The sequence below is a fragment of the Pseudomonas sp. NFACC37-1 genome (assembly GCF_900101575.1).
In the GTDB taxonomy this organism is placed as follows: Bacteria; Pseudomonadota; Gammaproteobacteria; order Pseudomonadales; family Pseudomonadaceae; genus Aquipseudomonas; species Aquipseudomonas fluorescens_AA.
In genome coordinates this window covers 1-53,426 of the sequence record NZ_FMUZ01000037.1, presented here as the reverse complement: position 1 = coordinate 53,426, position 53,426 = coordinate 1, and the positions used below count along the sequence as shown (strand labels likewise).

Sequence of the window (53,426 nt, the reverse complement as noted above, 5' to 3'; positions counted from 1 at the left end):
CCCGAGTGGTATTCGCCCTGCTGAAGAACCAGAGCGAATACTTACCGAAAGGCATTTAGGGGGTAGCCCTGCACCATAGAATCTCCCACAGGGGGAATGTTACTGGACGATTTCCTCGCCCTTGATCGTCTGCTCCAGCGCCTGGATGCAGCGTTCTTCGGCGGTGTCGAGTTCCAGTTTCATCTGTTCGATGTCCAGCAATTGCTGTTCGAGCTGTTCCCGGCGCTCGGCGATTTTTGCCAGCATGCTGTGCAGCTGTTTCTGATTGCCGCTGGAGGGGTCGTAGAGTTCGATCAACTCGCGGCACTCGGCCAGGGAAAAGCCAATGCGCTTGCCGCGCAGGATCAGCTTCAGGCTGACCTTGTCCCGCGGCGAATAAATGCGCTCCTGGCCCCGTCGCTCCGGGCTCAACAGGCCTTGTTCTTCATAGAAACGGATGGCCCGTGTGGTGATATCCAATTCGCGGGCGAGGTCGGAGATGCTGTAGGTCTGGCTGCTCATGGAAGCGCTCGAAACGAAAGGGACTGGCGCTAAGCTAAAGGCAGGTTGACGTTCGCGTCAAGCAATGAGGTTCCACACACACAAAACCTGTGGGAGCGAGCGATGGCGTCGGACCAGTCGCCACGGATATTGGCCGGTCTACCGCTATCGCGAGCACGCTCGCTCCCACAGGTTTGATTTTTTAAACCTTATCGAGCTTCTTCTCATGGGCCGTCACTTGTTGGCACAGCTCGATCATCTGCTCGCGCATCCAACGGTTGGCCGGGTCCTGGTCGGTGCTTTCGTGCCAGTAGAGATGGGTCTCCACCGGGGGCACGTCGTTGACCGGGAGCAGGAAGGCGTGCAAATCATGACGTCGTGCAAAGCGCTCGGGAACGGTCATGACCATGTCGGTCTGCTGCAGCACCTGGGAGGCCATCAGGTAATGCTGGGAACGCAGGGCGATCTTGCGCTGGATACCCATCTTGCCGAGGGCCAGGTCGACGTAACCCAGCCCGTTGCGGCGGCTGGAAATGTGCACGTGGGTCTGGGCCAGGTAATCATCGAGGGTGATCTTTTCCTTGCCCGCCAGCGGATGGCCCTTGCGCATGGCGCACACGTAGCGATCTTCCATCAACTTGACGTGGCGCACCTGTGGGTCGGTATTGAGCGGCGCGTCCACGGCGAAGTCGAGCCGGCCGGCGGCCAGTTCCTTGGTGGTTTCACGACGCTTGGACAGGAAACTCTCGATCGCCACGGTCGGCGCCAGGCGGCGCAGGCGCTGGAACAGCAGCGGCAGGATCACGCCTTCGGTGAGGTCGGTCATGCTGATGCGGTAGGTCTTGACGGCCTGCAGCGGGTTGAAGATCCGGCTTTCCTGCACCGATACCCGCAGCAGCGACAAGGCATTGCGTACCGGGCCGATGATGTTCTGGGCCATGGGCGTCGGCACCATCCCTTGGGCGGTACGCACGAAGAGCGGGTCGTTGAAGGTCTCGCGCAGACGCGCCAGGGCATTGGACACGGCTGGCTGAGTGATGCCGACGATCTGCCCGGCACGGGTCAGGTTGGCTTCGGTGTAGATCGCATCGAAGACAATGAAAAGGTTGAGGTCGACCTTGCTCAGATTCATGGCGCTGCACTCTTGTTCTTGGGCTTGTTGTGAGGTGCCGGGTGGCGATGCGAATCAGTGAAACATATATCGGTGATGAATGTTAATACACGCTGAGAATAGGTTAGGTAAATTTTCGTAGCTGAACTAGCATCGATTTCATGACCTAAAACAACCTCTGCCAAGAAGGTGCTGCTCATGGATTTTGCCTATTCCCCCAAGGTTCAGGAACTGCGTGAACGCGTCACGGCGTTCATGGATGCCTATGTCTACCCGGCCGAAGCCGTGTTCGAACGACAAGTGGCCGAGGGCGACCGCTGGCAACCCACGGCCATCATGGAAGAGCTCAAGGCCAAGGCCAAGGCAGAAGGCCTGTGGAACCTGTTTCTGCCGGAGTCCGAGTTGGGCGCCGGCCTGACCAATCTGGAATATGCGCCGTTGGCAGAGATCATGGGGCGCTCGCTGCTGGGGCCGGAGCCGTTCAACTGCTCGGCACCGGACACCGGCAACATGGAAGTGCTGGTGCGCTACGCCAACGAAGAACAAAAGCAACGCTGGCTCGAGCCGCTGCTGCGCGGCGAGATTCGTTCGGCCTTTGCCATGACCGAGCCGGATGTGGCCTCTTCGGACGCCACCAACATGGCTGCCCGCGCCGAGCGTGATGGCGACCAGTGGGTGATCAACGGCAAGAAATGGTGGACCTCGGGCGCCTGCGACCCGCGCTGCAAGATCCTGATCTTCATGGGCCTGAGCAACCCCGATGCGCCGCGCCATGCCCAGCACTCGATGATCCTGGTCCCGGTGGACACCCCCGGGGTCAAGATCGTCCGGCCGTTGCCGGTGTTTGGCTACGATGATGCGCCTCACGGGCATGCCGAAGTGCTGTTCGATAACGTGCGGGTGCCGTACGAAAACGTCCTTCTGGGCGAAGGCCGCGGTTTTGAAATAGCCCAGGGTCGACTCGGCCCAGGTCGGATTCATCACTGCATGCGTTCCATCGGCATGGCCGAACGCGCCTTGGAATTGATGTGCAAACGTGCCGTCAGCCGCACCGCTTTCGGCCAGCCGTTGGCGCGCCTGGGCGGTAACATCGATAAGATCGCCGACTCGCGGATGGAGATCGACATGGCGCGCCTGCTGACGTTGAAGGCGGCGTACATGATGGACACGGTGGGCAATAAGGTGGCGAAAAGTGAAATCGCCCAGATCAAGGTCGTCGCGCCGAACGTGGCCTTGAAGGTTATCGATCGGGCGATCCAGATCCACGGTGGTGCCGGGGTTTCCAACGATTTCCCGCTGGCCTACATGTACGCCATGCAACGCACCCTGCGCCTGGCCGACGGCCCGGATGAAGTCCACCGCGCCGCCATCGGCAAGTTCGAGATCGGCAAGTACGTGCCCAAGGAGCTGTTGCGTAGCGGCCGCTGAAGGCCTGTTTCACCCTGGCAACGCCATCGCGCTCACCACAAATCCCCTGTGGGAGTGAGCCTGCCCGCGATGGCGTTGGCACATCCAACACTCATGCAAGCTGAACCGCCGCCATCGCGAGCAAGCTCGCTCCCACAGTGGGTTTGCGGTGCGACGTCTATCTCGGGCGAACCCACACTCCCTGTGGGAGCGAGCTTGCTCGCGATGGCGGCCTCCAGGACAGTGAGCCTTCTTACTCCTTGACGCTCATGTACTCCTCGGCCCAGCGGATGTAGTCCTCAGGCTGGGTGTAGGTGTGGGTCAGTTCGGTGGCGCTGAGGTCCGACGCCTGGGTGAAGATCTGCCGCTGTTCGCGAAGGCTGTCGTAGGTGGCCTTGATCGCGGCGAAGTAGGCGCCGTGGCCGTCGATGGTCACGCGGACGCCCAAGTCGGCCAGGCGCTTGTCGTCGCGCAGCAGTGGATTGCCGTAGGTGACAAGCATCAACGGCACCGTCAGGTTTTCACTGATTTTTTCCAGATGATCGAAGTCTTGCACGCCCACCATGCAAATCCCGTCGGCCCCGGCACGCTCATATTGCTGGGTCCGGCTGATGATTTCCTGGACCGGCAAGATCCCGGCGTTGGTCCGGGCGATGATCGCCATTTCCGGATCGACGCGTGCTTCCAGCGCTGCCCGAATCTTGCCGACGCCCTCGGCGACACCGATCAGGTCGGTGGATTTACGCCCGAACTGGGCCGGCAGCAAGGTGTCTTCGATGGTCAGCGCCGCGACGCCGGCCCGTTCCAGTTCAATGATGGTGCGCATCACGTTCAGGGCATTGCCGTAGCCATGATCGGCGTCGGCAATGACCGGCAGCTGGGCCACGCGACCGATACGGGTGGCCTGTTCGGCAAACTCGCTGAGGGTGATCAGGGCGAAGTCCGGCGCGCCCAATACTTGCAACGACGCGACCGAGCCTCCCAGGATGCCTACTTCAAAACCCAGGTCGGCGGCGATGCGCGCCGACATCGGGTCAAACACCGAGGCGGTGTGGTAGCAGGTCTGGGAAGCCAGCAGCTGACGAAAGTTGCGACGCAAATCTTGATGGGAAAGCCTGGACATATGAGTTCCACCAATGGAATGGAAAGGCTTGAACAAAAGTGTCAACGCCGAAAGATCCAAAGGCTATCACGTGGCAAGCGTAAAGATGATGACGAATGTGTATGGGCGATGCGTTCGCTGCATGGGAAAAGGCCGCAACCCGGTGAGTCTGCGGCCAGCGAAAGCGTCCTTGGTGTGTCGCTCAGTCTGAGGTTGGCACGCTCCACAGTTGCTTGATCTCGTGGATGTTTGCAACGTTGAAGCGAGTGGGGAACCCGGGGATGGTGCATTGGATTTCGTTGATCAACTGCGTTGCGGTGTCGATCACCTGAGTGCTGGCTCGCAACAAGGGCGTTTCCTCCCAGTCTTGCATCAGGTCATTCATGTTTTTCTCCTTCTTTTAAATACCGGACAACGAAATGACTATCCGGTGTTGAGCAATGACAATGTGTCGGTGAATAGCGCGATTTCTTGCGTCGCTACACCCGGGTGAAGCGGTCGGTAGTCCTTATCGAAACACCAGGCTTCATCAAGTTTGAGCCAATGTTGCGGATGAACGAGCAGACTCAATGAGGCCGACATTGACATTGGCGGGATCTGTCTATGGATTTCTTTGAGTGCGGGCATGTACAGCACTTCGCCGGGTGCAAGTTTTAGTCGTCGCTCTTTACCCAGGCGCGGTTTCTTATTCTTTTGCAGCGGTAGGTCGTCGAGTATCTCGCGGGTGATCGTGGTATAGCCGTCACCGCTGTAGCCGACGGCATAAATCTCGAAGTCGTGACTGTGGTTCAGGTGATAGATGAACGTTTCTTTTTCATCAGGCGTTCTTGCCGGTGCCCAGAAGTTCAAGCGAAGACTAAAAGAGTCATTGCGGTACAGGACAAACCCATAGGCGTTATAGAGGCTGCTGCGTGTATCAAAGCCGTCTCGTTGGATCGTGGTATACAGATGATCGCTCAACAAAGTGCGGTTTTTGGCCAACTGTTGCAAGTCTTCGATAATTCGGGATTTATCTCGCCGCAGGTCATGGGTTTTCAATCGCTCGACAAAGGCTTGCAGTTTCATGCCGCCTGCTCGAACGGTTGGAGCAAGTTGTCCAGGCGCGAATTACGGTGTTTTTTCAGCAGCGTAATGTAGCTCAAGGCGTCCTGGGGATTGGCCCGATAGAGCACCTGGAAGGCTTTCCACGCCACGGCCGGGTGATAGTGGTAGACCAGCTCCCCGGCGACGCGGCGGCGTTCGGGGTCTTGAACCGTTTCGAGCAGTTCCAGGCTCACCAGGTAGCGGGCGGCGCTGTCGTCATGGGGTAGCCAGGCGACCTTGCGTAACGAGGCACGATCGAATACTCCGATGTCTGCACTCCTGTCTGGCAGATTGATCCTTCCTACCAGCCCGGTGTTCGTTTGCGCTGGGCGGCAGTAGTCAAAGAGTGTCCGGCTGCCGTCGATCACCAGCGGGTTGTTTTTATCTATGTGTACGCTGTCGGCCTTTTCAAGCCGATGCCCCTTGAGGGTATATCGCTGTACGTCGAATGGTCGATCAACGGCGAACAGAATACTTCGGCCGGGTATTGAATACAGTTGCGAAGAGACATCGACGGATGTCAGTGGCTTGATGCTGATATTGCCAATGTTCGTGCAATGTAACGTGATGGTGGCGGTGTGCAGGTTAGTAATATTCATGATGGCTGCACGTCGAGAACGGGCATCGGTAAATGTTGGCTGGTTGTTCAGCTCGGCAATTAATTGATTGATTTGCGCGGTCATGTCCAAAGTTTTTATTTGTTCTGCAATCTCGTCAGGCGGCCGGTGTGTGGAAATCAGAGTCTTGATCATGAGCGGGTTCGTTACAGTAGGGCGATGGGCACAAGTATGGTTTTGGGAGGGGGTGGAGGCAATTATGGAATTGTCGGGAAGTATTGCCGATGAACAATACTTGAGTTGTTAAAGACTCGTTAACGCTGCGCTTTTGGTTGGACGATAAGATCGGCCGCCGGGGCGGCGGTGATCGGATATCGGTGTACGAGGCACGAGAGAGGCTATGCCGCCACTGCCTGCTGCCCCTGCCTGAGCAACGCCACGGCGCGTACCGTATCACCCGGTTGCACTTGCAGGCGTTTGGCGGTGAGGCGATCGACGAGCAGGCTGTTGCCATGCAGGCGTGCGCGGGCGCTGGTTACGCGGCAGTTTTCCAGGCGCCGGTTGTGAATCAGCCAGACCGGTGCCTGTTCGTCCGGAGTGCCAATGGCCAGGGTCAGCGTCTGGCTGTCGCGTACGCTGCGGATTTTCGACACCGTTGCTTCGATCACCGGGCCACCGTCGAAAATGTCGATGTAGCCCCTATGGCTGAAACCTTCGGCACTGAGGATCTTCAGGGCCGGTTCGGTGTTCGGGTGAGCCTTGCCGATTACCGCCTGGGCCTGTTCGGTGAGCAGGCAGGTGTACAGCGGCTGGCGCGGCATCAGCTCGGCGATGAACGACTTGTTGCCCATCCCGGACAACTGGTCGGCGTAACTGAAATCCTTCTGGAAAAAATGCCGTCCCAGGCTGTCCCAGAACGGCGAACAGCCTTGTTCGTCGGCATGGCCCCGCAGCTCGGCAATGAGTTTTTCGCCGAACAGCTGGGAAAACTCGGCCACGAACAGCAGACGCGCCAGGGACAGCAGGCGTCCGTTGTGCCCGTGGCGTTGCTCGGGGTGCAGGAACAATGAGCAGACTTCCGATTGCCCGGACATCTCGTTATTGAGAAACAGCGTCGGGATCTGCCGCTGGATTCCCAACTCCGGCGCCGAACTGACCGTGACCCCGACCCGATAGTTGTACCAGGGCTCACGCAGCCCCACCGCCCCGGTCAGGGCGCTGATGCCCACCACCTGCCGGTCATCGTCTTCGAGCACGAACAGGTAGTCGGCGTCGGCACGTTCGACTTGGCCGGCGAAGGTCCGCTGGGCCCAGCGAACGCGGTGGGCCAGACGCTCTTCGTTGGCCGGCAGGCTGGTAAACCCCGGGCCCGCGCAACGGGCCAGGTCCAGCAAGGCAGGCAGATCGGTGATGGCCACCGGACGGACAATCATGATGCAGCTCCTTCATCGTGTCGGTCCAAACGTCGGTGCAGGCCATGGGATCGAGTGAGGTTCATAGGGCAATCACCCGGATCCGCGCGCCATCCTGGATGTCCAGGGCCGTCAGCATGGCGGGCGACAGGGCCACCGGGCCGTCGGCGCCGACGTCCAGATCGGCGACGATGGCCCGGTAGTTGCCAAGGTGCTCGTTGCTCACCAGGTACAGGCCCCGTGCGTCAATTTGCGGGCTTTGCCTGGCCGTAGCGGTGCGACTTTGTGCGATGGAACGGATATTGGCGATACGGGCATGCAAGGTTGGCCCGCCGTCGAAGATATCGACGTAGCTGTTGGTCTCGAAACCTTCGCGCTCGAGGATGTCGAAGGCTTCCTGGCCGTCGGGATGCACCCGGCCGATGCAGGCCTGGGCTGCGGGCGGCAGCATGGGCACGTAGATCGGGTACTGCGGCATCAGCTCGGCGAGAAAGGTCCGGCTTTGCAAGCCACACAGCCGTTCGGCTTCGACGTAGGGCAGGTCGAAGAAGTGCTGGCCGATGGCGTCCCAGAAGGGCGACTGGCCGTCCTCGCTGCTGAAACCGACGATTTCGGTGATGACCGATTCGGCAAAACGCTGGGGGTGGGCGGCGATGAACATCAGCCGGGCCCGGGACAGCAGTTCTGATTCCGGCGTGCGCACCCGTTCGGCGTCGATGTGGAAGCCACGCAGCAGTGTTTGCCCGTTGAGGTCCTGGCACAGTGACAACGCGGGTACGCCGTGCTGGATGTTCAACTCCCGGGATTCGCTGGAAAACGGCCGGTTGCGCAGGCTGTAGAACGGCTCGTTGCAGCCGGTGCTGGAGAGGATTTCCGAACAACCGACCAGGCGCCCGGATTCCAGGTCCTGCAAGACGAAAAAGTAATTCTCTGCCCCTGGCCCTTGCACATCGGCTGCGAACGAGGCGCACGAGTCGAGGATTTTTTCCTCCAACCGCCGGGTATCGTCCGGCAGCGACGTGACGCCCACCAGGCTGTCACGGGCCAGTCGTTGCAGTTGCGGCAGATCGGCTAATTGAACTGGACGTAATGCCAGCATGGATTGCACTCCTGTTCCCAGAGAGCCCGGTGACTGGCACCGGGCTTGACGATCACTGTCGATGTCCACGCGTTACAACCTGGCTGGTCGAACCCTGCGACCGCCGCTTCTCATTGACCCGCCGGATCGGCCAGGGCGGTACGACCGCCGAATTTGTTGAGCAGGCACAGATAGACCACTCCCGCGGCGATCCAGATCAGGCCGAGTTTCTGCGCTGCCACACCCATGTTGTACATGATGGCCGCGACGATCACGAAGCCGACCAGCGGGCAGATCAAGTGACGAATCAATTGGCCGGACCGCTGGCGGCGCCAGTAATGGTTGATGACCGTGATGTGCAGCAACATGAAGCCGCTCAGGGCGCCGAAGTTGACCAGGGAGGTCAGGGTGTCCACGGCGTTGATGAACAGGTAGCAGATCAGCAGCGACAGCACCGCCACCAGGTAGATGCTCATGTAGGGGGTGTTGTGTTTCGGATGGACCTTGGCCAGCACCTTGGGCAACTGGCCGTCCCGGGCCATGCCGAACAACAGGCGCGACACCGCTGCCTGGGAGGTGATCGCTACTGCTACGCCCCAAGCCAGGGCGGTGGCCACCGCGGTCAAGGTGGCCAGCCAACTGCCGGCCGCCAATTCGGCGATTTCATAGAAGGCGGTATCGGCGGACTTGAAGCCCATGCCGGCTGCCAGATCGGTGGCGATCCAGGTCTGCACCACGAAAATCGCCCCCATCACCAGCAAGGTCACCAAGGCAGCCTTGCCGACGCTGCGGCCCGGGTCGCCCTTGATTTCTTCGGCCAGGGTGGAAATGGCGTCGAAGCCCAGGAACGACAGGACCGCGATGGACACGGCTTGCATCAGCAGGGCGAAGTTGAAGTGTTCCGGGCTGTACAGTGGCGCCAGGGTCAGTTGGCCGTGACCGGCCCCGCCGTGCAGGGCATTCCAGGCGTAGAACAGGAAAATCCCCAGCACCACCAGCTGTGCCAGCAGGAAAATGATGTTCATCCGTGCGGTGAACGTGATGCCCCGCAGGTTGACGAAGGTCGCGCTCACCAGGAATGCCAGGATGAAACCGACCTTGGGAATGTCCGGGTACAAATGGTTCAGCGCCATGGCGGCGTAGACATAGAGCAGCGGCGGGATCAGCAGGTAGTCCAACAGCATCAGCCAGCCAGCGATGAACCCGACGTGTGGGTTAAGGCCTCGTTGCGCGTAGGAATAGACCGAGCCTGCCACCGGAAAGGCCCGAGCCATACTGCCGTAGCTCAAGGCGGTAAACAGCATTGCCACCATGCCGATGATGTAGGCCAGCGGCACCATCCCTGGGGCTTCGGCGTTGACGTAGCCATACACGCCGAACGGTGCGATGGGGATCATGAAAATCATCCCGTATACCACCAGGTCTGTCAGCGACAGGCCGCGTTTCAATTCCTGTTTGTAGCCAAATGCCTCGATGCTCATGAGCCGTTTTCCTTTTCAGCTGTGTGGGTTGCACTTGCTTGCTGTCTGTCGCTGGTCACTTGCCGCTGCCGCTACAGCAGGGGCGCCAGGTAGGCGCTCCAGGTCCGTACCCCCTCGGGGCTGCGCAACTGGTCGTTACGCACTTCGATCAGCACCGAATCCAGGCCGCGACCATCGCCGTGCACCGGGACCGTCATGTCGGTCAGGGGGTTGATCTTGTAGGGTTGGTTGCCCGCTGCCCGCAGCGAATGCCGGCTCAGTCCGTCGACGATGCGCTGGGCGTATTCCTTGGCTTCGCCGAACAGCACGCCGGCTTCCAGGGCGCGTGGCTGGCCATAGAACACCGGGGTGAAACTGTGGATGCCCACCACGCGTACCGGCCGGTTGGCGGCCAGGCGCCGGTCGATCAGCGCCCGCAAGCGATCATGAAAGGGATGGAACAGGCACTGCTGGCGATATTCGCGCGTGGCCTCGTCCAGGTCGTGGTTGCCCGGAACCTGGTAGATCTCGCTCTGGGGCGGAATGCTGTCCGGCACGTGCAGCGGGCGGTTGAGGTCGATCAACAGCCGTGAGTAGTTGGCCGACAGCAAGGTCGCACCGAGGGTTTCGGACAGGCGTTCGGCCAGCAGCAGCGCGCCGATGTCCCAGGCGATGTGCTCCTGGGACGCGGTTTCATCCAGGCCCAGGTCATTCAGCGCCACGGGAATGAAACGGCTGGCGTGTTCGCACACCAGCAGCACCGGGTGGTCGGATTCCTCCCGGGTCAGTCGATAGGCTGGCCTGGTGTAGAGGCCCGATTCAGCACACTCAATAGATTCGTGCATAGTGCTCGCAACGCTCGGCAGGTGAGAGCGCCTGGGTCAAGGCCTGCTCCTGGGCCTTCAAGGCGAAATAGGTTTCGACCAGCGGGCCGGGCAGGGTCTCGAGCAGCGCCCCGCTGTGGCGCAGGCAGTCCAGTGCCTGGGCCAGGGTTGTCGGCAGGGCGATAATGCCACGGGCGCGACGTTGTGTTTCGTCCAGCTCATCGGGTATTTCATCGGTGACAGCCTGCAGTTCTCGCCGTTGCTGGATGCCCAGTCGCCCGGCAATCAACAGCGCGGCCATCGCCAGGTGCGGTGAGGCGGTGGCGTCCATGGCGCGAAACTCCAGGTTGTACTGGTTCGCCAGCGGCTTGCCACCCAGGCTCACCGTCGGGCAGATGCGCAGCGCCGCTTCGCGGTTGCGCTGTCCCAGGCACGCATAGGATGCGCTCCAATGATGAGGTTGCAGGCGCTCGTAGGACAACGGCGTCGGTGCGGTCAGCGCGCACAGCGCCGGCAGATAATGCAGCACACCCGCGGCCCAATGCTGGCCGAGGCTGGACAAGCCATTGCTGCTGGCGGCGTCATGCAGCACCGGGTCTGCGCTCAGGTCTTGCAGGCTCAGGTGCAGATGCACGCCGTTGCACACGGCATTTTCCGAGGTCTTGGGGGCAAAACTCACGTCCAGGCCCATCTGCCGGGCGATCTCGCGGGTGATTTCCCGTACGTTCACCGCCCGATCGGCAGCGGCCACGCCCAGGGTCGGGCGGCAGGTGATCTCGTATTGCTGCTTGCCGTATTCCGGCAGGAACATTTCCGGTTCGACGCCGCCGGCCCGCAGGGCACTGAGCAGCCACCCGGCGAACCCGGCCTGCTGGCGCTGGGCCTGGAGGCTGAAGGCCAGGCGATCAGGCTGCGCAGGCGTGGCAGCCAGGTTGAATTCATGCTCGAACGCGGCGAAAACCTGCAGGCCCAGTTCGCTGCGATAACGCTCCACTTCGTCCTGCAGCAGCGTGCGCGGGCAGGCGCTCCAGGGCCGGCCATCGGTCTCCCGGATATCGCAATGGATGAAGTCCAGGGCAGGCGCCTGGGCGTCGGGGCCATTGTTGACGGTCACCCGGCTGGACAGGTCCGGTACCAGTCGCAGGTCGCCATAGGCGCCCCAAGGGTTGGTCGAGGCGATGACATCCTGGGGCGTCAACGCGCTGTTGGCCGGCACCCAGCCGCAACCGGCCGTGATGTAGTGGGGCAACTCATCGCTGGGAAACGAGCGCCCGCGGGTCACGCCGATCAGGTCGGTGGTCACCAGGGTCGTGACCGGCAGCGGTGCTAGGAGGGCAGCGTCATCAAGACGGCTCATGGCTGCATCTCCTGCAAACGAGCGAGTACGGTGTCGGTGTCGGTGATCCAGCAATAGCCCTTGATCGCGTTCAGGCACGCCAGGTGCCGTTGTTCGGTGTGGGTCGCACAGGCGTCTTCCACCAGCGTGACCAGGTAGCCGCGGTCGGCGGCGTCACGCACGGCCATGTCGACGCACTGGTCGGTGACGATCCCGGCGACGATCAGGTGCCGGGTCTGCAGGTTGCGCAGCACGTAATCGATGTTGGTGGAGTTGAACACCCCGGAGGAGGTCTTGGGCAGCACGATTTCGTTTTCCTGCGGCGTCAGCTCGGCAATGATCTGCGCCTCGGGGCTGCCCTTGGGCAGGTGCATGTCCGACAGCTTGTGATCCAGGGAGCGGTCGCGGCCATCGGCGGTGAGGCTTTCGATGTGGGTGTGCAACACGTTGTGCTGCGCCGTGCGCATCGCCTCGAGCAAGCGCTGCTGGTTGGGAATGACCTGCTGGCGGGCCCGCTGGAGGAAATACTCGGCCTCGGGGCTGTGCAGGTGGGCATCGAATTGTGGTTCCAGCCAGGCGCGTTGCATGTCTACCAACAGCAGGGCCGTGTGCTGGCGGGTGAACGGCAAATCCCGGGGCGAGTGGTGGGGGAGCGAGAACATCCTTATTTTTCCTCCAGCAGGTGCGTGTTGAATTCCGTGCGCAGGGCATCGATGCCTTCCAGGCGTTCGGCCAGCTCGGGGCATTGCAGGGTCAGGCAGGCGATCAGGGCCTCGACCTGGGCCAGCGCCGGCACCAGGCTGTCGAAGGCCGACGCCGATTCCACCGGGGCGCTGATGATCAGGTCGGCCAGCTCGCGCAACGGCGAAGCATAGACGTCGCTGAACAGGACGACCCGGGCGTGCCGCGCCTTGGCCGCGCTGGCCACGCGCAGGGCCTGGGCCTGGTAGCGGCGGTAATCGAAAATCAGCACCACGTCCTGGCGCTGCACGTCGAACAGGCGGTCAGGCAGTTGGGCATTGTCTTCCAGGGCAAAGCAGCCGGCGCGCAGCAATCGCAAATGGTTGAGCAGGTAATGGGCCAGGAAGCTGCTGAAGCGCCCGCCGAAGCAATGCACCTGGTGGCGGCTGTCGAGCAACCACTGCACGAGAATGCGCACGTCTTCGGGTTGGGTCAGGGCCTGGGTGTCGACGAGGTTGCGTTGGCTGGCGGCCAGGTACTGGCTCCAGGTATCGCCTTGCTGCAGTTTGGCCCGCGGTTGCAGCAGCGTGCGAGGGGAGCGCAGGCGATGGTCCATGTCACTGAGCAGCGCATCCTGGAATTCGGCATAACCGCCAAACCCGAGTTTTTTCACCAGCCGTACGATGGTCGGGTCGCTGACGCCGGCATGGTCTGCCAGGCGTGACATCGGACCGAGGCCGTTGCGTGGGTAGTGATCGAGCAGGGCACGTACGACCTTGCGTTCCGACGGCGTCAACACCAGGCCGGGATCGGTGATCAGGTCTCTGAGGGGCGGCATCCGTGCTCCTTGCCTGGATGAATGTTGAATTTATTTCATAATTACTGAAAACAGTATTTATGTAGCTGGTGCTACATGTCCAGTGGTTTTTACGTTCCGTTTAAAATGCTCCAAAGTTGTGCGAAAACCCTGTAGGAGTTGGTTGCGGCCAAGTGGAATGAGTATGTCAGCCGTTGCATCTTGGACATGTAGGACATAACGCCTTTTTGTCTCACTTATTTGATTTCGTATAAGGTGCTGTACAACTAAACCCGTGAATATCCCGTCCATGCGACCCGTTCGATTACCCGAGAATCCAGTGTGCAAGCCATTCGCCTGACGTTGATCTGCCATGCCCGCACCGTTGCCCAGAAACAGGCGCGCTTCAGTGTGGACGAAGCGCTGGACGCCGAGTGGCTGAGGCGACGTGGGCAGGTCGAGCCTGGCTACCGAAACGTCCGGCAACTGCTGTGCGGGCCGGAACTGCGCACTCGCCAGACGGCCGCGTTGTTCGGCGACGAGTTCCAGGTGGACCCGGCCCTGGCCGATTGCGATCTGGGACGCTGGCGCGGATTGTCCATCGATGAATTGCTCAAGGTGGAGCCGCAGGCCCTGCAAACCTGGCTCGACGATGCCGAGGCGGCCCCCCATGGCGGTGAATCCGTCGCCCGGTTGTGTCGCCGGGTCGGGGATTGGCTGGCCAGCCTGGAAACCCGACCGGGGCATCTGCTGGCCGTCACCCACCCCTTCGTGATCCGCGCAGCCTTGATGAACGTCTTGGGCTGCCCGACCGCCACCTTCAATCGAATCGACATTGAACCGTTGTCCACCCTGGAGTTGCGTTTCAACGGCGTATGGCGATTGCGCACTCAGGAACCTGGCCAGGAGTCGCCGCGATGAAAATGCTGTCAGTCATTGGCATTGGGGCCGGCGATCCGGATCACCTGACGATGCAGGCTGTGAAAGCCTTGAACCGTTTGGACGTGGTCTTCCTCATGGACAAGGGCCCGGCCAAGGACAAACTGTTGGACCTGCGGCGCGAAATCTGTCGACGCTACATCGTTGATCGCCCCTACCGTTTCGTCGAAACCTACAGCCCGGAACGCCAACGCGGCGACCTGGACTACAAGGACAGCGTCGAAGCGCTGAACCGTGCGAAACAGGCCACCTTCGAACGCTTGATCGATGAAGAACTGTCCGATGGGCAGCGGGGCGGTTTTCTGGTGTGGGGCGATCCGGCGTTGTACGACAGTACCGTGCGCATCCTGCAGGCTATTCTCGACGAGGGCCGTTGCGCCTTCGAGTTCGAGGTGATCCCGGGTATCACCAGTGTCCAGGCCCTGGCCGCCCGGCACAAAGTGCCGTTGAACAGCATTGGTGGTTCGCTGGAAATCACCACCGGACGTCGCTTGGCGGCAGGGCAGGTGGGGGACGCGGCGAGTGTGGTGGTGATGCTCGATGCCGAGGATGCCTATCGCCAGGTGAGCGATCCCGATACGCAGATTTACTGGGGCGCCTATGTGGGGACGCCGGATGAAATCCTGATCGCCGGCCGGCTGGGGGACGTGGCCGATGACATCGAACGCACCCGCAAGGCCGCGCGCACAGCCAATGGGTGGATCATGGATACGTATTTGTTGCGTAAGCCTCAATGACGCTTGCGTATCAACCTGTGGCGAGGGGATTTATCCCCGCTGGGGCGCGAAGCGGCCCTAATAAGCTTGGCAAAAATTGGCCTGAAAAACTGAAGGGGCCGCTTCGCAGCCCAGCGGGGATAAATCCCCTCGCCACAGCAGCCCTATTGTTTGGCACTTGATTTCACCCCCTTCCAAACCGCTCCCGATACACCGACGGCGCCAACCCCACGACGCTGCGAAACGCCACGCGAAAGCTCTCCACCGAGCGGTAGCCACACAGTTGCGCGATGTTGTCGGTGTTGTCGCCGGTGCTTTCCAGAAGTTCGCGAGCCCGGGCCAGGCGTTCGTGTTGCAGCCAGGCCTTGGGCGACACGCCGCAGGCCTGGGTGAAGTGGCGCAGGAAAGTACGTTCGCTCATGGCCGCCTGGCTGGCCAGTTCGCGCACACCAAGGGGTTCGTGCAGGCGCTCGCGGGCCCATTGCATGACGCTCGACAGGTCGCTGCGTGGCGTACGGCTGACCGGCGAGGGAATGAACTGCGCCTGGCCGCCCGTACGTTGTGGTGACATGACCAACCGGCGCGCCACGGTGTTGGCGACCTGGACGCCATAATCCCGTGCCACCAGGTGCAGGCAGGCATCGATGCCGGCGGCGCTGCCCGCCGAGGTAATGACCTGTCCTGAGTCCACATACAGCACATCGGGGTCGACCCGGACGGCGGGAAAGCTCTCGGCCAGTTCGTCGGTGTAGCGCCAGTGAGTCGTGGCGCCCAGACCATCGAGCAGCCCGGCGGCGGCCAGTACGAAGGCTCCGGAGCAGATCGACAGCAGGCGCGCGCCACGGGCGTGGGCCCGGCGTAGTGCAGCGAGCAACGCCTCGGACGGTGGCTCGCTGCGGCTGCGCCAGCCTGGCACGACAATGGTCCGGGCGGTTTCGAGCAGTTCCATGCCGCCATCGGCCAATACCTGGAAGCCACCCATGGCGCGCATCGGACCGTCATCGACCGCGACGATCCGATGCTCGTACCAGGGGAAATCGAATTCCGGCCGCTCCAATCCGAAGATCTCGACGGCAACGCCGAATTCAAAGGTGCATAGGCCGTCGTAGGCGAGGATCGCGACCAGACCTGGGAGAGGCTGCATTTGTCGGAAAATTCCCACAGAGTGTCTTGTACGCCACTGTAGCCGCAAGCATCGGGGGGATAAAGTCTCTTCACGCCTTTATCTACCCTTGGAGTACACCCCCATGACCAGCCTGGTTCGCGAAGTGCCTGCCGCCCCTTCCGATATCGCCCTACAGCATTTCAGCCGTCGTCTGTCATTCGAAACGGATTGTTCCGACGTTCACGCCAGCCAACAGGCCGGCAATGTCGACTTTGTGCTGGTGGATGTACGCGGACCGCTGGCTTACGAACGCGGCCACGTCCCCAGGGCGATCAACCTGCCAAGCCGGACGCTCACTGCCGAGGCTTTGGCTGTCTACCCCAAGACCACTCTGTTCGTGGTGTATTGCGCCGGTCCGCATTGCAATGGCGCGAACAAGGCGGCGGTGCGTCTGGCGACCTTGGGGTATCCGGTGAAGGAGATGATTGGCGGGGTTATGGGGTGGCTCGATGAAGGCTTTCGCCTGACCGGCTCGGTGGAGCGTGTGGCGGATCAGGCTATTCGTTGTGACTGCTGACTTGGTTTTTATAGTTTGTGTGTATATCCGTTGCTGCGGTAACGGCTACTTAGGGTTCCGCCCTTACGGCGGGTCACTTTTGGAAGAGCCGGGAGCCGGACCAGCCAAAAGTAACCAAAAGCGCTTTGCCCCACCACTCGGCACCTCGCTTAGGCTCGGTGTGCCCTCACTCCGGCATTGCTCCGTGGGCCCGCCGCGAAGGGCCATCCATGGCCCAGCGCGGCTATCCCGGCATCCATGCCGGGATGCCCACTCCACAATGCCTGCGTTCGTCCATCGTGGTTAACGGGGCGCCCCAGATCAAAATCAAACGCGAGGCGGCCTTATAGCCGGCCTGGTTCTGGGGGAACGTGTTTCCCCTGTGGGGAGTTTGCTCGCGAAGGCGATGTCGCTGTCGATGAGGATATTGAGCAAGCTCGCTTTTCAGGGAAGCTTTATTGCCCTTCGAGTCCGCGCTGTTCAATCACCCCAAAAACATCCGCCACATCCTGGACCATGATCCGAGCGATGTTGGTGATGGTGTTGATGTCGGTCTCGGCTGAATCGCGCAGGGTAGTACAGGCCATGAGCGTCAGGTAGTCGAGGGTTGGCGTGCAGGCGTTCGCTGACGCAGGCGTGGAGTTCGGGCTGCGGGGCGGAGCGGTCGATGAACAGGATGGGTTGGGTGGTGGCGATGGGGGTTAGCGGGGTAAAGCGGTTAGATGATTGATTTGTCGTCATAAGGTTGGGCTCTATCAAGGAAAATGAATTGCCACCTTGTTTGCTGCGAATCAAACGGGTTGCAGTTACGCGCGGGTTCGCAGACCGAGGAAGAGACCAAACCCGGCAGACCCGAAAGTCTCCCACGCGCAACCGCCATAAAATGAACGCGGGCAAGTTTGCCTGAGTTTTCATTCGACGGTGCAAAGTCTCATCCGTTGTTAGGGCTGCGAAACCCTCCCCACTGACCAAAGCCAGCAGGTGAGCCGAACTATAGAAGGGGATTTTTGAGGCAACAACCGACCTGTAGGACGCCCACAAACCCCGTGGCGAGGGAGCTTGCTCCCGCTCGGTGGCGCAGCCGCCGTAAACCCTGGGCATGGGGTTGGTCTGACGAAAATAGGGGGCTGCTTCGCAGCCCAACGGGGATAAATCCCCTCGCCACAAAGGGAGGGATTCCTACGAGATTTTCAGAAGGCCAGGGGGAGCAATTGATTTCAGAAACGGAACGCGGAGCGTCAAAAACTTGTGGGAGTGAGCTTGCTCGCGATGACGTAGGCACAGCCAACATCACCGCAAGCTGGCCCTCCGCTTTCGCGAGCAAGCTCGCTCCCACAGTTGGATCGGAGTACGACAAAAGAGACAGATCGGCTATAAGGTCGCCTCGCTTTGGCCTTTTACCTGGGCAGAGCGTTTTTGGTTACTTTCGCCTGGGCCGGCATTCCGGCTTTTCGAAAGTGACCCGCCGTCAGGGCGGAACCCTGAGTAGCCGTTACCGCAGCAACGGATATACACAAACCAAGCTATTTTTATAACTAATTGTCGCCTCCACACAATTCCCCTCCTGGGCACCCCTCTAGACTCCCGCCCACTTCGGTTCCTCGCTGACCGAACGCTGCCTACGAATCTGCCAATAATGACCCATAAAACCCCTGCACACTCAGGAGCGAAAATGAAGAAGCTAGCCATGTTCGGTGCCCTGGCACTGTCCGTGTTGTCCCTGTCGGCCATGGCCGAAGACGCCAAGCCGATCCGCCTCGGGATCGAAGCCGGTTACCCGCCTTTTTCGATGAAAACCCCCGACGGCAAGCTGGCCGGCTTCGATGTCGATATCGGCGACGCGCTGTGTGAACAGATGAAGGTCAAGTGCGTCTGGGTCGAGCAGGAGTTCGATGGCCTGATCCCGGCGCTGAAAGTGAAGAAAATCGACGCGATCCTGTCGTCCATGACCATCACTGACGATCGCAAGAAAAACGTCGATTTCACCATCAAGTACTACCACACCCCAGCGCGCTTCGTGATGAAGGAAGGCTCCAACATCAAGGACCCGCTGACTGAACTCAAGGGCAAGAAAGTCGGTGTGCTGCGCGCCAGCACCCATGACCGTTTCGCTACCGAAGTGCTGGTGCCCGCCGGTATCGACCTGGTGCGCTACGGCTCCCAGCAGGAAGCCAACCTGGACATGGTCGCCGGCCGCCTCGACGCCATGCTGGCCGACTCGGTGAACCTCGACGAAGGTTTCCTGAAAACCGACGCCGGCAAAGGTTTCGCCTTCGTCGGCCCGACCTATGAAGATGCGAAATACTTCGGCGGCGGTGCCGGCATTGCGGTGCGCAAGGGTGATAAGGCCCTGGCCGATCAATTCAACGCAGCCATCACCGAAATCCGCGCCAACGGCACGTACAAGAAAGTGCAGGACAAATACTTCGCCTTTGACGTCTACGGGCATTAATCGGTAGGCGCTGCGGTAGGAGCTGTCGAGCGAAGCGAGGCTGCGATCTTTCCTCTGCCAGTTGAGTCCTGAGCGAAAGATCAAAAGATCGCAGCCTCGCTTCGCTCGACAGCTCCTACACAGCTCCTACACCTGGTCATTCGGAGATTTCATGCAACGCATCGACCATACCCTGCCATGGAGCCACCTGGGCACCGAGCGCCGGCTCAGTGTGTTTCGCTACGGCCATGGGCCGCGCAAGGCCTACATCCAGGCCAGCCTGCACGCCGATGAGCTGCCGGGCATGCGCACCGCCTGGGAACTCAAGCAGCGGCTCAACGACCTTGAGGCCCAGGGCTTGCTCAAGGGTGTGATCGAACTGGTGCCGGTGGCCAACCCCATCGGCCTGGATCAACACCTGCAAAGCGCCCACATGGGGCGTTTCGAACTGGGCAGTGGCAAGAATTTCAACCGTTCCTTCGTGGAACTCAGTGCGCCGGTGGCGCAACGCATCGGTGATCGCCTGGGGGACGATCCGGCCGCCAATATCACCTTGATCCGCCAGACCATGGCCGAGGTCCTCGATGACTTGCCTCCACCCCCTTCGCAACTCGAAGCGCTGCATCGCCTGCTGCTGCGCCATGCCTGCGACGCCGACATCACCTTGGATCTGCATTGCGACTTCGAGGCAGCGATCCATTTGTATGCCTTGCCACAGCAATGGCCGCAGTGGCGTTCTTTGGCCGCACGCTTGAAAGCCGGTGTGGCGTTGCTGTGCGAGGATTCGGGCGGCAGTTCGTTCGATGAATCCTGCTCCTCGCCCTGGTTGCGCCTGGCCAAGGCCTTTCCTGCGGCGGCGATCCCACCGGCGAACCTGGCGACGACGCTGGAGTTGGGCAGCATGGGCGATACCCGGGTGGAGCAGGCCCAGGCCAATTGTGAAGCCATCCTCGGGTTTCTCGCCGAGCAAGGTTTCATCGCTGGGGACTGGCCGCCCGCACCCAGCGAGTGCTGCGAAGGTTTTCCGTTCGAAGGCACGCAATACCTGTTCGCGCCGCACCATGGCGTGGTGAGTTTCCTGCGGGAGGCTGGCGAATGGGTGGAGCAGGGCGATCCGCTGTTCGAAGTGGTCGACCCCCTGAATGATCGGGTCACCACCGTGCGGGCCGGCACCAGTGGTGTGCTGTTTGCCCTGGACCGTGGACGCTACACGCAGCCAGGAATCTGGCAGGCAAAAGTCGCTGGGCGTGAACCGATTCGTACGGGGAAATTGATCAACGACTGATAACTGCTGTCTACCTCACCGCACGCGCCTTGCCGTGCGGCTATCGAAACGATGGAGGAAGATCGATGTTCAAAGCGCTCGCCCTGTTCCTGTTGCTGGTCTCGTCCGGGTTGCAGGCCCAACCTTCGTTGCACACGGACTTGCCACTCAACTACCTGGCCCAAGTCGATGAGCAGGCTCGGAACCGACCCCTGGTGATCTTCCTGCACGGTTCCGGCAGTAACGAGCAGGACCTGTTCGCACTCAAGGACGAGTTGCCGCAGGATTACAACTACCTCTCGGTGCGGGCGCCGAAGAGCATGGAGCAGGATCGTTACCAGTGGTTCGCCAAAAAGGGCGAGGGCGCCTACGACGGTGACACCTCCGACCTGAAGGCCAGTGGCCAGATGCTGCTGGAGTTCATCGACAAGGCCCGGGCCAAGTATTCGACCGACGCGAGCAAGGTCTACCTGGTGGGGTTCAGCCAGGGCGCGATGATGAGCTACGAAGTGGCCCTGCGACACCCCGAAGCCGTCGGCGGCATCGCCGCGATGGGCGGGCGGGTTCTGTCGGCGCTGCGGGCGGAACTGACCCCCGACGAGTCACGACGGACACTGGCGGTGTTCATCGGCCATGGCACGGCCGACCCGATCATTCCCTATCACGACGGCACTGAGGCCAACACCTTCCTCAAGACCCTGGCGCTGGAGCCCGAATTCCATGCCTACCCCGGCGTCGGCCACAGCATCAGTGCCCTGGAGGTGCAGGACCTGCGCGCCTGGCTGGAGCGGCTCAATCCCTGACCAAAATAGAACCCTGTGGGAGCTGAGCTTGCTCGCGATGGCGATGGATCAGCTTGCCTCAAGGTTGGGCGTGCCGATGCCATCGCGAGTAAGCTCGGCTCCCACATGTTCTGGGGGCTTATTGACCGCTGGCGATCTGTTTGACCAAGGCTTCATGACCGGTCTTGTCGCTGGCTCGGGAAATGATCTGCACGACTGCCATGCGCGTGCCGGAGGCACCCAGCAGGGTGGTGTCGAGGGTCGGTCCGCCGCCCTGGGTCGCGCGGGTGTCGAGCTGGCGCAGGCCCAGGCCGGTGCCTTTTTGCTTCAGGCTTTTTTCGCTGAGGATCTTGGCATCCGGCAGGGACTTGAGGCGCTGGGCGGCGAAGTCGGCCATGGTGGTGTCGAGGAACGCGCCATCGTCATCCTTCACATTCGCACCGTCGATGATGATGTTTTCCGCTGCGATCACCACGGTCTTGCTGGTGGCATTGCTGTACATCGTCCCCGTCGCCCCGGCGGTGCCCTGGGCGGCTTCACCGGCGGGCAATGGCGTCGCCGTAAAACCCTTGGGCAAGGTGAAGGTGAACTTGCCGCCCAGCATCGACACCTTCTGCGCCGGTGCATCGCTGGCAGGTTTGGCCGGGGCCGCCTGGGCGGATGCCACGACCAGGCTGGCGATGGCCCCCAGCAACAGGACGGCGGCTTGTTTACTCAGCAATGACATTGAAAATCTCCACGGATGGTCGCGCTTGAAGGCCGATCATCCCATGGGCGTCGTACCGGACTCCAGCAAGAGACCGTCATTTTGACGATGCCGCCTGCACCAGCAGGCGGCGGGTCACCAGCAACATGGCCATCGACACCGCGACGCCCAAGGCAAAGGCCGGCATGCCCAGCACCGGCAGCGCGAGAGCCAGGGTCAGGCAGAAAGCGGCGAAACAATACATGCCGGTGGCCGTCGCCCGCAGCAGTGCGGCGGTGAAGGCCGGCCCGCGGGTTTGTTGGGAGAACACCGCCATCACACTGCCCAGCACCGGGAACACCGCGAGCAGCCCGCTCCAGCGTTCGCCCACGGTGCTGGCCAGCAGTGTCACTGCCAGGGTCAATAGCGCGCCGGCGATCATGCGCAGCAGCAGTCTGTCGGATTTGGCCGCCGGCCCGCTCATCACCGGCCGGACCGTCGGGAACAGATACGGCGCCCCCAGCAGCGCGACCAGGGCGATCAGGCTCGACAACGGCAGCGACGCCGGTAGCCAGGACAGGATCAACGCCACCAAGGCCCAGACGCCTAGCGCGATGCCCAACGCCCAGGGCCAGGCACGACGCTGGGCAACTTGGGCGTACACCACGCAGAAAGCGATCATTGCAAACATGGCCGCCAGTGCCGCGGTCGCCGACTGCGCGGCGAACACCTCGCCTTGCTCCAGGGCCAGGAACAACAGAATCGGCCCCACCACCACTGGCAACCCCGAGAGCCAGCCGGCCACGCTCGGCCCCCAACGCCTGCCCGCCCGGGAAATCAGCAGCAGGAACGCGGGAATCACCAGCAATTTGAGCAGCAGCACGCGGTCATCCTTGTCGGAGGTGGGCCGTCACGTTAGCACCGCCTTGCCCAGGTCATCCACCGACAGCCGACGCGCCATCAATGCCGCGTCGCCGATATTCAATCCGGCCCGGCCCTGAAGCGCCGAGCCAATGCCTCGCGCTCGAAGTGCTCGGTGATGAAGTCGATAAAGGCCCGGGTCTTGGCCGGCATCAGCGTGCGACTGGGGTAGTAGAGGGAAATCACCCCCAGATCGACGTACCAATCCGGTAACAGCCGCACCAGTTCGCCACGTTCCAGCCAGGGCAGGGCGTCGGGCACCACCAGCAGGGTCACGCCCAGGCCGAGCAAGGCGGCCTCTCGCATGGCGACCGGATCATTGAAGATCATGGATTCGGCCAGTTGCACGGCGCATTCGCACCCGGCGGCGTTGCGCAACACGGTCTGGCGTACCCGGCCGGTGCGGCTGGCCCGCAGCACAATGTTGTCCAGGCCGGCGAGGTCCTCGGGTTGCCGGGGCAGGGCGCGTTCGGCCAGGTAGGCGGGGCTGGCGACGGCAATCAGGTGAGCGGGCGCCAGGGTGCGCGATACCACCCCGGGCGTCAGTGCGAAGCCGCCTCCGATGGCCGCGTCGAAACCTTCGGCGATCAGGTCCACCGGGCGGTTTTCGAAATGCCAGTCCGGACGGATCAGCGGATACCGAGCCAGCCATTGCGGCATCAACGGCAGTATCTGGCCGATACCGAAACTTGGCGAGAGGCTGACGCGCAAGACGCCGGCCGGTTCGCCGCGCTCCGTGGTCACCGCACCAATGGCCGCCTGCAGGGCGTGCAGGTTGCCGCCGATGCTGGCCAGGAAATGCTCCCCCGTTTCGGTCAGGGACAGCTTGCGGGTCGAGCGCTGGAACAGCCGCACCCCCAGGTTGCGCTCCAGCATCGCCACGTTGCGGCTCACGGCAGCGGGCGTCAGGGCGAGTAGTCTCGCGGCCGCCGAGAAACTGCCGGTTTCGGCGCTGCGGACAAAGCATTCGAGATTGGCGAGGCTTTCCATGTTAGTCGACCTGATAGTAATGCTTGAAAATGATTCGCCATATTACCGGCTAATAAATGGGTAATGGCAAGACCATCATGTACCTCAACGGCGGACATCACCGCCAGGCTTACTCAACCTTGAGGACACAAGACATGAGCGACATCGACACCATCGGCATCATTGGCGCCGGCGCCATCGGCAGTGCTTTCGCCCGCGCCCTGGCCCGCCAGAACATCAACGTAGTGATTGCCAACAGCCGTGGCCCGCAAAGCCTGGCCGAACTTGTGGCTGACCTCGGTCCAAGCGTGCGCGCCGGAACCGTGGAAGAGGCGGCCGCCCAGCCGATGGTGCTGGTGGCGGTCAACTGGTCGAAGTTGCCCCAGGCGCTGGGCGGTCTGCCGGATTTTGCCGGGCGCATCGTGATCGACGCCAACAACGCGATCGAAGTGCCCGGGTTCAAGGCCGTGGATCTCCAGGGCCGGGCTTCGACCGAGGTGTTCAGCGAGTGGGTGCCGGGCGCACGGGTGGTCAAGGCCTTCAATCATCTGCTGGCGAGCCTGCTGGAGGCAGACCCGACGTCCGAAGGCGGCAAGCGGGTGCTGTTCCTGACCGGTGACGACGGGCAGGCACGGAGTGAAGTCGCGCAGTTGATCGAGCGCCTGGGCTTTTTCGGCGTGGACCTGGGCCCCTTGAGTGTCGGCGCACGCTTGACCCAGTTCCCGGGTGGCCCGCTGCCGGTGCTGAACCTGGTCAAGTTCGACTGAGGTCGCGCCGTGTTCAGCGATCCCAGTAGGGCACTTCGCCAAAACACTCGAGGAAGAAATCGATGACCGTGCGGACCTTCACCGACAGGCGTCGACTGCCCGGCCAGAGGATGGCGATCTGTTGCGGTTCGAGGCTGTTGGACGCCTGGTAATCCTGCAGAACCGGGACCAGCGTGCCATGACGCACGGCTTCGCCGATCAGCCACGATGGGAACATCACCAGCCCCAGGCCTTGTTCGGCGGCCTGGGTCAGGGTGTCGGCGTGGTTGCCGGTGATCGGGCCGCTGACGCTGTAGGGTGTCCAGGCCTGGCCCGGGCGGCGGAAGAACCAGCGCTGCTGACCGGTCACGCCCTTGTAGGCCAGGCACCGGTGGTGAGCCAGGTCCTGGGGCTTGAGTGGCGCGCCGTGGCGGGCCAGGTAGGTCGGGCTGGCGGCGATCTGGAAGCGATGGGGCGCGAGGATGCGCGCCTGCATGCTCGAATCGTGCAACGGGCCGATGCGAAACAGCAGGTCGGCGCCTTCCTGCAGTGGGTCGACGTAGCTGTCGGTCTGCTGGATCTCCAGTTGCAGCTTCGGATAACGCTCGCATAGCTGCCCCAGCCACGGTGTCAGGTGGCGCTGGCCAAACACCACCGGCGCATTGATCCGCACCAGTCCGGACGGCTCACTGTGTTGCTCCTGCAGCGCCTGTTCGGCTTCCTCCAGTTGCACCAGCAGCAGCCGTGCATGATGCCCCAACAGGCGACCGGCTTCGGTGGGGGAGACAGCGCGGGTGTGGCGATAGAGCAACTGTTGGTTCAGGGCCTGTTCCATCAACTGGATCTGCCGGGAAATCGAAGACGGCGCCAGGCCTTCGCGCCGTGCGACTTCCGAAAAACTGCCGTGATCGAGCACGGCGACGAACAATCGCAATGCCTTGAAACCCAGTTCATTGAGGCCGTGCATGGGGCGGGCGTTCCTGTGCGTATTACGCAAAAGTGTTGTCGGGATGCTCGCATTTATTGCACAGCGACACCAGCCGATAATGCCGGCCATCTTTCAAGTGGACAGGTTCTGATCATGCAAACATCTTCACTCAGCGAGGCCGTGCCGGTATCGACGCCCGCCAGACCCCGGACATTGCTGCGCTGGCTATTGCTGCCCCTGGTGATCCTGGCCGGCATGGGCTTGTCGGTGGAAGCCGGCCTGCTGGGGCCGCTTGGGGCCCAGGTCGGGCATCTGTGGGCCACGCTGAGCATCTTCGGCGTCGGTTCGGCGATTCTTTTCCTGCTGTTGTTGCTCAGTGGCCGGCAGCAAGGCCCAGCCTTGCATGAGTTGCCACGCTGGCAATTGATCGGCGGTTTCCTCGGTCCGATCTATGTGGTCGTGCTGACACTCGCCACGCCCCACATCGGCATCGCCATGACCATGATCGCGATTCTCTCCGGCCAGGTGGGCAAAAGCGTCCTGATCGATCATTTCGGCTGGTTCGGCACGGCCCGCAAGCGGGTCAATGGCGAACGCTGGCTGGCGTTGGCCTTGATTGTCGTCGCCCTTGTCCTGATTGCCCGAGGTTGAACATGAACCTGTTTGTTTTGTTGCTGCTGGTCGTCGCGGCCGGTGCGGTGTTGAGTGTGCAGGCGGCCATCAACGGGCGTCTGGGCCAGACGGTCGGTGTGTTGCGCAGCAGCTTGCTGACGTTCACGGTCGGCACGGTGACCACCGGCCTGCTGATCGTGTTTTTCGAACCGGCCCACGGGTTGACGCTGTTGGACATGCCGAAATGGCAACTCAGCGGGGCCTTGTTCGGTGTCGTGTACATGATGGTGATGGTGGGCGCGGTGCCCAGGGTCGGCACTGCCGTGGCCACCGTGGCGGTCATCGTCGGGCAACTGGGCATGGGCATGCTGATCGACAACTTCGGTTGGCTGGGCAACCCGGCCATCGAATTGTCCGGCAGTCGAGTGCTCGCCATGGCCTGCCTGGCGTTGGCGCTGGTGTTCATGTATCGCAGCAATGCCCGTCAGGCCTGAACGGTTCAGTCGGGTTCCACGTTGAGTTGCAGGCTGCCATCGGCCAGGCGTTCAGTGCTGCGCACGATGCCGCTCAGGCGCCGGCCCTCGGCGCTGAACACCACGATCTCGGCCTTGTCCAGGTCGTCCGGCATTGGCGGTTGAACGTGCAGCGCGAACCACACCGGCTTGTCCTCGTCGAGGCGCTGGACGTTGTATTGGCAGTCGATACTTTTGGTCTGGCGGCCGAACAGCGTGTCGAGACCGTAGTCCAGGTGAGTGCTGTCGGCGGCGGAGGGTGTGAGAGGCATCGGCGGTCTCCTGGGGGCGCACGGTTGATGTTCAAATGATCCTGCCCGGGAGGGAAAATTCCATTGGCTGTGCCGTTGGGAACAGCCTGATCTCCGTCACTCAACAACTCTGTGTGGTGAGGGGATTTATCCCCGTTGGAGCGCGAAGCGGTCCTGAACCCCGGTTATCCGGCGGGGCAGACTCGGGGCCGCTTCGCGACCTGGCGGGGATAAATCCCCTCGCCACAAAGGATCCAGGCCCTGAAAGATCAGAGGCCAGGCACGCCGTTCTTCCACGCCGACCAGTTCTTCACAATGTCCTGCACCAGCGGGTTGCCGGTGCGGAACAGGTTTTCCAACGCAGGGACGAACGCGCCCTGGTCGGCGTACTTGAGCAGGTTATCCACTTCATTGCCACCGGGTTCGGGGCGGTCGAAGTCGGACCCGGCCCGCAGCACTGCCAGCCGGTTGATGTCCACCCGACCTTCACGGCTGGCCCGTAGCAAGGCCTCGTAAGTCGAGTTGTCTTCCTGTTGGGTCGTGCAGTAGACGCCTTTGTTGTCGGTGAGCAGGCGGGTCCAGACTTCGGCGCGCTCGCTCAGGCGCGTACCGGAGAACCAAGTGTTGCCGGCCAGGGTGTCGCAGCGGGTCACCACCGGCGGCTGGTTGGCCGGGGCATACGGATACTTCAAGCGCCAGGCTGCGGACTCCTTGCTTTCGGCCAGGGTCACCTGCTGGCTGAGGGCAAAGGCCTTGGCTTGCAGGGCCGGGTTGAGTTCGAAGACTTCTGTCTTGTAGTCCAGCGGCGGCTTTTCGTTCGGCCCCTTGGTGTTGATGCCCAGGTAGCCGGTGGGCCAATCCTTGGGCGCATCCCGCGAATCCAGCTCCCATTGAGTACCGAACTCCACCAGGTAATGGGCCCAGGCGGTTGTGCCCAGTGTGCCGTGGTGCGGGTTGATGCCGGCGATCCCGGCCACCAGGAAATAGCTCTTGCGCAGGTCGAAGGTCGGGGAGAGCGCCAAGGCCAGGGTCGAGGCCGCCGCGTTGGTCTGGCCCATGCCGGTGATCAGCAGGCAGACCCGTTCGGCATTGCAGCGGATCGTCGGGTACTCGGCGGACAACCCTGGTACGCGGATTTCATCCTTGAGCTGCAAGCGATCGATCCAGTTCTGCGCTTCGGGGGCGAACATCGTGATCAGCATCACTTTGGGTTGAAGTGGCGGAGCGGCCCCGGCGCTTGCCGCAAAGAGTGCAGTACTTGCCAGGCCGATTGAAGCAAACAGGCGATTGATCATGTGTTCGTGACCTCCATGGATTCGAAAGGGTGCTGCGACGATGTGCTCAGAATTGATAGCCGACCCCGGCGTAATAGCCCCACCCATCGGAGCGGGCACGGAAGTTGCCATCGCCAAAGTTGAGTTCGCTGCCATCCTGCCAGTTGCCGCCGTTGTGGAAGTAGCGGCCCACCAGAGTGAAGCGCACGTGGGTGAACGCGTACAGCAAGACATTGGTGGCGACCGTGGCGTTGGCGGTGCGGGCCGGGTTGTCCTTGTGCAGGTCCGAACCGAAGTCGAAGTTGGTGAAGCCAATGTACGTCAGTGAGGCACCATTGCTGAACTGGCTGATCGGCACGATGTACTTGAGTTGAGCGCGGTAGCCGTCCCAGGAATATTCATTGCTGGCGCCATAGTTTTCCCATTGATAACGGCCATAGAGGTTGGCCGACAAATTGACCTTTGAGTGAGTGTCGATGTCGGTGCCCAGGCCGCTGTACAGGGTGTTCGCGCGATTGGCGCTGTTGCTGCCGTGATCGTAGATCCAGTCGAACGCCACATACCATTCCTTGAACGGCCCGATGGCCAGGCTGCGGCCGGCCAGGTAGTCGATGGAAATCCGCGGTTCGTGTTCCATGAACACGGGTGAACCGTGGTCCCACGCTCCTTTGTCGTGACTGTTGCCAATGTTGAAAATCTTCGGGATGTCGACGTAGCCATAGAGCTCGAAGGGCCCCTTGCGTCCGAAGTATTCATATTCCAGATAGATATCGTCGACCGGTTGCGGGCCGAAGCTGATGTCCTTGCTGCCGATGAGCGTCAGGTCCTGGTTGTACCAGTCCGACAGGTAGGCGCCTTTTTTCGATGGGGTGGCTTCAGGACTGAGGGTTTCGCCTTGGGCGGACACCTCGGTGGGTTGGGCGTGGGTCGTGGCGCTGAGTAGTCCGGTAACGGCGGTCAGTAGCAGGGTGGTTGCCCATACGCCGGGCGTGGCGCGACACCGGGAAGTGAAGTGCATGGAAAGTCCTTGTTCGTGCGGGCCGAAGCCCGTGTTCCGTGATTGAAAAAAACGTCGATCCGCTGGAGGTGAGCGAATGCGCAAACGTTTGCACATCCCATACCAATTTTATGCAGTGGCTTGAAAATCTTGGGTTTAAGGCAGTTTTCCTGTCCTTTTGGTCAGGCCTGGTGCGCCGAATCCTTCACGCTCGCTTGAAGCAGCACCAAAGTGTTGCACGGGCGAATGCTCGGCACGGCACTGAGTCGGCGGCGTTGCTGTTAGAATCGATCCCCTTGATTGACCGGAGAGATGCCCATGAGCGAGCCGATTCGCCTGACCCAGTACAGCCACGGCGCCGGTTGCGGCTGCAAGATTTCGCCCCAAGTGCTGGAAGTGATCCTGGCCGGCAGTGGTGCGCAGAACCTCGATCCCAAGCTGTGGGTCGGCAATGCTTCTCGCGACGACGCTGCGGTGTATGCCATCGACGAAGAGCGTGGGGTGGTTTCGACCACCGATTTTTTCATGCCGATTGTCGACGATCCCTTCGATTTCGGTCGCATCGCCGCCACCAATGCCATCAGCGACATCTACGCCATGGGCGGTGATCCGCTGATGGCCATCGCGATTCTTGGCTGGCCGGTCAACGTACTGGCCCCGGAGATTGCCCGGGAAGTGATTCGCGGCGGTCGTTCCGTGTGTGACGAGGCGGGTATTCCCCTGGCTGGCGGGCATTCGATCGATGCGCCCGAGCCGATCTTCGGCCTGGCGGTCACGGGCCTGGTGCAAAAGCGCCATATGAAACGCAACGACACGGCCACCGCCGGTTGCCGCCTGTACCTGACCAAGCCCCTGGGCATCGGCATCCTCACCACGGCGGAAAAGAAAGGCAAGCTGCGCGCCGCCGATGTTGGCCTGGCCCGTGACTGGATGTGCACCCTCAATAAACCCGGCAGCCGCTTCGGCAAGCTCGATGGTGTGACGGCGATGACCGATGTCACCGGTTTCGGCCTGCTCGGGCACCTGGTGGAAATGGCCGACGGCAGCCAGTTGACCGCGCGCATCCGCTATGACGCGGTGCCGCGTCTGCCGGGCGTCGAATACTACCTCGACCTGGGCTGTGTGCCGGGCGGTACGCTGCGCAACTACGACAGCTACGCCAGCAAGGTCGGTCGGGTCCAGGAACTGCACAAGCGAGTGCTGTGCGACCCGCAGACCAGCGGCGGCCTGTTGATTGCCGTCACCCCCGAAGGCGAGGAGGAGTTCCTGCGGGTAGCCACTGAACTCGGCCTTGCACTGGAGCCCATCGGCGAGTTGGTCGAGCGACAGCGTTACGCGGTCGAGGTGTCTTGATGAGCCATGACATCACCGACTACCGCGACATTTTCCTCCATGACCGACCGATGATGGACACGCGCGCGCCCGTCGAATTCGTCAAGGGCGCTTTCCCCGGCGTGGTCAATTTGCCGTTGATGACCGACAACGAACGGCAACGTGTCGGGACCTGCTACAAACAACAGGGGCAACAAGCGGCCATCGTCCTGGGGCATCAACTGGTGTCCGGTGAGACCAAGGCCCAGCGCATCCAGGCTTGGGCGGCGTTCGCCAAGGCCCATCCCGACGGTCTGCTGTATTGCTTTCGAGGCGGCTTGCGTTCGCAGATCGTCCAGCAATGGCTCAAGGACGAAGCGGGCATTGATTACCCTCGGGTCGGCGGTGGCTACAAGGCCATGCGCACGTTCTTGCTGGACACCGTCGAACAGGCGGTCGCCGAGTGCGACCTGGTGCTGCTGGGCGGCATGACCGGTACCGGCAAGACCGAAGCGCTGGGCCAACTGGGCAACAGCCTGGACCTGGAAGGGCATGCCAACCATCGCGGTTCGAGCTTCGGCAAACGCGCCACCGGCCAGCCTTCCAACATCGATTTTGAAAACCGCCTGGCCGTGGATGTGCTGAAAAAACGCGCCGCCGGCATCGAACAGTTTGTGCTGGAAGATGAGAGCCGTGCGGTCGGCAGCTGCGCCTTGCCACTGTCCTTGTACCAGCGCATGCAGCAGGTCCCGATGGTCTGGCTGGAAGACAGCCTGGAGCGTCGGGTCGAACGGATCCTGCAGGATTACGTCATCGACCTGTGTGGGGAATTTGTCGCGGTACATGGCGACGAAGGTTTTTCGCTGTTTTCCGAGCGATTGCTGGCAAGCCTGGACAACATCCACAAGCGCTTGGGTGGCGACCGTCACCGGCGCTTGAAGGACATCCTGGAGACAGCCCTGGCCGAGCAGGCCCACAGCGGCGCCGTCGACGTGCATCGCGGTTGGATCGAGGGTTTGCTGCGTGAGTATTACGACCCGATGTACGTGTTCCAGCGGGAAAAGAAGGGCTTGCGGATCGAGTTCTCGGGGGAACAGGCGGCGGTGCTGGAGTATTTGCGCGAGCGGGCGGCCCGGGGAGGGTGACCTGTGGGAGCGAGCTTGCTCGCGATGGCGGCGACACAGCCACCCTTGAGGCAAGCTGACCCACCACCACCACCACCACCATCGCGAGCAAGCTCGCTCCCACACTGATGATCAGGTCGGGCAGGCTTGCTGGCCATTGTCCAAACCTTGCTTATAGCTCTGGCTGGTGAGGCTGGCCTTGCCGTTGTGCCAGGTCAGGGTCAGCACATACAGGGAGTCGAAGTCTCCGGAGGCCCAGTCTTCGGTAATGGTCTGCTCCTTGCCCACCGCCTCACCGGCGACCTTGTTGATCAGTTCCGGCAGGTAGCCATGGGACCAGGCGGTATAGATGGTGGAGTTGTGATACTTGTCGTGCAGCAACTCGTCAGCCAGGTCGCTGGTGTCGTTGGCTGAAAAATTGATGTTTACCGGCAGCCCGAGCTTGATGGCGCTGGGGCTGATGGTCATCAGCGGGCGAATATAGCTGTAGGAGTTGTCCAGCTCACCCTCTTCGACATTGCGGGTCGGGTTGGCCGCGAACACGTAGTCGGCCTTGCCGAATTTTTCCGGCAGCAGGGTGGCCAGGTCGATGGCGCGGTTGAGGCCCTGGCAGTTGAGCTGGCCCAGGCCACCGGCGGGTTTCTCGGCGTGGCGCAGGAACACCAGGGTCTGTACGCCGTCGGCTGGCTGGGCGCGGCTGACGCTGGATTCCAGCGACAGCACCAGGCCACAGACCACAAGCAGCGTCGGCAGCATCAGCCACGAACGGTGTTTGAAGCGTCTGGCGAAATTCAGTGGGTTCATCATCGAATAATAGTCTTCAGCACGCTTGAGTCAGGCTGACAAACCCTGGCACCGCGAAGCGTTTGGCCTCGGGTGTTTTCCCTGTCGTTACGCCTCGTCGGTTCTTTGGGGGCATTGCTCAGAGTCCCTTCGAGCGCTTTGGTTCGATTCCGGTGCACTGTAGCGATCTCCGTCAGGAGATGGGACGAACGTTAACGACAGGATGTTGCTGAATTAAGAAGGGACGACGTGAATTGTGTGACGGGCAGTGATGTCGTCCCCAACATCTTGGATTATCCTCGGGGTTTCCTTCATTTCCGAGCCGACCCCATGCCCGACTTGACGCCATACCTCATCACCCAGAAATGGCCCGCCCAATACCCGGAGTGGATCCAGCTCTACTCCCTGCCAACCCCCAACGGCGTGAAGGTCTCGATCATGCTGGAAGAGATCGGCCTGCCCTACGAGCCCCACAAAGTGGACTTCGCCAGCAACGACCAACTGTCGCCCGAGTTCCTTTCCCTGAATCCCAACAACAAGATCCCGGCGATTCTCGATCCCCATGGGCCGGGGGACCAGCCGTTGGCGTTGTTCGAGTCGGGGGCGATCCTGATCTATCTGGCGGACAAGAGCGGACAGTTGCTGGCCCAGGAGTCGGCGGCGCGCTACGAGACGATCCAGTGGCTGATGTTCCAGATGGGTGGGATCGGGCCCATGTTCGGGCAGTTGGGGTTCTTCAACAAATTCGCCGGCAAGGACTACGAGGACAAGCGGCCACGGGATCGTTATGTCGAGGAAAGCAGGCGCCTGCTCAAGGTGCTCGATGGCCGTCTGCAAGGGCGGGACTGGATCATGGGCGAGCGCTACACCATTGCCGATATCGCCACGTTTCCCTGGGTGCGCAACTTGATCGGTTTTTATGAAGCCGGTGATTTGGTGGGTATCCAGAACTTCCCCAATGTGACGCGGGTATTGGAGCGCTTCCTGGCGCGACCGGCCGTGGCCCGTGGGTTGAAGATCCCGGAATGAGCAAGCCGACGCCCCGCCGATTCGATTACAAACAACTGGATGTGTTCAGCGATGTGCCGCTCAAGGGTAATCCGCTGGCGGTGGTGCTGGGGGCCGATGGGCTCAGCGACTCGCGCATGGCCGCTTTTGCCAACTGGACCAACCTCAGCGAAACCACGTTCCTGTTGGCGCCGCAGCACCCGGAGGCCGATTATCGGGTGCGTATTTTCACCACGTCCACCGAGTTGCCGTTTGCCGGGCATCCGACCCTGGGCAGTTGTCACGCCTGGCTGGAAGCCGGAGGCGTGCCCAAAGGGCAGGAGATCGTGCAGGAGTGCGGCGTCGGCCTGGTCAGGGTGCGCCGCAGCGATCATGGGTTGGCGTTCCTTGCGCCGCCCTTGCTCAAGTCCGGTCCGCTGGAGGCCGAGCTGCTGGAGCGGGTGCGCAAGGGGCTGGGGCTCGCAGCGCAGGCGATTGTCGAGGCGCAATGGGTCGATAACGGTGCCGGCTGGCTGGCGGTGATGCTCAAGGATCGCCAGCAAGTCCTGACGCTCGAGCCGGATTACCAGCAGTTGCTGGACCTGGCCGTGGGCGTGATCGCACCCTGGGATCGGGCCGTGGATGGCGATGAGGCCCACTTCGAAGTGCGCGGCTTTATCGCCGGTGATGGCATGCCCGAGGATCCGGCCACCGGCAGCCTGAACGCCGGGCTCGCCCAATGGATGCTGGGCAAGGGGCTGGCGCCTGCGTCCTACGTGGTCAGCCAGGGGCTGACGATGGGCCGGGCCGGGCGGATTCATGTCGAGCAGTTGGGAGACGAGGTTTGGATTGGCGGTGCAGTCGTGACGTGCATCAATGGCTCGTTGACCTTGTGAGGCGATTATTACCCGGCTGGTAACACTCTGTTTTCCAGCAGGCGTTTGTGCCCTGGCTGGCCTGGGCATAAGCTTCGCTCCCTGTGATCGAGCCGCATTTTTTGCCCAGGAGTCCCATGTCCAGCCAGTTCCCCGAAGCACGTCCACGCCGCCTGCGTCGCAATGCAAGCCTGCGCAGCCTGTTCCAGGAAACCGAGTTCACCTTGAACGATCTGGTGCTGCCGATTTTCGTCGAAGAAGAAATCGATGATTTTGTACCGATCAAGAGCATGCCCGGCGTGGTGCGCATCCCGGAGTCGAAGCTGGCTGGTGAGATCGAGCGCTATGCCCGTGCAGGCATCAAGTCGGTGATGACCTTTGGCGTGTCCCATCACCTGGACAACGAGGGCAGCGACACCTGGCGTGAGCGCGGCCTGGTGTCACGCATGGCCGGGATCTGCAAGGACGCGGTGCCGGAAATGATCGTGATGTCCGACACCTGCTTCTGTGAGTACACCGACCATGGTCACTGCGGCGTGCTCCACGGCGATGAAGTGGACAACGACCGGACCTTGATCAACCTGGGCAAGCAAGCCGTGGCGGCGGCCCGCGCCGGTGCCGATGTGATCGCGCCGTCGGCGGCCATGGACGGCCAGGTCCAGGCGATTCGCAGGGCTTTGGATGAAGCCGGTTTCAGCCAGACGGCGATCATGGCCTATTCCACCAAATTCGCCTCGGCGCTGTATGGGCCGTTCCGCGAGGCCGGCGGCAGCGCGCTGAAAGGTGACCGCAAGAGCTACCAGATGAACCCGATGAACCGCCGCGAAGCCCTGCGTGAATCCCTGCTCGATGAGCAAGAGGGGGCCGATGCGCTGATGGTCAAGCCGGCCGGTGCCTACCTCGACATCATCCGCGATATTCGCCAGGCTTCGAATCTGCCGTTGTCGGCTTACCAAGTCAGTGGCGAATACGCGATGATCAAATTCGCCGCCCAGGCTGGCGCCATCGACGAAGCCCGTGTGGTCCGCGAGAGCCTTGGCGCAATCAAGCGGGCGGGGGCAGACCTGATCTTCACCTACTTCGCCATGGACCTGGCGCTGAGTGGGATCTGATCCCGCATTCCTTCTACTTGCATCAGTGGTGACTGTGCCGCCGTCATCGCGAGCAAGCTCGCTCCCACATTGGGCATAGCCCGCATCCGCTTTTGATCGTATGGTTGCTCCGGAATAACGAACGCGATGGAGCACCATGCAATTCAACCAGTTGATGATCAGCCTCGTGGCGTTGCTGGCCCTGGCCGGTTGCGGCAGCCGTCAGTTGCAGGAGCCCGAGCGCCAGCCCGCCGAGGTCAAGAAGCAGATCGTGCAGTTGTTGCCGGCCAGGACGGTGGATCGTGAAGGCTGGGCGACAGACATTTACGTGGCCTTTGCGGCCCAGCAGATTCCGTCCACGACGCAGAATATCTGCGCGGTCCTGGCGGTGACCGAGCAGGAGTCGACGTTCCAGGCCGACCCGCCAGTGCCGGGGCTGGGCAAGATCGCTCGTCAGGAGATCAACCGCCGTGCGGCGAAGGTGCACATTCCGGAGTTGTTGGTCAGCGGCGCGCTCCAGGTGCGTTCGCCCAATGGCAAAAGCTACAGCGATCGACTCAACGCGGCCCGCAGCGAGAAAGAGCTGAGCGGGATTTTCGATGATTTCATCGGCATGGTGCCGCTGGGCAAGACCCTGTTCGGCGGCTTCAATCCGGTGCACACGGGTGGGCCGATGCAGGTCAGTATCGCGTTTGCCCAGGCCCATGCGCGAGATTATCCCTACACGGTGGATGGCTCGATTCGTCGCGAAGTGTTCAGTCGCCGTGGTGGGATGTATTTCGGTATCGCGCATTTGCTGGGCTATCCGGTGAACTATACCGAGCCGTTGTATCGTTTCGCCGATTTCAATGCCGGGTGGTACGCCAGTCGCAACGCGGCTTTCCAGCATGCGGTGAGTGTAGCGTCGGGCATTTCCCTGGCGCTGGATGGCGATCTGGTTGCCCATGATTCAATCATGCCGGGCAGCACGGAGCTGGCGGTACGCACACTGGGCAAGTCGTTGGGAATGCGCAACCCGACCATTCGCGATCAATTGGAACAGGGCGACAGCCTGGCGTTCGAGGACAGCAAGCTCTACAAGCGTGTGTTCGAACTGGCTGAGCGGGCCGAGGGTAAGCCGTTGCCGCGGGCGGTATTGCCGGGGATCGTGCTCAAGAGCCCGAAAATCACGCGCAAGCTGACCACGGCGTGGTTTGCCAAGCGGGTGGATGAGCGTTATCAGCGCTGCATGGCGCGGGCGGCGGGGCGCTAGCCAGGCATTGAGGCATGAAAAAGCCCGGCGGATGAGGCCGGGCTTTTACTGTGATGGGTTGGGCTTGGGAGTGTTCTGGAGCGGTGTGTCGGGTGAACTGCGCAGCGGCTGTGTGAAGGTTGCGGCCGCTGCGCGCCCGAGCGGGAGCAAGCTCCCTCGCCACGGGGTGTGTTGCACATGATTTGCGATACTTCCAGGCATTGCGGTCAAGCAACTCACGCGCGGTTTTCGATCAGACGGTCAGAGCCACCTTCAGCGACACGGCGTTCCAGCAGGCGATCGGCACCGCCTTCAGCGACACGGTTCTCGATCAAGTGATCGGAGCCACCTTCGGCGACACGGCGTTCCAGCAGGCGATCGGAACCGCCTTCAGCGACGCGGTTTTCGATCAGACGGTCAGAGCCACCTTCGGCAACGCGGCGTTCCAGCAGACGGTCAGAGCCACCTTCGGCAACGCGGCGTTCCAGCAGACGGTCAGAGCCACCTTCGGCAACGCGGCGTTCCAGCAGGCGATCGGCACCGCCTTCAGCGACGCGGTTTTCGATCAGGCGATCAGAACCGCCTTCGGCGACGACGGGGTGCGAGGAGGCGGCAAATACATTAGCGGCCAGTACGGAGAAAGCGAGGCTGAGGATGACTTGGCGTTTCATGATGGTGTGCTCCGGGGGTGCAGTGGTTTGTGTGGGGCCATTGTTGTCCCGGGCGATCTTCAAGAGAACTTCATTGGCATGATGGTGAACATCGACGGCAGTGATAGCTCGTCAGTCCCATCGATGTCGCTTGATCCAGCGAAGCTGCGCCATAACGTGCGCGTCGTCCTCCGGGTGGAACACAGCCAGGTTTGTGGGCTCTACCGGGTAACCCATAGGCAGGAGGCAAGTTCATGTACCAGTTATTCGGTTACAGGCAATCCGGTTCTGCGGCGGTGGAGATTGCCCTGGATCTTTGTGATGTGGCGTATCGGCGGGTCGATGCCTATTCGACCCAGGACAGCGACGCCGCGAAAGCGCTCGCGGCACTCAACCCTCAGAAGCAGGTCCCGACCCTGCAGTTGCCGGACGGTTCGGTGCTGACCGAAGCGGCGGCGATCCTGATTCACCTCGGGCTGACCTTTCCGGCGTCGAAGCTGCTCCCTGATGACCCAACCCAGCGTGCGCAAGCCATACGGGGGCTGGTCTATATCGCAGCCAATTGCTACACGCCCATCGGCATCATCGATTTTCCGGAACGCTGGCTGGACGATGCGGATGAAGCGACTCGGCAGCGCTTGGTAGCGGGCACCCAGCAACGGCTGTACCGCAACTGGGCGTTGTTTGCCGATCAGTTCCCGGCCCGGCCGTTTCTCGGCGGTGCCGAGCCGGGGGCGATGGATATCCTGGCGGCCGTGATCACGAAGTGGAGAAACACGCGGGAGGCAATGCTCAACGCCCGTCCGGCGTTCTACGGATTGTTGGAGCGCATCGACCACCATCCGCGCGTTGCACCGATGCTGTCGTTGCATTGGCCTTCGTAGGAGCTGCCGAGCGAAGCGAGGCTGCGATCTTTGCGCTAACGCTGGAGTCTCAAGCGAAAGATCAAAAGATCAAAAGATCGCAGCCTTCGGCAGCTCCTACGGGTCAAGGACAAGCCATGCGTACAGCCGCCTGCTCAACCAAGTCGACAAATTGCTGGACGTTCTGCTGATGCGCCGTCACCAGTTCGTCGATACTGGCCCCCGCCGGCGTTTGCAGGCTGCTGCGACAGGTGAAGGGGCGGGTATCGCCACCCAGGTTGCGCAGGCGCCATTGCACGTCCATGCGGGCATAGCGGCCGGGGATCGAGTCAAAGCGCTGCACGTCCACCCGCAGCGATGATTTCGGCGCGCCAGGGTTGTTCAGTTGTTCGCCCAAGGCGCTGCGCAGTTCATCTGCCAGGCTGGCGCCCCACCATTCGGTTTCCAGGATCGCCAACCCGCTGTTGCCCTGGCGAATGACCATTTGGGTGCGATCCACCTGGGGTGGGACGCTCACCTGTTCGATGTGGATGTCCACGCCGGCGCGTGACGGGCCTTTCGGTTGAGCCGGGCTCAGGGTGTGGTAATGAATCGGGTCGCTGCGACAAGCACCGAGCAGCAGTGCCATGGCGACCAGGGTAAATTTCAGCGTCAGTGGCATGGGACGGGCTCCTGTACTCATTCTTTCACCGGCAATGTGAGGTTCTGTGCCGGTGCGTCCTTGGGACGGCCGCGAAGCAGCGATTCGGGATGGCGGCTCAGGTAGTCCGACAGCTCGCGCAGCGAGCGCGACATGCGCCCCAGGTCGTCCAGGGTCTGGGTCAGTTGTTCGCGCTGGGGTGAATCTTCGGCCAGGGTCGAGTTGGCCGATTGCAGGGTCTTGCTGACGTCCTGCAAGGTGTTTTGCACCCCAGGCAAGGTCTTGCTGTTGAACTGGGCCAGGCCTTTGCGCAGCTCCACCAGATTGCCATCCAGGTTGCCGGCGATACTCTCCAGTGGCAGCTTGTTGATTCGCTCGACCATCGTCTGCAGTTGTTCCTGCAATTGCTGGAGGCTGCCCGGCAGGGTCGGGATACGCACGGGGCGGGCGCTGGGGTCGAAGACCACTTTTTCGGCCTTGGGGTAGAAGTCCAGCGAGATGTACAACTGCCCGGTCAGCAGGTTGCCGCTACGGGCCTGGGCGCGCAGGCCGCGCTCGACGAAGCTGCCGATCAGGCGGGCACCGGCGGCTTCGTCTTCGGGGTCGTGGTTGAGCGACTTGAGCAGTTTTTCATGGGCCTTGCCCAGGCGCTGGGGGTAGATCACTACGCCGACGTTGACCGGAAAGCTGCGTTGCTTCTCATCGAAGTCGAGGTTGATGGCCACCACCCTGCCGACTTCCACGCCGAGGAACTCTACCGGCGCACCGACGCGCAACCCGCGCAGGGCCTGGTCGAAACGCAGGGCCAGGTATTGGCCCTTGCCATCGGGCGGGGCGAGGGCGCTCTGCTGGTCGGCAAACAGTTCGAAGGTCTTGTCTTCGCTGGCGGCGGTGTCGTTGGGGCTGTACTCCGGTGCCCGGAACGCGATGCCGCCCAGCAGCAAGGCCGAGAGCGATTCGGTCTTGACGGCGAAACCATTGGCGCCGACGTTCACGTCCACGCCGCTGACGTTCCAGAACCGGGTGTTTTCGGTGACATACACATCGTTGGGCGCGTTGATGAACACGTCGATGTTGACGCCTTTGCCGTCGGCGTCCAAGGCGTAGGACACCACCTGGCCCACCGGGATCTTGCGCAGGTACACCGGCGAGCCGATGTCCAGCGAACCGAGGTCCTGGGCGTGCAGGGTGAAGCGCTTGCCCGGTTCGCCATAAGTGATCGGCGGCGGGTTCTCCAGCCCTGTGAAGGATTTGGCGCGTACTTTCGACTGCCCGGCGTCGGCACCGATGAAATCACCGGACAGCAGCGTGTCGATCCCCGAGATCCCGCCAGCCCCGATGCGCGGCCGTACGACCCAGAACACCGAGTCTTCGTGGGTGAAGGTGTCGGCGGTCTTGGCGAGCTTGACTGTGGCGGTGACGTTCTTCTGGTCCTGGCTCAGTTGCACGTCGGTGACCTGGCCGATGACCACGTTGCGGTATTTCACCTGGGTCTTGTTGGCGGTCAGGCCCTGGCCGGTCTTGAAGGTGATGGTGATGGTCGGGCCTTCCTGAAGCCAGTTGTGGACCACCAGGGAAACACCCACCAACACCGCGATGATCGGCACGATCCACACCAGCGACACCGTCCAGCGACGGGTGGTGACGTGGGCCCGGCCGGGGGCGGGTTGTGGCCCGTCAGTGGCTTGCGACTTCATTCATGACCTCCTCGGATGGTTGAGTGTCCCAGATCAGGCGGGGGTCGAAACTCATGGCCGAGAGCATGGTGAACAGCACCACGAGGCCGAAGAACAGGATACCCGGTCGTGGCTCGATATCGCTCAGTGCCTGGAACTTGACCAGGGCGGCCACCAGGGCCACCACCAGCACATCGAGCATCGACCAATAGCCGATGACTTCCACCAGCCGGTACAGCTTCGCCCGCTGGACCTGAGCCCAGGTACTGCGTCGCTGTACGGTCACCAGCAGCAGGGTCAGTACCACGAACTTGATGCCGGGCACCGCGATGCTGGCGATGAAGATGATCAGCGCGATGTCCCAGGCGCCGCTTTGCCAGAACTCGATGACACCGCTGATGATGGTGCTGTCGGCGCCTTCGCCGAGCATCCGGGTGTTCATGACCGGCAGCAGGTTGGCCGGGATGTAGAACACCAGCGCCGCGAGCATATAGGCCCAGGTGCGGGTGATGGCGTCGGGTTTGCGGCGGTGCAGGGCGGCGTCGCAACGGGGGCAGGTCTGGGGGCCGTCGGCCATGTCGCAGGCCAGGCCGCAACTGTGGCACAGGCAGAGGTTCAGGTCGCGGGCCTCTGGCGGGGTGTCCTGCGGCCGGCCGTTCATGGGGCGTCCCACAGGTTGCGGACATCGCGCCCGGCAATACGGATCATCAGCAGGCTCAAGGCCGCCAGGGCGAACAGGCCGATACCCGGGAGCACATCCAGCAGGCCGGCGAGCTTGATCACCGCCACCAGCGCGCCCAGCAAGCACACCTCCAGCATGCTCCAGGGCCGCAGGGTTTCCAGGCTGCGCATGCACAGGCTGAACCCTGGCGCCCGCCGCTGGAGGTAGGCGTGGCCCAGTACCCAGAGCAGCAGCGCCAGTTGGAAGGCCGGTGCAACGATGATCGCCACCGCTGTCACCAGGGCGATGAAGGTGATGGGGCCCTGGCTCAGCGCCACGATGGAATCCCACAACGTCGCGCTGTTGCTCAGACCCTGGAGGCGGATGCTCATCACCGGGTAGAGATTGGCGAACGCCCACAGCACCGCGGCCGTTACGCTCAAGGCCAGGCGCTGCTCGATGGTCAGGCCGTTGTAGCGCTGGATCACCGCGTGGCAGCGCACGCACGTGGCCTTTTGATGCGGGGCGAGCACAACCGGCTCGTACACCGCATCGCAATGTTCACAAATGATCAGTCGGTCGGTGGCGGCCATCGGGATGCTCGCAGGAACAACCCCTTCAATATAGAAGTGTGTTGAGAATGAGCAACCCGATGGAAACGATCATTCGCCGCGAATGTATTGCTCCAGTTGTCGGATCAGGTCGGCCTGTTCGGCGATGGCTTCCTTGACCAGGTCGCCAATGGACAGCAGCCCGACGAGCTTGCCGTCTTCCACCACCGGCAAATGTCGCAAGTGCTTGTCGGTCATGATGCTCAGGCAGGTCTCGACATTCTGGTGCGGGTCGATGGTGATCACGGGGGATACCATGATGTCGCTCACTTTCGTGCCCACGGACGAGCGACCGTGCAGGACCATTTTGCGTGCATAGTCGCGCTCGCTGATGATCCCCAGCACTTTCTCGTCCTTCACCACCAGCAAGGCGCCGACGTTCTTCTCGGCCATGCGCATCAGGGCCTGCAATACCATGTCGTCCGGTGAGATGGTGTGCACTTGCTGGTTTTTATCATCTTTTAGCCGGAGCAACTGCGCGACGGTTTTCATGGGGAAGCCTCGGGTCGGGGTGTTGTTTTTGCTGGTTGTTAAAGCATCGTAGACCCAACGGCGCAGAGCAAGCGGTAAAGCGGCGGCCAATCGTCCAAAAGCGTCATTGCCCGGGAAATTACCACCCATCCCGTGGTCAGGCGCTGTTGTGGCGAGGGGATTTATCCCCGTTGGGCTGCGCAGCAGCCCCAATAAGCTGATGACATCGACCTGACACACCGCGCTGGCAGGTTTTTGGACTGCTTCGCAGCCCAGCGGGGATAAATCCCCTCGCCACAGGTAGAATCGTCGCCTACGCAAAATTCGAGGTTTCAGCGGTGGATTTACAGCAGGGCTTCGTCCTGACCCGGCATTGGCGCGACACCCCGGCCGGCACCGAAGTCGAGTTCTGGCTGGCGACCGACGCCGGTCCCCGGCGCGTGCGCCTGCCGGTGCAGACGTCGGTGGCCTTCGTGCCGCAGATCCAGCGCGGCCAGCTCGAAGCCTTGCTGCAAGGGGAGAAGCAGGTAGAGCTACGCCCCCTGGACCTGCTGGATTTCGAGCATCGCCCGGTGCTGGGCCTGTATTGCCAGCAACACGCCCAACTGATGCGCCTGGACGGCACCTTGCGCCGCGCCGGCGTGGAGGTGTTCGAAGCGGACATCCGGCCGCCGGAGCGCTACCTGATGGAGCGCTTCATCACCGCCCCGGTGTGGTTCGGCGGTAAGCCGGCCGCCGATGGCCTGCTGGTGGATGCCCAGATGAAACCGGCGCCCGACTACCGTCCACCGTTGCGCCTGGTGTCCCTGGACATCGAAACCACCGCCCAGGGCGATTTGTATTCCATTGCCCTGGAAGGCTGCGGCGAGCGCCAGGTCTATATGCTCGGGCCGCCTAACGGCGACGATAGCGGCGTGGATTTCCAGCTGGAATACTGCGAATCGCGCACGCTGCTGCTGAAGAAACTCAACGATTGGTTCGCCCGTTTCGACCCCGACGCGATCATTGGCTGGAACCTGGTGCAGTTCGACCTGCGGGTGCTGCATGAACATGCCCGGCGGCTGGCGGTGCCGTTGCGCCTGGGCCGCGGTGGCGAAGAAATGCAATGGCGCGAGCACGGCGCACGCAACAACCACTTTTTCGCCTCGGCGGCCGGTCGGCTGATCATCGACGGGATCGAGTCCCTGCGGTCGGCGACCTGGAGCTTCCCGTCGTTCAGCCTGGAAAACGTCGCCCAAACGCTGCTGGGGGAGGGCAAGTCCATCGACAACCCGTACCAGCGCATGGACGAGATCAATCGCATGTTCGCCGAGGACAAGCCGGCCCTGGCCCGCTACAACCTCAAGGACTGCGAGCTGGTGACGCGGATCTTCGCCAAGACCGAGCTGCTCAAGTTCCTGCTGGAACGGGCCAGCGTCACCGGCCTGCCAGCGGACCGCAGCGGCGGTTCGGTGGCAGCCTTCACGCACCTGTACATGCCGCTGATGCACCGCCAGGGGTTTGTTGCCCCCAATCTCGGCCAGCGTCCGCCCGAGGCCAGCCCGGGTGGTTTTGTCATGGATTCCCAGCCGGGGCTCTACGAGTCGGTGCTGGTGCTGGACTACAAGAGCCTGTATCCGTCGATCATCCGCACCTTCCTGATCGACCCGGTGGGCTTGATCGAAGGGCTGCGTCACCCGGATGACCGCGAGTCGGTGCCGGGCTTTCGCGGGGCGCGCTTTTCCCGTACTCGACATTGCCTGCCGGCCATCGTCGCGCGGGTCTCCGAAGGCCGGGAGACCGCCAAGCGCGAACACAATGCGCCGCTGTCCCAAGCGTTGAAAATCATCATGAACGCCTTTTATGGCGTGCTCGGCTCCAGTGGTTGTCGCTTCTTCGATCCGCGCCTGGCCTCGTCCATCACCCTGCGTGGCCACCAGATCATGCAGCGCACCCGCCAGTTGATCGAAGCCCAGGGCCATGTGGTGATCTACGGCGATACCGACTCCACGTTCGTCTGGTTGCGTCGTGCCCATGGTCAGGAGGAAGCGGCCAGGATCGGTCGCGAGTTGGTGGCTCACGTCAACCAATGGTGGCGTGAGCAGGTGCGTGCCGAGTTCGGGTTGGAGAGCGCGCTGGAGCTGCAGTTCGAAACGCACTTCAAGCGCTTCCTGATGCCGACCATCCGGGGCGCCGAGGAGGGCAGCAAGAAACGCTACGCCGGGCTGGTGACCCGCGCCGACGGCAGCGATGAAATCGTCTACAAAGGCCTGGAAACCGTGCGTACCGACTGGTCGCCGCTGGCCCGCCAGTTCCAGCAGGAGTTGTACGGGCGGATCTTCCACCGTAAGCCCTACCAGGAGTATGTGCGTGATTATGTGCAGCAGACCCTGGCCGGTGCGTTCGATGATCGGCTGGTCTATCGCAAGCGCCTGCGGCGGCCGCTGGAAGATTACGAGCGCAACGTCCCACCCCACGTGCGGGCCGCGCGGCTGGCCGATGAGTTCAATCAGCGCCAGGGCCGTCCGCGGCAATACCAGAATGGCGGCTGGATCAGCTACGTCATCACTGTCGCCGGCCCCGAGCCGCTGGAAATTCGCAGTGCGCCAATCGATTACGACCACTACGTGACCAAACAACTACAGCCGGTGGCGGATGCGATCCTGCCGTTTGTGGATGATGATTTTTCGACGTTGGTGGGGGGGCAGATGGGGTTGTTCTGAGATTTCCGTGTATTCCTGCAGAACTCTTTGGACCGGGGACATGGTGGATCTGTGGCGAGGGGATTTATCCCCGTTGGGGCGCGCAGCGGCCCCTGAGATTTCGTGGTGCCGATAAAGTTGCGAGTGCTGCGCACTCGAGCGGGGATAAATCCCCTCGCCACAAATCAGTGGGTTGCCGAAGGTCCGTATTTAGGCGTCAGACCATCGCCAACCGCTGCTTGCCCTGGGGCTGGGGAAATATCAGGTCGAGGGCGGCCAGGTCCTGAGACTCGAGCCTGAGACTGGCCGCTTCGGCATTCAGGCGCACATGTTCAGGTTTCACCGCCTTGGGTATGGCAATCACATTGTCCTGGCGCAGCAACCAGGCCAGTGCGACCTGCGCGGGTGTTGCCCGATGGCGTTCGGCGATTTTTCCCAGGGTGTGATCCTTGAGCAGGTGCCCGCCCTGGCCGACCGGGCAGTAAGCCATGATCGGCATGCGCCGTTGCTGGCACCAGGGCAGCAGGTCGAATTCGATGCCGCGCTCCTGCAGGTTGTACAGCACTTGGTTGGTGGCGCAGGCCGGCGAGGCCAGTTCCTCGAGGTCATCGACGTCAAAGTTCGACACACCCCAACGGCCGATCTTGCCTTCTTCGCGCAGGCGTTCGAACGCTTCGACGGTTTCTGCCAAAGGGTACTGCCCGCGCCAGTGCAACAGATAAAGGTCGATGTAATCGGTGTCGAGCCGGCGCAAGCTGCGTTCGCAGGCCAGGGGAATGCCTTTGCGACTGGCGTTGTGAGGGTAGACTTTGCTCACCAGGAAAACCTGGTCCCGCAGGCCGGTGATCGCTTCGCCAACGACGGTCTCGGCACCGCCTTCGGCATACATCTCCGCCGTGTCGATCAAGGTCATGCCCAGTTCGATCCCCAATCGCAGGGCCGCGACTTCTTTTTTGTGATGGGACGGTTCTTCACCCATGCGCCAGGTGCCCTGGCCGATTACCGGTACGGACACACCCGCCAATTCCAGCGTCCTCATGCCTATCTCCTGTTTTTTGCTTTGACGTGTGGCAGCAGGATAGACCAAGTGTTCCCGGATGGATCGTTCCCATGCTCTGCGCGAGCCCGCAGCATCCGAACTCAACACCAACCCGTGGGCGCGAGCTTGCTCGCGAAGGCGTCGGCCCATCCAGCATCATCACAAGCAGACACACCGCTATCGCGAGCAAGCTCGCTCCCACAAGAGCATGGGAACGATTTGGCGGGGGCGTTACTTCGCGGAGAACTTCAACACCATGGTCTGGGTGTAGGTCTGGCCCGGATCAAGCCGCGTCGAAGGGAAGTTCGGCTGGTTTGGCGAGTCGGGGTAGTGCTGGGTTTCCAGGGTGAACGCGCCCCAATGTGGATAGACCTTGCCTTGCTTGCCCTTGACGGTGCCATCGAGGAAGTTGCTGGTGTAGAACTGCACGCCGGGCTCGGTGGTGTACAGCTGCAGGCGTCGTCCGGACTCCGTGTCATACACCTCGGCGGCCAGTTTGGTCACGTCGCCCTTGGCGTCCAGTGCCCAGTTGAAGTCGAAGCCGCCCTGTTTCGGTTCGGCGAACTTGAGTTGGGGGTGATCAGCCTTGATATGGGTGCCGATGGCGGTGGGTTGGGTGAAATCCATCGGTGTGCCGGCCACCGGGGCCAGTTCGCCAGTGGGAATGAGTTTGCCGGTGACCGGCGTGTAGTGGGCCGCGTGCAGGGTCGCGACCTGCTCGAGTATGTCGCCGTTGCCTGCGCCGGCCAGGTTGAAATAGCTGTGGTTGGTCAGGTTCAGCACCGTGGGCTTGTCGGTGGTGGCCTGGTACTCGATGCGCAACTCGTTCTGTTCATTGAGGCTGTAGGTGACGTCGGTTTTCAGTGCGCCGGGAAAGCCCATCTCGCCATCGGGTGACAGGTAGGTCAGGGTGACGCCCACCGAGTCCTTGGCATTATGGGGCTGGGCCTTCCAGACACGCTTGTCGAACCCTTGCGGCCCGCCATGCAAGGAGTTGCCATGGTCGTTCTGCGGCACTTGGTAACGCTTGCCGTCCAGCTCGAAAGCGCCGTCGGCCAGGCGATTGCCGAAACGGCCGATGGTCGCGCCGAAATACACGCTGCCATTCTCCTGGTAACCCTGCACATCGTCGAAACCGAGCACGATGTCGGCGACCTTGCCGTTTTTGTCCGGCACGCTCAATGACTGGAGGATGCCGCCATAGGTGATGACCGTGGCCTCCATGCCATGGCTGTTGCGCAGTACGAATTTTTCCACCGCCGTGCCGTCGTCGGTCTTGCCGAACGCACCGCGTTCATTGGTCAGGCCGGCAGCCTGGGAAGCCGAGGTGGCGATCATCAGAGACACTCCGAGGGCCGTGAGCAGTTGTTTTGATTCAAGCATGGTGACCTTCCTTCCTGTTGTTTTGTTGTTGTTTTAACGCGGGTCGAGTCCGTTACTGGTCGGACAGCGATGAAGGCTTTTATGTCTAGTAGTCTTTCTATTTGGTGGATGAAAAGGGATTTATAGCCATAAATTAAGATTTATCAATTAAAAAGTAAGACTAATTAGGCAGAAAAGACTTTGCCAAAGGTCGAGGATTTTCTCTGGACACTGCACTTTTGCGATTTTTGCCGCTCTATCCATGGCCTGGAAGCGGCGACCCCCATCGCTTCCCCCAGCCCAGATTGAGACTCGATGGCCGGTGTTTTTTCTTCTGTGACGAGGTTGCGCCCGGCCTGCATGGCAGGGTTGGTCGCTGTGTCGATGTTGTTCAGCGGTGGCTGCAGCCATCAACAGGGGCAGGACATGGTCACGCAGTTCAGCAATGCCAAGCCCCAGGAGTTCTTGCAGACCAGTGTCGACCGCATGGCAACGCTGGCCATGCACGACAACCTGCAAAGCCTCTACCTGCTGATGAGCAAGCTTTACCTGCGCAACCCCGAGGAACTGCGCAAATCCGGCTTTCTTGACGCCCGCACCGCAGAAAAACAAGTGCGCATGGCCATCGAGCAGCAACAACCCTTGCCGACCCTGGGTGGCAAGAAGGACCTGGCCGCCCTGAGCTATGCCATGAGCCCGGAGTTTCTCGGTGATCGGGTCGGGGCGTTCATCTATGCCATCGGCAGCATGCTGGTCACCGCGCACGGCAATCGCCTCGAGTTCTACATGACCGACACCATCGACCCGCGTTTTGTCAGCAATGCGGCGCGCAACATCGAAAAAGCCACCTGGCTGCTTAGCCAGCGGCAGAACAAGGACGGCAAGCCGTTGCTGTTTTCCAATGAGATCTCGGAGGAGGGCAGCAACCTGAGTTTTGCCGTCGAGTTCGGGAAAATTGTCGCCCGATTGGACCTGCTGACCCAGATGCTCGACGAGCGCTACCGGCGGATCGGCTTGAATTACGCCCAGAGCCTGCTGTTCCTCAATTTCCTGCCGGTCCAGTGAAATTACGGAAAAGGAATAAAGATAGATCACATCGATATAGGGGGTTATAAGAAAAATCGCTATGCTCGCGGCCAGATTTTTCACGCGGTCGTGCTGAGACGGGTTTAATGGATTTCGGTAATGTCGGTTTAGTCGTTGCGGGCCTGGTGGTCGGCTTCATCGTTGGAATGACCGGCGTCGGCGGTGGTTCGCTGATGACCCCGATCCTGTTGTGGTTTGGTATCAACCCGGCGACGGCGGTGGGTACGGACCTGCTGTATGCGGCCATTACCAAGTCTGGCGGCGTATTGGTTCATGCCAAGAACCGCAACATCGACTGGGCCATCACCGGCTGGTTGACGTTGGGCAGCGTCCCGGCGGTCGGCTTGACCTTGTGGTTCCTCAGCAGCCTGCACAGTTCGCCCGACGCCATGAACGCGGTGATCAAGCAAGCCTTGGGCTTCGTGTTGTTCGCCACCGCCCTGGCAATCCTGTTCAAGAAGCGTTTGCTGCAATTCGCCCACGACCGTGCCGGGGGGCACTACAACCCCTCTGGCGCGCGTCTCAATGTGCTGACGGTCATCACCGGTCTCGTACTGGGGGCGATGGTCGCGTTGACGTCCATTGGCGCCGGCGCCCTGGGCACTGTCGCGCTGTTCATCCTCTACCCGTTCCTGGTCACCAAGCGCCTGGTGGGCACCGAGATCGCCCACGCCGTGCCGCTGACCCTGGTCGCTGGCCTGGGCCATGCGAGCATGGGCAACATGGACTGGCACATCCTGGGTTTCCTGCTGATCGGTTCGTTGCCGGGGATCTACCTGGGCAGTCATTTGTCGGGACGGATCTCCGACGAGCTGCTGCGCCCCTGCCTGGCGGTGATGCTGGCGATGATCGGGTTCAAGCTGGCGTTCTAGAACGATTACCCCGGTCAAATGTGGGAGCGAGCTTGCTCGCGATAGCGGCATGACAGTCAACATCGAAGTCGACGGGGCGATTGCTATCGCGAGCAAGCTCGCTCCCACAGTATCCCCGTTCCAACTCTCGCGCCGCACTCTCCCTACGGTTGCGCAATGATCCCCCTGGCCTAAGCTTCAAGGCAGGCAGGCGCAGTATTGAGCGACTCTCGCGGAACAATCGCCGCCCTGTGCAATCAGTACAGCGTAAATATCAAAAGGAGAGGCGCATGCTCATTCGGTCGTTGACCTTCGCTACCTTGCTGGCCATCGCCGGCCCCCTGTTCGCTGCCGATGGCGACTCACCCTTGGTGGCGGATGCAGGCAGGGCACGCCCCCTGATCGTCATCGCGCCCAGTACAGTCGACCCGGCCTGGGTCAGCCTGAAAAAGGCCTTGGATGAACCGGCAGGCAAGCAGGGTTTTTCCGAGCGCAACATGGTGCTCTACACCGTGCTCAATACCATTGGGCAGCGCGATGGCAAGGACCTGGACCCGCAAAGCACCATGGCGCTGATCCGTTCCCTCAAGCTGGGCGCCGGGGCCCAGACCAAGATTATCCTGGTGGGCAAGGACGGGGAAAAGAAGCTTGAGCATTCCGGGGCGATCGAATTGAAAGACCTCTTCGACACCGTCGATAAACTCCCCGCCGCGGAAAAAGAAGCGACGCCTCCGGCGCCACCTCCCGCTCCGGAGCCCGCTCCGGCCAAGGATGCCAAAGGCACCAAGCCTGGCAAGGCAACCAAGCCGGCGGTGGCGAAGCCATTGGAGGATTGATTTCCAATAGCTCCGAAAGCCCTTGTGGCGAGGGGATTTATCCCCGCTGGGGCGCGAAGCGGCCCTGGAATTTTGGCAATCTGGCGTGTCAGACAGATCGGGGTGACCGCTTAGGAGGGCTGCTGCGCAGCCCAGCGGGGATAAATCCCCTCGCCACAGCGGGACTTGTCGCCCTTGTTATTGGCCATCCAGCGCCATCAGGATCCGGTGCGCCGCCTTCACCCGTTCCTCGATCGGGTAGTTCCTGTTGGCAAGCAGGACGATCCCCATGTCCTTCCCGGGCACGAACGCTGCGTACGCGCCGAAACCGTTGGTGGATCCGGTCTTGTTGATCCAGGCGCCGTCCGGCGCCGGGCGGGGCGGGTCGAGAGATTCGGCTTTTTGTGGGGTCAGGGCCATCTGCGGTGTGTTGCCAGCGAGCAGGTCGTCCAAGGTGAACGGGGCGGGGTAGAACTCCCAGCCGAGCCCCTGATTCATTCCGCCGACCTTGTAGAAACCCGTATGCGTCGTGGCGATGGCTTGCTTCAAGTCCGCGTCCAGTTTTTCAGGTCGCAGGTTGGCCTCGACGAAACGAATCAGGTCCGTTGAACTGGTCTTCACCCCGTAGGCTTCGGAATCCAATGCGCCGGTGCCGACTCGCACGGGCTTGCCGTCCTTTGCATAGCCTTGGGCGTATCGGCCCATCTGATCCCGCGGCACCCGCACATAGCTGTGCTTGAGGCCCAGCCCAGGCATCAGCGTGCGCTCCATCACCTCGTCAAATGGCTGCCCCAGGCTGCGGGCCGCCAGGTAGCCGAACAGGCCGATGCTCGGGTTTGAATAGAGCCGCTGGGTGCCGGCCGGGTAGAGCGGTTTCCAGTTCTTGTAGTAACTGAACATCCGGTCCGGATGATCCGCCTCGTCGGGAAACTGCAAGGGCAGGCCGCCGGCGGTGTAGGTGGCAAGGTCGAGCAGGCGGGTGCCCTCCATGGCGCTGCCGCGCAATTCGGGTGCAAAGCGACTGGCCGGATCCGCCAGGGACAGTTTGCCCTGGGCCTGGGCATAGGCGCCGAGGGTGGCGGTGAAGGTCTTGCTGACCGAGCCGATTTCGAAAAGGGTCTGGTCGGTGATCGGCTTTTTCGTGTCCTTGGAGGCCACGCCGTAGTTGAAATAATGGCGTTGACCGTTGTAGGTAATCGCCACGGCCATGCCGGCGATGTCCTGTTGTTTCATCAAGGGCTGGATGACGGCATTGACCGTGTCTTCAATGCGTTCCTGGGCAGAGCTTACGGATGTCCCGCAGACCAGGAAAAAAATCCCGGCGAGTATCGATCTGGCAATTGGCATGGTGCAGCGTTCTCGTTGGCCTTCCTGGAGGGGCTCAATCTAGGGCGTTTTTGGCGGCCCGGCAATCCGAGGCTATCGGTCCGGGGGGATGTTTCTGAGTCGTCTGACGGGCTCGCGGGAACCTTCCCACAAAACGGTCGGGTTGCCCGGCGCGACCGGACCTCAAGCCAAACCACACAAAGCGGCAGCCGCCGGGTAAACTCGCGGCTCTTTCTAAAGGAGTTCACATGAGTTACTACCAGCCCGGCATTCTCGCCACCCCTGTTCCGCCTCAGGCCCGTCATTTGTTTTTTGCCCTGGAATCGGTCGAGGCATTGCCGGCTGCGCTAGACAAACTCCTGTTGTTGCTCGATGGCCGGGCCGTGATCGGCTTTGGCGAATCGCTGGTCCAGGCCCTGGGCGCCCAGGTCGCTGGCCTGCGGGCTTTTCCGGCGTTGGCCGGCGTAGGCGTAGACAACCCCTCGACCCAACATGCCCTGTGGTGCTGGCTGCACGGTGAGGACCGCGGCGAGCTGATGCACCGCAGCCGCGCCATCGAAGCGGCACTGGCCCCGGCGCTGCGCCTGGTGCAGATGAACGAGACTTTCCGCCACATGACCGGCCATGACCTGACCGGCTATGAAGACGGCACCGAGAACCCCCACGACGAAGCGGCCATCGCCGCCGCCCTGGCCCAGGGTGCCGACGGAGTGCGCGGTGGCAGTTTTGCCGCGATCCAGCAATGGCAACACGACCTGGACGGTTTCGCGGCGATGCAGCCCCATGAGCGCGACAACATCATGGGCCGGCGCCTGAGCGACAACGAAGAAATCGACGACGCGCCGGAATCGGCCCACGTCAAGCGCACCGCCCAGGAAAGCTTTGCCCCGGAGGCATTCGTGGTCCGTCGGTCCATGCCCTGGATCGAAGGCGACCGTGCAGGGCTGATGTTCCTGGCGTTCGGTTTCTCCCTCGATGCCTTCGAGGCTCAGTTGCGGCGCATGAGCGGCCTGGAAGACGGCATCACCGACGGCCTGTACCGCATGAGTCGACCGATCACCGGCGGCTATTACTGGTGCCCGCCGTTGTTGGACGGACGCCTGGATCTGCGCGCCTTGGCCCGGTAAGCGCAGCGGTTTGTGCAAAGCGTGACGTGAACGCTATCCTTGGGCCGGACGTCTATCCGTGGAATGGGAGAAGCAAGTGTGGATAAAGTCATCGTCATCACCGGTGGCGGCCGCGGAATCGGGGCGGCCACGGCGCTGTTGGCTGCCGAGTTGGGCTATCGGATCTGCATCAACTACCAGTCCGATGAAAGCGCCGCGCAGGAGGTGCTCGAACAGGTCCGGGCCAAGGGCGCGCAAGCGATTGCCGTGCGCGCCGATGTGAGCATCGAGGACGAAGTGATCGCCCTGTTCAACCGGGTGGATGCCGAGCTGGGGCGTGTCACGGCGTTGGTGAATAATGCCGGGACGGTTGCCCAGAAAGCCCGGCTCGATGAAATGTCCGAATTCCGCATCCTCAAGATCCTGAAGACTAACGTGCTGGGCCCGATTCTCTGCGCCAAGCACGCGGTGCTGCGCATGTCGCCCCGACATGGCGGGCAGGGCGGCAGCATCGTCAACGTCTCGTCGGTGGCCGCTCGCCTGGGCTCACCCAACGAGTACATCGACTACGCGGCCTCCAAGGGCGCCTTGGACACGTTCACCGTCGGCCTGTCCAAAGAAGTCGCCGGCGAAGGCATCCGCGTCAACGCGGTGCGTCCCGGCTACATCTACACCGATTTTCATGCCCTGAGCGGCGACCCGGACCGGGTCAGCAAGCTGGAGTCGGCGATTCCCATGGCCCGGGGCGGTCGTCCGGATGAAGTCGCCGAGGCGATTATCTGGCTCCTGTCGGACAAGGCTTCCTATGCCACCGGGACATTTGTGGACCTGGGGGGTGGGCGCTGACCCCCGGGTTGTCTGGTCTGGCCCCATCGCGAGCAAGCTCGCTTGTATGGTAGGACTTGAAGGGAGGAGGAGGGACAAAGCTCGATTCTGACTGTTAGCCGCAGTACAGACCGTGGGAGATTTCACCCCTCCTCCTTTCACCCAAGCGCCGATAAAGAATGCATCTGGCCTAGACCGACGATAGGAACAAGCCTGCGCCTCTGGGTGAACCCTTCAAGTGTTCAAACCTTAGCCCGGAGGATTTTCAATGGCAATGCCGGTTTCTGTCGCAAAGCCGATCGTGGGTGTTGATGTCGCCAAAGATGAGTTGGTGATTTATCACGCA

Annotated in this window: 54 protein-coding genes and 1 pseudogene; 23 read left to right on the top strand and 32 right to left on the bottom strand. The window is 61.8% G+C overall.

The annotated features are described in order from the left end of the window. Window positions 1-99: 99 nt before the first annotated feature. Together BLP82_RS25975 and BLP82_RS25970 are read right to left on the bottom strand one after the other, a co-directional pair. Entirely contained in the window at window positions 100-501 is a 402-nt protein-coding gene (locus tag BLP82_RS25975; RefSeq protein WP_057447765.1) for a MerR family transcriptional regulator, read from the bottom strand. A 181-nt stretch (window positions 502-682) separates the two neighbouring features. Next, the gene (locus BLP82_RS25970; RefSeq protein WP_060738293.1) at window positions 683-1,612 is read right to left on the bottom strand and encodes a LysR family transcriptional regulator; all 930 of its coding nucleotides are present in this window, start codon (window positions 1,610-1,612) and stop codon (window positions 683-685) included. A 177-nt stretch (window positions 1,613-1,789) separates the two neighbouring features. Here BLP82_RS25970 and BLP82_RS25965 point away from each other — a divergent pair, with 177 nt between their 5' ends. Continuing rightward, on the top strand, window positions 1,790-3,019 hold the full coding sequence (locus tag BLP82_RS25965; RefSeq protein WP_092175058.1) for an acyl-CoA dehydrogenase: 1,230 nt from the start codon (window positions 1,790-1,792) through the stop codon (window positions 3,017-3,019). 232 nt (window positions 3,020-3,251) lie between these two features. Here the strand turns inward: BLP82_RS25965 and BLP82_RS25960 are convergent, their stop codons facing one another. The 11 genes from BLP82_RS25960 to BLP82_RS25910 all read right to left on the bottom strand — a co-directional run bounded on the left by BLP82_RS25960 (window position 3,252) and on the right by BLP82_RS25910 (window position 13,369). Next, window positions 3,252-4,121, bottom strand: coding sequence for an isocitrate lyase/PEP mutase family protein (locus tag BLP82_RS25960; protein WP_092175054.1), 870 nt, complete (start codon window positions 4,119-4,121; stop codon window positions 3,252-3,254). Between the two features lie 181 nt (window positions 4,122-4,302). Continuing rightward, window positions 4,303-4,485 (bottom strand): hypothetical protein, encoded by a 183-nt coding sequence (locus BLP82_RS25955; RefSeq protein ID WP_092175051.1) that lies wholly within the window; start codon window positions 4,483-4,485, stop codon window positions 4,303-4,305. A gap of 38 nt (window positions 4,486-4,523) precedes the next feature. Continuing rightward, window positions 4,524-5,165, bottom strand: a complete 642-nt coding sequence (locus BLP82_RS25950) for a cupin domain-containing protein (RefSeq protein WP_092175047.1) — start codon at window positions 5,163-5,165, stop codon at window positions 4,524-4,526. After that, the gene (locus BLP82_RS25945) at window positions 5,162-5,935 is read right to left on the bottom strand and encodes a hypothetical protein (RefSeq protein WP_256574007.1); all 774 of its coding nucleotides are present in this window, start codon (window positions 5,933-5,935) and stop codon (window positions 5,162-5,164) included. The genes BLP82_RS25950 and BLP82_RS25945 overlap by 4 nt, the downstream gene beginning before the upstream one ends. 203 nt (window positions 5,936-6,138) lie before the next feature. Continuing rightward, window positions 6,139-7,173 carry an arginine N-succinyltransferase gene (gene astA, locus BLP82_RS25940; RefSeq protein WP_092175043.1) on the bottom strand — a complete coding sequence of 345 codons (1,035 nt, stop codon included), beginning with the start codon at window positions 7,171-7,173 and terminating at the stop codon, window positions 6,139-6,141. Window positions 7,174-7,234: 61 nt separating this feature from the next. Continuing rightward, on the bottom strand, window positions 7,235-8,251 hold the full coding sequence (locus BLP82_RS25935) for an arginine N-succinyltransferase (RefSeq protein WP_092175040.1): 1,017 nt from the start codon (window positions 8,249-8,251) through the stop codon (window positions 7,235-7,237). A 110-nt stretch (window positions 8,252-8,361) separates the two neighbouring features. Then, window positions 8,362-9,711, bottom strand: a complete 1,350-nt coding sequence (locus BLP82_RS25930; RefSeq protein ID WP_092175036.1) for an APC family permease — start codon at window positions 9,709-9,711, stop codon at window positions 8,362-8,364. Between the two features lie 71 nt (window positions 9,712-9,782). After that, window positions 9,783-10,535 (bottom strand): N-formylglutamate amidohydrolase, encoded by a 753-nt coding sequence (locus BLP82_RS25925; RefSeq protein ID WP_092175033.1) that lies wholly within the window; start codon window positions 10,533-10,535, stop codon window positions 9,783-9,785. Further along, window positions 10,519-11,871 carry a type I glutamate--ammonia ligase gene (locus BLP82_RS25920; RefSeq protein WP_092175030.1) on the bottom strand — a complete coding sequence of 451 codons (1,353 nt, stop codon included), beginning with the start codon at window positions 11,869-11,871 and terminating at the stop codon, window positions 10,519-10,521. The genes BLP82_RS25925 and BLP82_RS25920 overlap by 17 nt, the downstream gene beginning before the upstream one ends. Further along, window positions 11,868-12,512, bottom strand: a complete 645-nt coding sequence (locus BLP82_RS25915; RefSeq protein WP_092175026.1) for a cysteine hydrolase family protein — start codon at window positions 12,510-12,512, stop codon at window positions 11,868-11,870. The genes BLP82_RS25920 and BLP82_RS25915 overlap by 4 nt, the downstream gene beginning before the upstream one ends. A 2-nt stretch (window positions 12,513-12,514) precedes the next feature. Beyond that, on the bottom strand, window positions 12,515-13,369 hold the full coding sequence (locus BLP82_RS25910) for a MurR/RpiR family transcriptional regulator (RefSeq protein ID WP_060738282.1): 855 nt from the start codon (window positions 13,367-13,369) through the stop codon (window positions 12,515-12,517). Between the two features lie 300 nt (window positions 13,370-13,669). On the opposite strand from BLP82_RS25910, the gene BLP82_RS25905 reads away from it, so the two are divergent. Together BLP82_RS25905 and cobF are read left to right on the top strand one after the other, a co-directional pair. Further along, complete coding sequence (locus BLP82_RS25905) at window positions 13,670-14,248, top strand: histidine phosphatase family protein (RefSeq protein ID WP_092175021.1); 579 nt, start codon at window positions 13,670-13,672, stop codon at window positions 14,246-14,248. Further along, window positions 14,245-15,003 carry a precorrin-6A synthase (deacetylating) gene (gene cobF / locus BLP82_RS25900; RefSeq protein WP_092175016.1) on the top strand — a complete coding sequence of 253 codons (759 nt, stop codon included), beginning with the start codon at window positions 14,245-14,247 and terminating at the stop codon, window positions 15,001-15,003. The genes BLP82_RS25905 and cobF overlap by 4 nt, the downstream gene beginning before the upstream one ends. Before the next feature lie 163 nt (window positions 15,004-15,166). Here cobF and ftrA read toward each other — a convergent pair whose 3' ends face one another. Next, a complete protein-coding gene (ftrA, locus tag BLP82_RS25895) occupies window positions 15,167-16,126 on the bottom strand; it encodes a transcriptional regulator FtrA (RefSeq protein ID WP_092175011.1) in 960 nt (319 codons plus the stop codon). Window positions 16,127-16,229: 103 nt separating this feature from the next. Here ftrA and BLP82_RS25890 point away from each other — a divergent pair, with 103 nt between their 5' ends. Next, a complete protein-coding gene (locus tag BLP82_RS25890; protein ID WP_092175007.1) occupies window positions 16,230-16,664 on the top strand; it encodes a rhodanese-like domain-containing protein in 435 nt (144 codons plus the stop codon). A 434-nt stretch (window positions 16,665-17,098) separates the two neighbouring features. On the opposite strand, the pseudogene BLP82_RS25885 reads toward BLP82_RS25890, so the two are convergent. Further along, a pseudogene (locus BLP82_RS25885) lies at window positions 17,099-17,384 on the bottom strand (fructose-bisphosphate aldolase). Between the two features lie 931 nt (window positions 17,385-18,315). Here BLP82_RS25885 and BLP82_RS25880 point away from each other — a divergent pair. From BLP82_RS25880 to BLP82_RS25870, 3 genes are all read left to right on the top strand, one after another. Continuing rightward, window positions 18,316-19,095, top strand: a complete 780-nt coding sequence (locus tag BLP82_RS25880; protein ID WP_092175004.1) for an ABC transporter substrate-binding protein — start codon at window positions 18,316-18,318, stop codon at window positions 19,093-19,095. 151 nt (window positions 19,096-19,246) lie between these two features. Further along, window positions 19,247-20,359 carry a M14 family metallopeptidase gene (locus BLP82_RS25875; protein WP_092174999.1) on the top strand — a complete coding sequence of 371 codons (1,113 nt, stop codon included), beginning with the start codon at window positions 19,247-19,249 and terminating at the stop codon, window positions 20,357-20,359. A gap of 65 nt (window positions 20,360-20,424) precedes the next feature. Beyond that, window positions 20,425-21,141: an alpha/beta hydrolase gene (locus BLP82_RS25870; protein WP_092174995.1), complete on the top strand. Its 717-nt coding sequence runs from the start codon at window positions 20,425-20,427 to the stop codon at window positions 21,139-21,141. 118 nt (window positions 21,142-21,259) lie between these two features. Here the strand turns inward: BLP82_RS25870 and BLP82_RS25865 are convergent, their stop codons facing one another. From BLP82_RS25865 to BLP82_RS25855, 3 genes are all read right to left on the bottom strand, one after another. Continuing rightward, complete coding sequence (locus tag BLP82_RS25865) at window positions 21,260-21,847, bottom strand: DcrB/PsbP domain-containing protein (RefSeq protein WP_092174992.1); 588 nt, start codon at window positions 21,845-21,847, stop codon at window positions 21,260-21,262. A 76-nt stretch (window positions 21,848-21,923) separates the two neighbouring features. Then, window positions 21,924-22,688, bottom strand: coding sequence for a hypothetical protein (locus tag BLP82_RS25860; RefSeq protein WP_092174988.1), 765 nt, complete (start codon window positions 22,686-22,688; stop codon window positions 21,924-21,926). 98 nt (window positions 22,689-22,786) lie between these two features. Continuing rightward, window positions 22,787-23,716, bottom strand: a complete 930-nt coding sequence (locus BLP82_RS25855; RefSeq protein ID WP_092174985.1) for a LysR family transcriptional regulator — start codon at window positions 23,714-23,716, stop codon at window positions 22,787-22,789. Window positions 23,717-23,859: 143 nt separating this feature from the next. Here BLP82_RS25855 and BLP82_RS25850 point away from each other — a divergent pair, with 143 nt between their 5' ends. Beyond that, on the top strand, window positions 23,860-24,462 hold the full coding sequence (locus BLP82_RS25850; protein WP_092175066.1) for an NADPH-dependent F420 reductase: 603 nt from the start codon (window positions 23,860-23,862) through the stop codon (window positions 24,460-24,462). Window positions 24,463-24,475: 13 nt separating this feature from the next. Here the strand turns inward: BLP82_RS25850 and BLP82_RS25845 are convergent, their stop codons facing one another. Then, window positions 24,476-25,408, bottom strand: a complete 933-nt coding sequence (locus tag BLP82_RS25845) for a LysR family transcriptional regulator (RefSeq protein WP_092174981.1) — start codon at window positions 25,406-25,408, stop codon at window positions 24,476-24,478. A 114-nt stretch (window positions 25,409-25,522) separates the two neighbouring features. On the opposite strand from BLP82_RS25845, the gene BLP82_RS25840 reads away from it, so the two are divergent. Together BLP82_RS25840 and BLP82_RS25835 are read left to right on the top strand one after the other, a co-directional pair. Continuing rightward, the gene (locus tag BLP82_RS25840; RefSeq protein WP_072405303.1) at window positions 25,523-26,020 is read left to right on the top strand and encodes a DMT family transporter; all 498 of its coding nucleotides are present in this window, start codon (window positions 25,523-25,525) and stop codon (window positions 26,018-26,020) included. Window positions 26,021-26,022: 2 nt separating this feature from the next. After that, window positions 26,023-26,475 (top strand): DMT family transporter, encoded by a 453-nt coding sequence (locus BLP82_RS25835; protein ID WP_092174976.1) that lies wholly within the window; start codon window positions 26,023-26,025, stop codon window positions 26,473-26,475. Window positions 26,476-26,480: 5 nt separating this feature from the next. Here the strand turns inward: BLP82_RS25835 and BLP82_RS25830 are convergent, their stop codons facing one another. The 3 genes from BLP82_RS25830 to BLP82_RS25820 all read right to left on the bottom strand — a co-directional run bounded on the left by BLP82_RS25830 (window position 26,481) and on the right by BLP82_RS25820 (window position 29,036). Further along, the gene (locus BLP82_RS25830) at window positions 26,481-26,765 is read right to left on the bottom strand and encodes a hypothetical protein (protein WP_092174971.1); all 285 of its coding nucleotides are present in this window, start codon (window positions 26,763-26,765) and stop codon (window positions 26,481-26,483) included. Window positions 26,766-27,013: 248 nt separating this feature from the next. After that, window positions 27,014-28,039, bottom strand: a complete 1,026-nt coding sequence (locus BLP82_RS25825; RefSeq protein WP_072405300.1) for a purine-nucleoside phosphorylase — start codon at window positions 28,037-28,039, stop codon at window positions 27,014-27,016. Window positions 28,040-28,085: 46 nt separating this feature from the next. Then, entirely contained in the window at window positions 28,086-29,036 is a 951-nt protein-coding gene (locus tag BLP82_RS25820) for a nucleoside-specific channel-forming protein Tsx (protein WP_092174966.1), read from the bottom strand. Between the two features lie 297 nt (window positions 29,037-29,333). Between BLP82_RS25820 and selD the strand changes: the two genes are divergently transcribed. Both selD and mnmH read left to right on the top strand, forming a co-directional pair. Continuing rightward, entirely contained in the window at window positions 29,334-30,368 is a 1,035-nt protein-coding gene (gene selD, locus BLP82_RS25815) for a selenide, water dikinase SelD (protein ID WP_092174962.1), read from the top strand. After that, window positions 30,368-31,471, top strand: coding sequence for a tRNA 2-selenouridine(34) synthase MnmH (gene mnmH / locus BLP82_RS25810; RefSeq protein ID WP_092174958.1), 1,104 nt, complete (start codon window positions 30,368-30,370; stop codon window positions 31,469-31,471). Before selD ends, mnmH begins: the two co-directional genes overlap by 1 nt. Window positions 31,472-31,582: 111 nt before the next feature. Here mnmH and BLP82_RS25805 read toward each other — a convergent pair whose 3' ends face one another. Further along, window positions 31,583-32,257 (bottom strand): histidine phosphatase family protein, encoded by a 675-nt coding sequence (locus tag BLP82_RS25805; RefSeq protein ID WP_092174955.1) that lies wholly within the window; start codon window positions 32,255-32,257, stop codon window positions 31,583-31,585. A gap of 306 nt (window positions 32,258-32,563) precedes the next feature. Here BLP82_RS25805 and BLP82_RS25800 point away from each other — a divergent pair, with 306 nt between their 5' ends. The 4 genes from BLP82_RS25800 (at window position 32,564) to BLP82_RS25785 (ending at window position 36,438) form a co-directional block, all read left to right on the top strand. Next, window positions 32,564-33,262: a glutathione S-transferase family protein gene (locus BLP82_RS25800; protein ID WP_092174953.1), complete on the top strand. Its 699-nt coding sequence runs from the start codon at window positions 32,564-32,566 to the stop codon at window positions 33,260-33,262. Then, entirely contained in the window at window positions 33,259-34,116 is an 858-nt protein-coding gene (locus BLP82_RS25795; protein ID WP_092174949.1) for a PhzF family phenazine biosynthesis protein, read from the top strand. The genes BLP82_RS25800 and BLP82_RS25795 overlap by 4 nt, the downstream gene beginning before the upstream one ends. Window positions 34,117-34,232: 116 nt before the next feature. Then, window positions 34,233-35,207: a porphobilinogen synthase gene (hemB, locus tag BLP82_RS25790; protein ID WP_092174944.1), complete on the top strand. Its 975-nt coding sequence runs from the start codon at window positions 34,233-34,235 to the stop codon at window positions 35,205-35,207. A gap of 136 nt (window positions 35,208-35,343) precedes the next feature. Continuing rightward, complete coding sequence (locus BLP82_RS25785) at window positions 35,344-36,438, top strand: DUF1615 domain-containing protein (protein ID WP_092174939.1); 1,095 nt, start codon at window positions 35,344-35,346, stop codon at window positions 36,436-36,438. A gap of 215 nt (window positions 36,439-36,653) precedes the next feature. Here BLP82_RS25785 and BLP82_RS25780 read toward each other — a convergent pair whose 3' ends face one another. After that, window positions 36,654-37,088: a phage infection protein gene (locus BLP82_RS25780; RefSeq protein WP_092175062.1), complete on the bottom strand. Its 435-nt coding sequence runs from the start codon at window positions 37,086-37,088 to the stop codon at window positions 36,654-36,656. Between the two features lie 233 nt (window positions 37,089-37,321). Between BLP82_RS25780 and BLP82_RS25775 the strand changes: the two genes are divergently transcribed. Next, complete coding sequence (locus tag BLP82_RS25775) at window positions 37,322-37,951, top strand: glutathione S-transferase family protein (protein WP_092174935.1); 630 nt, start codon at window positions 37,322-37,324, stop codon at window positions 37,949-37,951. Window positions 37,952-38,054: 103 nt separating this feature from the next. Here BLP82_RS25775 and BLP82_RS25770 read toward each other — a convergent pair whose 3' ends face one another. The 5 genes from BLP82_RS25770 to BLP82_RS25750 form a co-directional block, all read right to left on the bottom strand. Then, on the bottom strand, window positions 38,055-38,591 hold the full coding sequence (locus BLP82_RS25770; RefSeq protein ID WP_092174931.1) for a PqiC family protein: 537 nt from the start codon (window positions 38,589-38,591) through the stop codon (window positions 38,055-38,057). A 17-nt stretch (window positions 38,592-38,608) separates the two neighbouring features. After that, window positions 38,609-40,267 (bottom strand): PqiB family protein, encoded by a 1,659-nt coding sequence (locus BLP82_RS25765; RefSeq protein WP_092174927.1) that lies wholly within the window; start codon window positions 40,265-40,267, stop codon window positions 38,609-38,611. Next, the gene (locus BLP82_RS25760) at window positions 40,248-40,907 is read right to left on the bottom strand and encodes a paraquat-inducible protein A (RefSeq protein ID WP_092174923.1); all 660 of its coding nucleotides are present in this window, start codon (window positions 40,905-40,907) and stop codon (window positions 40,248-40,250) included. The genes BLP82_RS25765 and BLP82_RS25760 overlap by 20 nt, the downstream gene beginning before the upstream one ends. Further along, a complete protein-coding gene (locus BLP82_RS25755; RefSeq protein ID WP_092174918.1) occupies window positions 40,904-41,500 on the bottom strand; it encodes a paraquat-inducible protein A in 597 nt (198 codons plus the stop codon). The genes BLP82_RS25760 and BLP82_RS25755 overlap by 4 nt, the downstream gene beginning before the upstream one ends. A 69-nt stretch (window positions 41,501-41,569) precedes the next feature. Continuing rightward, window positions 41,570-42,010, bottom strand: a complete 441-nt coding sequence (locus BLP82_RS25750) for a CBS domain-containing protein (RefSeq protein ID WP_060738251.1) — start codon at window positions 42,008-42,010, stop codon at window positions 41,570-41,572. A gap of 317 nt (window positions 42,011-42,327) precedes the next feature. Here BLP82_RS25750 and BLP82_RS25745 point away from each other — a divergent pair, with 317 nt between their 5' ends. Continuing rightward, complete coding sequence (locus BLP82_RS25745; protein WP_092174913.1) at window positions 42,328-44,691, top strand: DNA polymerase II; 2,364 nt, start codon at window positions 42,328-42,330, stop codon at window positions 44,689-44,691. A gap of 196 nt (window positions 44,692-44,887) precedes the next feature. Here the strand turns inward: BLP82_RS25745 and BLP82_RS25740 are convergent, their stop codons facing one another. Further along, on the bottom strand, window positions 44,888-45,709 hold the full coding sequence (locus BLP82_RS25740) for an aldo/keto reductase (protein ID WP_092174908.1): 822 nt from the start codon (window positions 45,707-45,709) through the stop codon (window positions 44,888-44,890). A 231-nt stretch (window positions 45,710-45,940) separates the two neighbouring features. After that, window positions 45,941-47,092, bottom strand: a complete 1,152-nt coding sequence (locus tag BLP82_RS25735) for an aldose epimerase family protein (RefSeq protein ID WP_092174903.1) — start codon at window positions 47,090-47,092, stop codon at window positions 45,941-45,943. A 339-nt stretch (window positions 47,093-47,431) separates the two neighbouring features. On the opposite strand from BLP82_RS25735, the gene BLP82_RS25730 reads away from it, so the two are divergent. The 3 genes from BLP82_RS25730 (at window position 47,432) to BLP82_RS25720 (ending at window position 49,844) form a co-directional block, all read left to right on the top strand. Then, window positions 47,432-48,136, top strand: a complete 705-nt coding sequence (locus BLP82_RS25730) for a hypothetical protein (RefSeq protein ID WP_225613378.1) — start codon at window positions 47,432-47,434, stop codon at window positions 48,134-48,136. A gap of 107 nt (window positions 48,137-48,243) precedes the next feature. Then, on the top strand, window positions 48,244-49,029 hold the full coding sequence (locus BLP82_RS25725) for a sulfite exporter TauE/SafE family protein (protein WP_092174893.1): 786 nt from the start codon (window positions 48,244-48,246) through the stop codon (window positions 49,027-49,029). A gap of 269 nt (window positions 49,030-49,298) precedes the next feature. Further along, a complete protein-coding gene (locus BLP82_RS25720) occupies window positions 49,299-49,844 on the top strand; it encodes a DUF4174 domain-containing protein (protein ID WP_092174889.1) in 546 nt (181 codons plus the stop codon). 177 nt (window positions 49,845-50,021) lie between these two features. Here the strand turns inward: BLP82_RS25720 and ampC are convergent, their stop codons facing one another. Beyond that, on the bottom strand, window positions 50,022-51,170 hold the full coding sequence (gene ampC / locus BLP82_RS25715) for a class C beta-lactamase (RefSeq protein WP_092174884.1): 1,149 nt from the start codon (window positions 51,168-51,170) through the stop codon (window positions 50,022-50,024). A gap of 227 nt (window positions 51,171-51,397) precedes the next feature. On the opposite strand from ampC, the gene BLP82_RS25710 reads away from it, so the two are divergent. Both BLP82_RS25710 and BLP82_RS25705 read left to right on the top strand, forming a co-directional pair. After that, window positions 51,398-52,276: a Dyp-type peroxidase gene (locus tag BLP82_RS25710; RefSeq protein ID WP_092174879.1), complete on the top strand. Its 879-nt coding sequence runs from the start codon at window positions 51,398-51,400 to the stop codon at window positions 52,274-52,276. A gap of 78 nt (window positions 52,277-52,354) precedes the next feature. Then, window positions 52,355-53,101 (top strand): SDR family oxidoreductase, encoded by a 747-nt coding sequence (locus BLP82_RS25705; RefSeq protein WP_092174874.1) that lies wholly within the window; start codon window positions 52,355-52,357, stop codon window positions 53,099-53,101. Window positions 53,102-53,426 lie beyond the last annotated feature (325 nt).

Excerpts from the sequence above, each read along its gene's own strand:
- BLP82_RS25775 (WP_092174935.1), top strand. The coding sequence starts at position 37,322 with ATGTACCAGTTATTCGGTTACAGGCAATCCGGTTCTGCGGCGGTGGAG.
- mnmH (WP_092174958.1), top strand. The coding sequence starts at position 30,368 with ATGAGCCATGACATCACCGACTACCGCGACATTTTCCTCCATGACCGA.
- BLP82_RS25780 (WP_092175062.1), bottom strand. The coding sequence starts at position 37,088 with ATGAAACGCCAAGTCATCCTCAGCCTCGCTTTCTCCGTACTGGCCGCT.
- BLP82_RS25975 (WP_057447765.1), bottom strand. The coding sequence starts at position 501 with ATGAGCAGCCAGACCTACAGCATCTCCGACCTCGCCCGCGAATTGGAT.
- BLP82_RS25950 (WP_092175047.1), bottom strand. The coding sequence starts at position 5,165 with ATGAAACTGCAAGCCTTTGTCGAGCGATTGAAAACCCATGACCTGCGG.
- BLP82_RS25880 (WP_092175004.1), top strand. The coding sequence starts at position 18,316 with ATGAAGAAGCTAGCCATGTTCGGTGCCCTGGCACTGTCCGTGTTGTCC.
- BLP82_RS25945 (WP_256574007.1), bottom strand. The coding sequence starts at position 5,935 with ATGATCAAGACTCTGATTTCCACACACCGGCCGCCTGACGAGATTGCA.
- BLP82_RS25915 (WP_092175026.1), bottom strand. The coding sequence starts at position 12,512 with ATGTTCTCGCTCCCCCACCACTCGCCCCGGGATTTGCCGTTCACCCGC.
- BLP82_RS25930 (WP_092175036.1), bottom strand. The coding sequence starts at position 9,711 with ATGAGCATCGAGGCATTTGGCTACAAACAGGAATTGAAACGCGGCCTG.
- BLP82_RS25875 (WP_092174999.1), top strand. The coding sequence starts at position 19,247 with ATGCAACGCATCGACCATACCCTGCCATGGAGCCACCTGGGCACCGAG.
- BLP82_RS25735 (WP_092174903.1), bottom strand. The coding sequence starts at position 47,092 with ATGCTTGAATCAAAACAACTGCTCACGGCCCTCGGAGTGTCTCTGATG.
- BLP82_RS25785 (WP_092174939.1), top strand. The coding sequence starts at position 35,344 with ATGCAATTCAACCAGTTGATGATCAGCCTCGTGGCGTTGCTGGCCCTG.
- BLP82_RS25920 (WP_092175030.1), bottom strand. The coding sequence starts at position 11,871 with ATGAGCCGTCTTGATGACGCTGCCCTCCTAGCACCGCTGCCGGTCACG.
- BLP82_RS25830 (WP_092174971.1), bottom strand. The coding sequence starts at position 26,765 with ATGCCTCTCACACCCTCCGCCGCCGACAGCACTCACCTGGACTACGGT.
- BLP82_RS25910 (WP_060738282.1), bottom strand. The coding sequence starts at position 13,369 with ATGCCGCCCCTCAGAGACCTGATCACCGATCCCGGCCTGGTGTTGACG.
- BLP82_RS25805 (WP_092174955.1), bottom strand. The coding sequence starts at position 32,257 with ATGATGAACCCACTGAATTTCGCCAGACGCTTCAAACACCGTTCGTGG.
- BLP82_RS25765 (WP_092174927.1), bottom strand. The coding sequence starts at position 40,267 with ATGAAGTCGCAAGCCACTGACGGGCCACAACCCGCCCCCGGCCGGGCC.
- BLP82_RS25750 (WP_060738251.1), bottom strand. The coding sequence starts at position 42,010 with ATGAAAACCGTCGCGCAGTTGCTCCGGCTAAAAGATGATAAAAACCAG.
- BLP82_RS25755 (WP_092174918.1), bottom strand. The coding sequence starts at position 41,500 with ATGGCCGCCACCGACCGACTGATCATTTGTGAACATTGCGATGCGGTG.
- cobF (WP_092175016.1), top strand. The coding sequence starts at position 14,245 with ATGAAAATGCTGTCAGTCATTGGCATTGGGGCCGGCGATCCGGATCAC.
- BLP82_RS25870 (WP_092174995.1), top strand. The coding sequence starts at position 20,425 with ATGTTCAAAGCGCTCGCCCTGTTCCTGTTGCTGGTCTCGTCCGGGTTG.
- BLP82_RS25890 (WP_092175007.1), top strand. The coding sequence starts at position 16,230 with ATGACCAGCCTGGTTCGCGAAGTGCCTGCCGCCCCTTCCGATATCGCC.
- BLP82_RS25840 (WP_072405303.1), top strand. The coding sequence starts at position 25,523 with ATGCAAACATCTTCACTCAGCGAGGCCGTGCCGGTATCGACGCCCGCC.
- BLP82_RS25720 (WP_092174889.1), top strand. The coding sequence starts at position 49,299 with ATGCTCATTCGGTCGTTGACCTTCGCTACCTTGCTGGCCATCGCCGGC.
- BLP82_RS25760 (WP_092174923.1), bottom strand. The coding sequence starts at position 40,907 with ATGAACGGCCGGCCGCAGGACACCCCGCCAGAGGCCCGCGACCTGAAC.
- ftrA (WP_092175011.1), bottom strand. The coding sequence starts at position 16,126 with ATGCAGCCTCTCCCAGGTCTGGTCGCGATCCTCGCCTACGACGGCCTA.
- BLP82_RS25925 (WP_092175033.1), bottom strand. The coding sequence starts at position 10,535 with ATGCACGAATCTATTGAGTGTGCTGAATCGGGCCTCTACACCAGGCCA.
- BLP82_RS25820 (WP_092174966.1), bottom strand. The coding sequence starts at position 29,036 with ATGCACTTCACTTCCCGGTGTCGCGCCACGCCCGGCGTATGGGCAACC.
- BLP82_RS25800 (WP_092174953.1), top strand. The coding sequence starts at position 32,564 with ATGCCCGACTTGACGCCATACCTCATCACCCAGAAATGGCCCGCCCAA.
- BLP82_RS25935 (WP_092175040.1), bottom strand. The coding sequence starts at position 8,251 with ATGCTGGCATTACGTCCAGTTCAATTAGCCGATCTGCCGCAACTGCAA.
- BLP82_RS25855 (WP_092174985.1), bottom strand. The coding sequence starts at position 23,716 with ATGGAAAGCCTCGCCAATCTCGAATGCTTTGTCCGCAGCGCCGAAACC.
- BLP82_RS25710 (WP_092174879.1), top strand. The coding sequence starts at position 51,398 with ATGAGTTACTACCAGCCCGGCATTCTCGCCACCCCTGTTCCGCCTCAG.
- ampC (WP_092174884.1), bottom strand. The coding sequence starts at position 51,170 with ATGCCAATTGCCAGATCGATACTCGCCGGGATTTTTTTCCTGGTCTGC.
- BLP82_RS25965 (WP_092175058.1), top strand. The coding sequence starts at position 1,790 with ATGGATTTTGCCTATTCCCCCAAGGTTCAGGAACTGCGTGAACGCGTC.
- BLP82_RS25770 (WP_092174931.1), bottom strand. The coding sequence starts at position 38,591 with ATGCCACTGACGCTGAAATTTACCCTGGTCGCCATGGCACTGCTGCTC.
- BLP82_RS25795 (WP_092174949.1), top strand. The coding sequence starts at position 33,259 with ATGAGCAAGCCGACGCCCCGCCGATTCGATTACAAACAACTGGATGTG.
- BLP82_RS25730 (WP_225613378.1), top strand. The coding sequence starts at position 47,432 with ATGGCAGGGTTGGTCGCTGTGTCGATGTTGTTCAGCGGTGGCTGCAGC.
- hemB (WP_092174944.1), top strand. The coding sequence starts at position 34,233 with ATGTCCAGCCAGTTCCCCGAAGCACGTCCACGCCGCCTGCGTCGCAAT.
- BLP82_RS25845 (WP_092174981.1), bottom strand. The coding sequence starts at position 25,408 with ATGCACGGCCTCAATGAACTGGGTTTCAAGGCATTGCGATTGTTCGTC.
- BLP82_RS25865 (WP_092174992.1), bottom strand. The coding sequence starts at position 21,847 with ATGTCATTGCTGAGTAAACAAGCCGCCGTCCTGTTGCTGGGGGCCATC.
- BLP82_RS25740 (WP_092174908.1), bottom strand. The coding sequence starts at position 45,709 with ATGAGGACGCTGGAATTGGCGGGTGTGTCCGTACCGGTAATCGGCCAG.
- BLP82_RS25960 (WP_092175054.1), bottom strand. The coding sequence starts at position 4,121 with ATGTCCAGGCTTTCCCATCAAGATTTGCGTCGCAACTTTCGTCAGCTG.
- BLP82_RS25955 (WP_092175051.1), bottom strand. The coding sequence starts at position 4,485 with ATGAATGACCTGATGCAAGACTGGGAGGAAACGCCCTTGTTGCGAGCC.
- BLP82_RS25970 (WP_060738293.1), bottom strand. The coding sequence starts at position 1,612 with ATGAATCTGAGCAAGGTCGACCTCAACCTTTTCATTGTCTTCGATGCG.
- selD (WP_092174962.1), top strand. The coding sequence starts at position 29,334 with ATGAGCGAGCCGATTCGCCTGACCCAGTACAGCCACGGCGCCGGTTGC.
- astA (WP_092175043.1), bottom strand. The coding sequence starts at position 7,173 with ATGATTGTCCGTCCGGTGGCCATCACCGATCTGCCTGCCTTGCTGGAC.
- BLP82_RS25725 (WP_092174893.1), top strand. The coding sequence starts at position 48,244 with ATGGATTTCGGTAATGTCGGTTTAGTCGTTGCGGGCCTGGTGGTCGGC.
- BLP82_RS25825 (WP_072405300.1), bottom strand. The coding sequence starts at position 28,039 with ATGATCAATCGCCTGTTTGCTTCAATCGGCCTGGCAAGTACTGCACTC.
- BLP82_RS25835 (WP_092174976.1), top strand. The coding sequence starts at position 26,023 with ATGAACCTGTTTGTTTTGTTGCTGCTGGTCGTCGCGGCCGGTGCGGTG.